Annotated in this window: 49 protein-coding genes, 3 tRNA genes and 1 pseudogene (1 of these 53 running past the window's edge); 14 read left to right on the forward strand and 39 right to left on the reverse strand. The window is 39.2% G+C overall.

Annotated elements, in window-relative coordinates:
* Nucleotides 1-326 precede the first annotated feature (326 nt).
* Nucleotides 327-1,499, reverse strand: coding sequence for a lactate 2-monooxygenase (locus N782_RS07575; RefSeq protein ID WP_036818103.1), 1,173 nt, complete (start codon nucleotides 1,497-1,499; stop codon nucleotides 327-329).
* 359 nt (nucleotides 1,500-1,858) lie between these two features.
* Here N782_RS07575 and N782_RS07580 point away from each other — a divergent pair, with 359 nt between their 5' ends.
* Entirely contained in the window at nucleotides 1,859-2,353 is a 495-nt protein-coding gene (locus N782_RS07580) for a hypothetical protein (RefSeq protein ID WP_036818106.1), read from the forward strand.
* A gap of 134 nt (nucleotides 2,354-2,487) precedes the next feature.
* On the opposite strand, the gene N782_RS07585 is transcribed toward N782_RS07580, so the two are convergent.
* Entirely contained in the window at nucleotides 2,488-4,023 is a 1,536-nt protein-coding gene (locus N782_RS07585) for a malate:quinone oxidoreductase (RefSeq protein WP_084103013.1), read from the reverse strand.
* 459 nt (nucleotides 4,024-4,482) lie between these two features.
* Here N782_RS07585 and N782_RS07590 point away from each other — a divergent pair, with 459 nt between their 5' ends.
* A complete protein-coding gene (locus N782_RS07590) occupies nucleotides 4,483-5,484 on the forward strand; it encodes a tRNA dihydrouridine synthase (protein ID WP_036818111.1) in 1,002 nt (333 codons plus the stop codon).
* Nucleotides 5,485-5,633: 149 nt separating this feature from the next.
* Here the strand turns inward: N782_RS07590 and N782_RS07595 are convergent, their stop codons facing one another.
* Nucleotides 5,634-6,104, reverse strand: a complete 471-nt coding sequence (locus N782_RS07595; protein ID WP_036818113.1) for a peptide-methionine (S)-S-oxide reductase — start codon at nucleotides 6,102-6,104, stop codon at nucleotides 5,634-5,636.
* A gap of 46 nt (nucleotides 6,105-6,150) precedes the next feature.
* Nucleotides 6,151-6,630: a 23S rRNA (pseudouridine(1915)-N(3))-methyltransferase RlmH gene (rlmH, locus tag N782_RS07600; protein ID WP_036818114.1), complete on the reverse strand. Its 480-nt coding sequence runs from the start codon at nucleotides 6,628-6,630 to the stop codon at nucleotides 6,151-6,153.
* 101 nt (nucleotides 6,631-6,731) lie between these two features.
* On the opposite strand from rlmH, the gene N782_RS07605 reads away from it, so the two are divergent.
* The gene (locus tag N782_RS07605) at nucleotides 6,732-7,184 is read left to right on the forward strand and encodes a DUF2269 family protein (RefSeq protein ID WP_036818116.1); all 453 of its coding nucleotides are present in this window, start codon (nucleotides 6,732-6,734) and stop codon (nucleotides 7,182-7,184) included.
* Nucleotides 7,185-7,270: 86 nt separating this feature from the next.
* On the opposite strand, the gene N782_RS07610 is transcribed toward N782_RS07605, so the two are convergent.
* Entirely contained in the window at nucleotides 7,271-8,578 is a 1,308-nt protein-coding gene (locus N782_RS07610; RefSeq protein ID WP_052111231.1) for a Glu/Leu/Phe/Val family dehydrogenase, read from the reverse strand.
* Between the two features lie 148 nt (nucleotides 8,579-8,726).
* Between N782_RS07610 and N782_RS07615 the strand changes: the two genes are divergently transcribed.
* The 3 genes and pseudogenes from N782_RS07615 to N782_RS07625 all read left to right on the forward strand — a co-directional run.
* Complete coding sequence (locus tag N782_RS07615) at nucleotides 8,727-10,124, forward strand: NAD-dependent malic enzyme (protein ID WP_036818118.1); 1,398 nt, start codon at nucleotides 8,727-8,729, stop codon at nucleotides 10,122-10,124.
* A 95-nt stretch (nucleotides 10,125-10,219) separates the two neighbouring features.
* Nucleotides 10,220-11,713, forward strand: a complete 1,494-nt coding sequence (locus tag N782_RS07620; RefSeq protein WP_036818120.1) for a Na+/H+ antiporter NhaC family protein — start codon at nucleotides 10,220-10,222, stop codon at nucleotides 11,711-11,713.
* A gap of 110 nt (nucleotides 11,714-11,823) precedes the next feature.
* Nucleotides 11,824-12,477, forward strand: a pseudogene (locus N782_RS07625) (HAD hydrolase-like protein); the annotation flags it as partial.
* 395 nt (nucleotides 12,478-12,872) lie between these two features.
* On the opposite strand, the gene N782_RS07630 reads toward N782_RS07625, so the two are convergent.
* From N782_RS07630 to N782_RS07740, 23 genes are all read right to left on the reverse strand, one after another.
* Nucleotides 12,873-13,052: a CxxH/CxxC protein gene (locus tag N782_RS07630; protein WP_036818123.1), complete on the reverse strand. Its 180-nt coding sequence runs from the start codon at nucleotides 13,050-13,052 to the stop codon at nucleotides 12,873-12,875.
* 106 nt (nucleotides 13,053-13,158) lie between these two features.
* Nucleotides 13,159-14,394, reverse strand: a complete 1,236-nt coding sequence (locus tag N782_RS07635; protein ID WP_036818126.1) for a S1C family serine protease — start codon at nucleotides 14,392-14,394, stop codon at nucleotides 13,159-13,161.
* 115 nt (nucleotides 14,395-14,509) lie between these two features.
* On the reverse strand, nucleotides 14,510-15,304 hold the full coding sequence (locus N782_RS07640) for an MBL fold metallo-hydrolase (RefSeq protein ID WP_036818128.1): 795 nt from the start codon (nucleotides 15,302-15,304) through the stop codon (nucleotides 14,510-14,512).
* Between the two features lies 1 nt (nucleotide 15,305).
* Nucleotides 15,306-16,163 carry a two-component system regulatory protein YycI gene (locus tag N782_RS07645; RefSeq protein ID WP_052111232.1) on the reverse strand — a complete coding sequence of 286 codons (858 nt, stop codon included), beginning with the start codon at nucleotides 16,161-16,163 and terminating at the stop codon, nucleotides 15,306-15,308.
* Nucleotides 16,163-17,473 carry a YycH family regulatory protein gene (locus N782_RS07650; protein WP_036818130.1) on the reverse strand — a complete coding sequence of 437 codons (1,311 nt, stop codon included), beginning with the start codon at nucleotides 17,471-17,473 and terminating at the stop codon, nucleotides 16,163-16,165. The genes N782_RS07645 and N782_RS07650 overlap by 1 nt, the downstream gene beginning before the upstream one ends.
* Nucleotides 17,470-19,320, reverse strand: a complete 1,851-nt coding sequence (gene walK, locus N782_RS07655; RefSeq protein ID WP_036818131.1) for a cell wall metabolism sensor histidine kinase WalK — start codon at nucleotides 19,318-19,320, stop codon at nucleotides 17,470-17,472. Before walK ends, N782_RS07650 begins: the two co-directional genes overlap by 4 nt.
* Nucleotides 19,321-19,325: 5 nt before the next feature.
* A complete protein-coding gene (yycF, locus tag N782_RS07660) occupies nucleotides 19,326-20,030 on the reverse strand; it encodes a response regulator YycF (protein ID WP_036818133.1) in 705 nt (234 codons plus the stop codon).
* 270 nt (nucleotides 20,031-20,300) lie between these two features.
* Nucleotides 20,301-21,764 carry a M23 family metallopeptidase gene (locus N782_RS07665; RefSeq protein WP_237582620.1) on the reverse strand — a complete coding sequence of 488 codons (1,464 nt, stop codon included), beginning with the start codon at nucleotides 21,762-21,764 and terminating at the stop codon, nucleotides 20,301-20,303.
* Nucleotides 21,765-23,201: 1,437 nt separating this feature from the next.
* Nucleotides 23,202-23,274, reverse strand: a tRNA-Phe gene (locus N782_RS07670).
* Between the two features lie 75 nt (nucleotides 23,275-23,349).
* Nucleotides 23,350-23,426, reverse strand: a tRNA-Asp gene (locus N782_RS07675).
* A 22-nt stretch (nucleotides 23,427-23,448) separates the two neighbouring features.
* Nucleotides 23,449-23,520: transfer RNA gene (locus N782_RS07680), tRNA-Glu, on the reverse strand.
* 164 nt (nucleotides 23,521-23,684) lie between these two features.
* Nucleotides 23,685-24,983, reverse strand: a complete 1,299-nt coding sequence (locus tag N782_RS07685; RefSeq protein WP_036818136.1) for an adenylosuccinate synthase — start codon at nucleotides 24,981-24,983, stop codon at nucleotides 23,685-23,687.
* Nucleotides 24,984-25,339: 356 nt separating this feature from the next.
* Nucleotides 25,340-26,689: a replicative DNA helicase gene (gene dnaB, locus N782_RS07690; protein WP_420805584.1), complete on the reverse strand. Its 1,350-nt coding sequence runs from the start codon at nucleotides 26,687-26,689 to the stop codon at nucleotides 25,340-25,342.
* A gap of 50 nt (nucleotides 26,690-26,739) precedes the next feature.
* The gene (gene rplI, locus N782_RS07695; protein ID WP_036818140.1) at nucleotides 26,740-27,186 is read right to left on the reverse strand and encodes a 50S ribosomal protein L9; all 447 of its coding nucleotides are present in this window, start codon (nucleotides 27,184-27,186) and stop codon (nucleotides 26,740-26,742) included.
* Complete coding sequence (locus N782_RS07700; protein WP_036818142.1) at nucleotides 27,186-29,156, reverse strand: DHH family phosphoesterase; 1,971 nt, start codon at nucleotides 29,154-29,156, stop codon at nucleotides 27,186-27,188. Before N782_RS07700 ends, rplI begins: the two co-directional genes overlap by 1 nt.
* Before the next feature lie 24 nt (nucleotides 29,157-29,180).
* Nucleotides 29,181-30,125, reverse strand: a complete 945-nt coding sequence (locus N782_RS07705) for a YybS family protein (protein ID WP_036818143.1) — start codon at nucleotides 30,123-30,125, stop codon at nucleotides 29,181-29,183.
* A 284-nt stretch (nucleotides 30,126-30,409) separates the two neighbouring features.
* Complete coding sequence (gene rpsR, locus N782_RS07710; protein ID WP_036818145.1) at nucleotides 30,410-30,637, reverse strand: 30S ribosomal protein S18; 228 nt, start codon at nucleotides 30,635-30,637, stop codon at nucleotides 30,410-30,412.
* A gap of 25 nt (nucleotides 30,638-30,662) precedes the next feature.
* The gene (gene ssb / locus N782_RS07715) at nucleotides 30,663-31,145 is read right to left on the reverse strand and encodes a single-stranded DNA-binding protein (RefSeq protein WP_036818147.1); all 483 of its coding nucleotides are present in this window, start codon (nucleotides 31,143-31,145) and stop codon (nucleotides 30,663-30,665) included.
* 11 nt (nucleotides 31,146-31,156) lie between these two features.
* Nucleotides 31,157-31,447, reverse strand: coding sequence for a 30S ribosomal protein S6 (gene rpsF, locus N782_RS07720; RefSeq protein WP_036818149.1), 291 nt, complete (start codon nucleotides 31,445-31,447; stop codon nucleotides 31,157-31,159).
* 122 nt (nucleotides 31,448-31,569) lie between these two features.
* Nucleotides 31,570-32,670 (reverse strand): redox-regulated ATPase YchF, encoded by a 1,101-nt coding sequence (gene ychF, locus N782_RS07725; protein ID WP_036818151.1) that lies wholly within the window; start codon nucleotides 32,668-32,670, stop codon nucleotides 31,570-31,572.
* Nucleotides 32,671-32,885: 215 nt separating this feature from the next.
* Entirely contained in the window at nucleotides 32,886-33,086 is a 201-nt protein-coding gene (locus N782_RS07730; RefSeq protein ID WP_036818152.1) for a DUF951 domain-containing protein, read from the reverse strand.
* Complete coding sequence (locus N782_RS07735; protein WP_036818154.1) at nucleotides 33,083-33,988, reverse strand: mechanosensitive ion channel family protein; 906 nt, start codon at nucleotides 33,986-33,988, stop codon at nucleotides 33,083-33,085. The genes N782_RS07730 and N782_RS07735 overlap by 4 nt, the downstream gene beginning before the upstream one ends.
* Before the next feature lie 56 nt (nucleotides 33,989-34,044).
* A complete protein-coding gene (locus tag N782_RS07740) occupies nucleotides 34,045-35,061 on the reverse strand; it encodes a YkvI family membrane protein (RefSeq protein WP_036818156.1) in 1,017 nt (338 codons plus the stop codon).
* A gap of 90 nt (nucleotides 35,062-35,151) precedes the next feature.
* Here N782_RS07740 and yyaC point away from each other — a divergent pair, with 90 nt between their 5' ends.
* Nucleotides 35,152-35,790 carry a spore protease YyaC gene (gene yyaC, locus N782_RS07745; RefSeq protein WP_052111233.1) on the forward strand — a complete coding sequence of 213 codons (639 nt, stop codon included), beginning with the start codon at nucleotides 35,152-35,154 and terminating at the stop codon, nucleotides 35,788-35,790.
* A gap of 284 nt (nucleotides 35,791-36,074) precedes the next feature.
* Here yyaC and N782_RS07750 read toward each other — a convergent pair whose 3' ends face one another.
* From N782_RS07750 to rpmH, 11 genes are all read right to left on the reverse strand, one after another.
* The gene (locus tag N782_RS07750) at nucleotides 36,075-36,782 is read right to left on the reverse strand and encodes a DUF554 domain-containing protein (protein ID WP_036818158.1); all 708 of its coding nucleotides are present in this window, start codon (nucleotides 36,780-36,782) and stop codon (nucleotides 36,075-36,077) included.
* Nucleotides 36,783-36,990: 208 nt separating this feature from the next.
* Complete coding sequence (locus N782_RS07755) at nucleotides 36,991-37,830, reverse strand: ParB/RepB/Spo0J family partition protein (RefSeq protein WP_036818160.1); 840 nt, start codon at nucleotides 37,828-37,830, stop codon at nucleotides 36,991-36,993.
* The gene (locus tag N782_RS07760; protein ID WP_036818162.1) at nucleotides 37,811-38,584 is read right to left on the reverse strand and encodes a ParA family protein; all 774 of its coding nucleotides are present in this window, start codon (nucleotides 38,582-38,584) and stop codon (nucleotides 37,811-37,813) included. The genes N782_RS07755 and N782_RS07760 overlap by 20 nt, the downstream gene beginning before the upstream one ends.
* Nucleotides 38,585-38,829: 245 nt before the next feature.
* Nucleotides 38,830-39,711, reverse strand: a complete 882-nt coding sequence (noc, locus tag N782_RS07765; RefSeq protein WP_036818163.1) for a nucleoid occlusion protein — start codon at nucleotides 39,709-39,711, stop codon at nucleotides 38,830-38,832.
* Nucleotides 39,712-40,263: 552 nt separating this feature from the next.
* Entirely contained in the window at nucleotides 40,264-40,983 is a 720-nt protein-coding gene (gene rsmG / locus N782_RS07770; protein WP_036818164.1) for a 16S rRNA (guanine(527)-N(7))-methyltransferase RsmG, read from the reverse strand.
* 18 nt (nucleotides 40,984-41,001) lie between these two features.
* Nucleotides 41,002-42,900, reverse strand: a complete 1,899-nt coding sequence (gene mnmG, locus N782_RS07775; RefSeq protein ID WP_036818166.1) for a tRNA uridine-5-carboxymethylaminomethyl(34) synthesis enzyme MnmG — start codon at nucleotides 42,898-42,900, stop codon at nucleotides 41,002-41,004.
* A 24-nt stretch (nucleotides 42,901-42,924) separates the two neighbouring features.
* Nucleotides 42,925-44,301 (reverse strand): tRNA uridine-5-carboxymethylaminomethyl(34) synthesis GTPase MnmE, encoded by a 1,377-nt coding sequence (gene mnmE / locus N782_RS07780; RefSeq protein WP_036818168.1) that lies wholly within the window; start codon nucleotides 44,299-44,301, stop codon nucleotides 42,925-42,927.
* 1,106 nt (nucleotides 44,302-45,407) lie between these two features.
* Nucleotides 45,408-46,202, reverse strand: coding sequence for an RNA-binding cell elongation regulator Jag/EloR (gene jag / locus N782_RS21950; protein WP_036818170.1), 795 nt, complete (start codon nucleotides 46,200-46,202; stop codon nucleotides 45,408-45,410).
* Nucleotides 46,199-46,942: a YidC family membrane integrase SpoIIIJ gene (spoIIIJ, locus tag N782_RS07790; protein WP_420805585.1), complete on the reverse strand. Its 744-nt coding sequence runs from the start codon at nucleotides 46,940-46,942 to the stop codon at nucleotides 46,199-46,201. Before spoIIIJ ends, jag begins: the two co-directional genes overlap by 4 nt.
* Nucleotides 46,943-47,069: 127 nt before the next feature.
* Complete coding sequence (gene rnpA / locus N782_RS07795; protein ID WP_036818175.1) at nucleotides 47,070-47,423, reverse strand: ribonuclease P protein component; 354 nt, start codon at nucleotides 47,421-47,423, stop codon at nucleotides 47,070-47,072.
* 137 nt (nucleotides 47,424-47,560) lie between these two features.
* Nucleotides 47,561-47,695 (reverse strand): 50S ribosomal protein L34, encoded by a 135-nt coding sequence (gene rpmH, locus N782_RS07800; RefSeq protein WP_036818177.1) that lies wholly within the window; start codon nucleotides 47,693-47,695, stop codon nucleotides 47,561-47,563.
* Between the two features lie 792 nt (nucleotides 47,696-48,487).
* Here rpmH and dnaA point away from each other — a divergent pair.
* The 7 genes from dnaA to gyrA all read left to right on the forward strand — a co-directional run.
* Nucleotides 48,488-49,843, forward strand: coding sequence for a chromosomal replication initiator protein DnaA (dnaA, locus tag N782_RS07805; RefSeq protein ID WP_036818179.1), 1,356 nt, complete (start codon nucleotides 48,488-48,490; stop codon nucleotides 49,841-49,843).
* 190 nt (nucleotides 49,844-50,033) lie between these two features.
* Nucleotides 50,034-51,176 (forward strand): DNA polymerase III subunit beta, encoded by a 1,143-nt coding sequence (gene dnaN, locus N782_RS07810; protein ID WP_036818180.1) that lies wholly within the window; start codon nucleotides 50,034-50,036, stop codon nucleotides 51,174-51,176.
* Nucleotides 51,177-51,340: 164 nt separating this feature from the next.
* Nucleotides 51,341-51,562 carry a S4 domain-containing protein YaaA gene (gene yaaA, locus N782_RS07815; protein WP_036818182.1) on the forward strand — a complete coding sequence of 74 codons (222 nt, stop codon included), beginning with the start codon at nucleotides 51,341-51,343 and terminating at the stop codon, nucleotides 51,560-51,562.
* A 193-nt stretch (nucleotides 51,563-51,755) separates the two neighbouring features.
* Nucleotides 51,756-52,874, forward strand: a complete 1,119-nt coding sequence (recF, locus tag N782_RS07820) for a DNA replication/repair protein RecF (protein ID WP_036818185.1) — start codon at nucleotides 51,756-51,758, stop codon at nucleotides 52,872-52,874.
* 9 nt (nucleotides 52,875-52,883) lie between these two features.
* Nucleotides 52,884-53,168, forward strand: coding sequence for an extracellular matrix regulator RemB (gene remB, locus N782_RS07825; protein WP_036818187.1), 285 nt, complete (start codon nucleotides 52,884-52,886; stop codon nucleotides 53,166-53,168).
* Nucleotides 53,169-53,206: 38 nt separating this feature from the next.
* On the forward strand, nucleotides 53,207-55,135 hold the full coding sequence (gene gyrB, locus N782_RS07830) for a DNA topoisomerase (ATP-hydrolyzing) subunit B (RefSeq protein ID WP_420805583.1): 1,929 nt from the start codon (nucleotides 53,207-53,209) through the stop codon (nucleotides 55,133-55,135).
* Nucleotides 55,136-55,268: 133 nt separating this feature from the next.
* Nucleotides 55,269-57,671, forward strand: partial view of a DNA gyrase subunit A gene (gene gyrA, locus N782_RS07835; protein ID WP_036818191.1) — the 5' portion only. It continues 126 nt past the right edge of the window; 2,403 of the gene's 2,529 nt are visible here — the first part of the coding sequence; the start codon lies at nucleotides 55,269-55,271; its stop codon lies off the right edge, out of view.

A 57,671-nucleotide genomic window follows, 5' to 3' on the forward strand; every position in this document is an offset into this window, starting at 1 on the left:
TTTAATGTAGTGTGTTTTTTTCACAAATAAGATACCATATGTCCGCAAGCCTCTCCAAAATAGGGTTTTTACAGTAAATAAGAGATTATATGTCCGCCAAGAAAAGTCGTCCTACGTATTGCCAATTCCACCCATCCCTAACCCTCATTAAGCATCGGATCCTTCCCTTAACCAATAATCATCTCGAATCCAAGTCTTCCAGATTATGCTTCTTATCTTGAATAGAACTATTTAGATTAGTCGATTCCAGAATCAACACCAAACTTTAACGGAGCCTAGAATAAAGAAAACATCCCATCCTTTCTATTAGAACGGGATGCTTACTGTTAGTCGTCTTCGGCTTTCATTACGTTCGTACGATCAACTTCTCGAATCGCTTTTTCACCAGATAATGCTAGTGTTAAGTCGGTATCTGCTAACATATTTTGTAGCACTTCCCTTACACCTCTTTCACCTGCTACCGCTAGTCCATACATACAAGGTCGGCCAACTAGAACCGCCTTTGCGCCTAAAGCTAAAGCTTTTACGACGTCTGCTCCCCTTCTAATGCCACTATCCATTAACACGGGAATCTCTCCTTGGACGATGTCACAGATGTGTGGAAGTGCTTCTAATGCTCCTATAGCTCCATCTACTTGTCGACCACCGTGATTGGAGACAATGATTCCATCTACGCCATAGTGTAGTGCTAATTTTGCGTCCTCAGGGTGGAGTATCCCTTTTAATAAGATAGGGAGATTTGTATGTTCTTTTAAAAAGGAAATATCCTCCCATGTTAACCCTGGATTCCCAAACGTTTGCGTCCAGTGCATAATAGCTGAGGTAGGGTCTTCTTGTGGCGAAGACTCAAGTTTTGAACAAAAGGCAGGGTCTGTAAAATAGTTTCCTAATCCTTCCCCTAGTAAGAAAGGAAGATAAACATTCTTCAAGTCATACTCTCGCCAGGCCATCATGGGAGTGTCTAAGGTGACAACCACAGCAGAATAGCCTGAAGCCTCCGCTCTTCTCAAGAAGCTAGCCGTTACTTCAGGGTCCTTGTTCCAATAAAGTTGAAACCATCTAGGTGCATCACCCATTACTTTTGCTATCTCTTCCAATGGAGCTGATGATGCAGAACTCGTTATAAATGGAACATTCATCGCTGCCGCCGCTTTAGCAGAGGCAATGTCCCCATCTGGATGAATAATAGATTGAACACCGATGGGTGCAACCATCAAAGGCGAAGAATAAGTTGTCCCAAATAAATCAACTGTTAAATCACGGTCTTCTACATTTCGAAGCATTTTAGGAACAATGTTCCATCGATCAAAAGCACGTAAGTTGGAAGACATAGTCTTCTCGCCACCAGCGCCTCCTGCGACATAATAATAAGGACCGTCCTCTAAGACGTGTCGCGCTCGCTCTTCCCACTCTTCATAAACCACTGGCAACCTTTCTGGATCAGGGTTGTGCATGGTCTGATACACCTTTAATTGAACTTGATTACCGTAATTCGACATACAGATTCCCCTTCACGATAAAATTATCTGAATGAAGCCTGGTCATCGAGGTGTGCTTCATCAATAGTTCAATAATAATCGTATATGTAAAGCGCTTCCCCTAATAAGGTCATTACTGCAATAGAGTTATCATCAGATATACTTTTATCGTATCACAATTCTTGTAAACGTTTGCAATATGCGTTCCATAATGTTTGCCCCTTGTTGAGTTTTTCTCTATAACCTTTTCTAAATATCTCTCTTCTCATAATGTCACGAGTTACTAACAAGTTTACAATGCAATACACATAAGATAATGACAAAGGTGTAGATACAGATACGTGCATACATTCTTTCCATAATCAACAGGGGGGATTAATTTGATAAACTTCACATCATTTTCTGGCAGAGTCACCATGATTAGTGATTTTATAACAAGCCAAAACGGCGAAGATGAAGGTTGTTACACCTTGCTATCGGTGGACAATGGTGCTGGTGCCTTGGTTAACTTCGTGATTTCACCTACTACCTATTTTGTAGACCAGGTTATTGTCTCAGTTGGAGATCAAGTCACTGGGTATTATGATGCTAATGCACCTACTCCCCTCATATTCCCACCTCAACTTCGCGCCTTAGTCATGGTAAAGGAAAATGCTTCTCAAAACGTTAAAGTAGACTTCTTTAACAACGAGCTCATCAGTAGAGATGGACAGTTACGATTAAATTTGTCACCTTACACACAAATTGTCCTAGCAAATGGGCAACCATTTAGAAAGAATCCTTCAGAGCGAAACCTTATCGTCATTTATGGGCCTAGTACAAAGAGTATCCCTGCCCAAACTACCCCTTATCGAATAGTGGTCTGGTGTTCTTAAGTAGAAGGATAGTAAATAGGGTATCATTAAATGCTATTCACACTTAAAAATCATATCAAAAAAAAGAACCTTCAATCTCATAAGATTAAAGGTTCTTTGGCATCATATCATTTAGCTAGGAATGTTGAGCGCTTCTATTTAGTTAAAGACGTTTCTTTTTGATTGTCGAAAAGCCCCAGAGTCTGTGATGTTGATTTATGAATCTCTTTAAGAAGCTCCGGGTTTTCCGCTAAGGAAAGACCATAAGAAGGGATCATTTGTTTAATTTTCGGTTCCCAATCCTTCAAATGTTCTGGGAAACATTTCTCGATTACTTCGAGCATCACTTGCACTGCTGTCGAAGCACCTGGAGATGCTCCTAGTAGTGCAGCTACGGAACCATCAGAAGAATGGACAACTTCTGTACCAAACTGAAGCGTTCCTTTCCCACCATTCTCTGTGTCTTTGATTACTTGTACACGCTGACCTGCTGTGACTAAATCCCAGTCATCGCTGTTTGCATCAGGAATAAACTCCCGCAAGTCTTCCATCCGTTTTTCTTTGGAGGAAATTACTTGCTGAATTAAATATTTGGTTAGGGACGCATTTTTCACACCTGCCGCTGACATCGTGAACAGATTATCCGATTTTACCGATGTAAATAAATCCATCAGTGAACCGGTTTTCAAAAACTTTGGCGAAAAGCCGGCAAACGGTCCAAACAATAACGATTTCTTTTGATCAATAAATCTAGTGTCCAGATGTGGCACCGACATTGGAGGAGCTCCAACCTTCGCTTTTCCATACACCTTCGCATGGTGCTTGTCGATTACTTCTTGATTGTTACATACCATAAATAATCCACTCACAGGGAAACCGCCGATATGTTTCGAGTCAGGAATACCGGTTTTTTGTAGCAGATGAAGACTACCGCCTCCACCGCCGATAAATACGAAATCTGTTACATGGTATTCAATCTTTCCATTTTCAATGTCATGTACCTTGATTTCCCATGTTCCATCGCTTTTTTGTTTAATATCTTCAACGCTATGTCTGTAGTTAACCTCGACGTCATTATATTCTAGATGATCGAACATTTTACTAGTAAGGTCTCCGAAGTTAACATCCGTTCCGGAATCCACTTTTGTTGCCGCAACCGGCTCATTTGGATCTCTGTCTTCCATCATAAGTGGAATCCACTTCTTCAGTTGTTCTTGATCATCGGAAAACTCCATGTCTCGGAACAAAGGATGATTCGACATGGTTTGGTAACGCTTTCTTAAGAATTCTACATTTTGCTTCCCTTGTACAAAACTCATGTGAGGCAAAGGCATAATAAAGTCACTTGGATAACCAATTAGCTTATTGTTCACCAAATAAGACCAAAATTGTTGGGAAACCTGGAACTGCTCATTTACTTTAATGGCTTTGGTCATATCAATGGAACCATCTGACTTTTCTTGTGTGTAATTCAATTCACATAAGGCAGCATGTCCTGTTCCAGCATTGTTCCAAACGTTTGAACTCTCCTTACCTGCACTATCCAACTTTTCAAACACTCGAATGTTCCAATCTGGTGCTAATTCCTTCAATAATGAACCTAACGTTGCACTCATAATTCCAGCACCAATTAAGATCGCATCTGTTTTCGTGTAGTTTTTACTCATGTGCTTTTCATTCTCCCTATACATTACAGAAAAGATACAGCTTCCTGTTTTGATATATACTAAAACAAGATTTACCCTAATGTTGTACCTTTTCTAATTATTTTTAATCTACTACTAGTGTATCATTTTTTTCTATAGACTAAAAAAACTTGCGAAAAAACTTTCACATAATTTTACTTTTATAGGTGATTATGTATACGAACAAGAGGTTTATGGGTGTGAAGGTAAATATTTAACATACTAGATTTTTTAATTCACTATGTGTGTTATTACCATTAGAAAAGGAATTTTTAAATGTTTCCATTATAGAATATTATTTATGCTCCTTCAAAAAACAGGAATAATCAGCCCCTTGCACTTTTCATTGAATACTATTAAAGTGTATAATGATGAAATCCAATCTATCTAATGATAGATAACACAAACATGTTTACTTTTAATTTTGGGAATGGCATTTCCCTTAAGGAAAGGGTTCAGATATATATGAAAGATAATTTTTGGCATGAGTTGCCGCGACCGTTTTTTGTTCTGGCACCGATGGAAGCTGTGACGGATGTCGTTTTTCGTCATGTCGTTAGTGAAGCGGCGAGACCGGACGTGTTTTTTACAGAATTTGCGAATACGGAAAGCTACTGCCATCCAAAAGGAAGAGACAGCTTACGGGGTCGTCTGACGTTCACGGAAGATGAACAGCCAATTGTTGCCCACATTTGGGGGGATAAGCCGGAGTACTTCCGACAAATGAGTATTGGTATGGCTGAAATGGGATATCGCGGAATTGATATCAATATGGGTTGCCCTGCACCGAATGTTGCAACGAAAGGAAAAGGATGTGGACTGATTCGTCGCCCAGATGTTGCAGCAGATATCATCCAGGCTGCCAAAGCTGGAGGACTACCAGTAAGTGTGAAGACTCGCCTCGGTTATACGGAAGTGGAGGAATGGCACGACTGGTTGAGACACCTGCTTGAACAGGATATTGTCAATCTTTCCATCCACCTTCGTACGAAAAAAGAGATGAGTAACGTTGAGGCTCATTGGGAGCTTATTCCGGAAATCAAGAAGCTTCGTGATGAAGTTGCCCCTGATACGCTTCTGACAATTAACGGGGACATCCCTGACCGTCAAAAGGGGCTTGAACTCGTAGAAAAATACGGCGTGGATGGTGTGATGATTGGAAGAGGAATTTTTCATAACCCGTTCGCCTTCGAAACCGAAAAGAAAGAGCATACCAGTGAAGAACTGCTCGACCTTCTGCGATTGCAGCTTGATCTTCACGATAAGTACTCCGAAGAATTAGAGCCGCGTCTTTTCAAACCACTTCGCCGCTTCTTTAAGATCTATGTTCGAGGATTCAAAGGAGCAGGTCAATTAAGGAATCGACTGATGGAAACAGAGTCTACCGATGAAGTACGCGCTCTGCTTGATGAATTTGCAGAGCAAGGTGGTGTAAAGGAAGAGAAAGGTTTTTCTGTTTCTAAGTAAAGCCTGTTTTGCTTAACTGAATCATGCTTAGATCTTGATAAGAGAGGAGAGCCTATGAGCTCTCCTCTTTTTTAACAGAAACAGATTGATGTGACTATAAGTGAAGGAGTGCAGATATCCTCCCAAAATTCAGCAAACCAAGCTATGATCTACTTATATCTATTTAATGTTTCTTCCGGAATATGACAATAATCATTTGGACATTTATCTAATCTATCTTGATGTTCTTCTGCACTTCTCACAAAGTTTGTAAGAGGTACTACTTCAACAACGATATGGTCACAATCATTTCTCTCACGAATAAATGCCTTCGCCTCTTCCAAATGGCTTGGCTCTTTGCTATACACTCCTGTCCTGTACTTCTCACCAACATCCTGCCCTTGTTTATTCACGCTATATGGGTCAATGATCTCAAAGAAATACCCCATTAATTCCTTAACCGTAACAACCGCTGGATCAAATTCTGTTTTTACACATTCAGCATATCCATCATAATCACTATGAAGTGTATGACTTGTTCCATTAGCTCTTCCTGCTTCCGTGTTCATAACACCAGGTAACGTCTTTATAAAAGCTTGTACTCCCCACAGACATCCACCTGCAAAATATATGACTTCCATAACCTCTCTCCTTTTATTACTATGTAGACTAAAAAAGAAACCGTCTCTATTTATGGTACGGTTCCCCCCGCATAATCCGGAACGCCCGATACACTTGCTCTAACAACATCAACCGCATCATTTGATGAGGAAACGTCATCTTTGAAAAGCTTAATGCAAAATCGGACCGCTTCTGAACATCTTCACTAATGCCAAGAGACCCTCCGATAACGAAGGCAATTTTACTATTTCCGTATGTTGCGAGCTGATCTAGTTGTTCAGCTAATTTTTCAGAGGTAATCATCTTGCCTTCTATCTCTAATGTTATAACGTAGGTATCCGCTCCAATCTTGCTTAAAATACGCTCACCTTCCTTTTGCTTCACTTCCTCCATCTGGGCTTCACTTAGGTTTTCTGGTGCTTTTTCATCCGAGACTTCCTGGATATCGACTTTTGCGTACGGACCCATTCGTTTGATGTATTCCTCTATACCTTGTTTTAAGTATTTTTCTTTTAACTTGCCAACGGAGATGATGGAAATTTTCATAAAATCGTTCTCCTTTTTATGTATTGTCGGTTATTTCTTCTTTTTCCCCTCATAGATATAGGAAGTGCCTTATTACACTTCTAAATGAGGGAGGAACTTGCTTGTCATTATTAGTACTGATTCATGTGTTGTCTGCGATTATTGGTGTTGGTCCTACGTTTTTTGCACATGTTCTAGTACGACCTGACCAAACACCAGCTCAGCTGCGTGAGTCGCTTGCGTTAGCGAAAAAGCTTGAATTTTTCCCTAAGGTTGGCGGATCCATTGCTGTATTGTCAGGCTTAATACTCGTATGGCTTGGTGATTATGGATCGTTCATGCAAGTTTGGCTATTTGGGTCTTTGATTCTGTATATTCTCATTCAAATCATCGTCGTAGCAATTGTCACACCTAAATCAAGAAGAGTACACTATTGGGTACAATTGGATGAAAACAAACAGGCGACTGCCCTCCCTTTAAAACAAGAACAACTGTTAAAGAGCGTTAACACCTGGTTTTATGTAGCATCCTCCTTAGGTGTTCTTCTTTTCATCTTGATGATACTAAAACCATAACAGGAGACCATACAAAAAGGAAGCGTCTTATTCCGCTTCCTTTTTGGTTTGTATTCTGTACTAGGATGATTGCTTTTGTTCTAGGCTTACATCTTCGATAAATCCCCGTTCTTAATCCATCCTCTAGCTTTTAGAGCAAGGACAAGGTGTTTGATGCCGACCATATAGGCTGCTTGGCGCATACCGCTTTTCTTCTCTTCTTTCATTTCATACACGCGCTTGAATGCACTAATCATTTTTTCTTCTAGCTCTCTATTTACTTTTTCTTCTTTCCAATAATAATTCATTGTGTTCTGTACCCATTCGAAATAAGAAACCGTTACCCCTCCAGCGTTACATAATATATCTGGAATGATAAACACTCCATTTTCCTCTAATATATCATTACCTTCAGGGGTTGATGGACCATTGGCCGCTTCGGCAACGATTTTCGCTTGAATGGTCGGAGCTGTTTCTTTCGTGATTTGATTTTCGATGGCTGCTGGAATAAGAATATCAATCGGTAAAGCAAACATTTTTTCATTGGAAATGGACTCACATTTCTCATAATCGGCAATAACATTTCCTTCTGCTACAAACTCGGTAAGCTCAGGGATATTTATACCATTTTCGTTATAGATGCCCCCTGATTCGTCTGTTATTGCTACCACTTTCACGCCACTTTCGTGTAGAAAATGTGCCGTAGCACTACCCACATTACCGAAGCCTTGGATTGCTGCCGTTGCCTGTGATAAATCCAAATTAATGGCATTGGCTGCCTCACGAATCGTAATGACGACACCTCTTCCGGTTGCTTCCAATCTTCCTTGTGAACCTCCAATAATAATCGGTTTCCCTGTAAGCAGACCAGGTACATTATAGCCATTTAATTTGTCATATTCATCAATCATCCACGCCATGATTTCTGGTGTCGTGTTCATATCAGGGGCTGGGATATCTTTTTTCGGCCCAATAATTGGGGTGATTTTACGGATATAGCTTCTGCTTAATTCTTCTAGTTCCCGCTCATTCAGATCATTCGGATTTACAATAACTCCTCCCTTTCCTCCACCTAGTGGCAGTTGAATAATAGCCGATTTCATTGACATCCATATCGATAATGCCCGTACCTCATCAATATTTACCTCCGGATGAAAACGAATGCCGCCTTTCGTAGGACCTAAGATATCAAGGTGCTGGGAGCGGTAGCCTGTATAATTTACAATGTCTCCATTATCTTTACGAATGGGAATCGATACTTCTAACACTCTCATAGGTTTCTTTAGGATTTGATAGATGCTTTCATCTAACCCTAGTCCATTTACGGATTCTTTTAAGAGTTCTTGGACGATTTCATATGGATTTTTACCATGAGTGGAGATATCTGCCTCCACCTTATGCTGCTCTACTGTCATAGTCATTCCTCCGAGAAAAAAGTTATTACATATAATGTGTGTCTTTTTCTGTTGACTTATGTAACGGAGGACAAGCTTCGCTCATATTTATTCGTAGCTGTGGAATTCTAAACGTAATGATGAGAAATGTGGAAAGGAAGTTAGCGCAATGTCGAAAGCAACTATGAGCATTATCCTTCGTTTAGAAATGATAAAAGAAAAGACCTCATTTGGAGAAATCGCTACGATTGTTAGTAATGCAGGAGGGGATATTGTTGCCATTGATGTCATTAAAGAAGGAAAAACAGTTACCGTCCGTGATATTTCCATCAATGTTAATGATGAAACGAAGCAACAGCGAATCATCCACTCACTTGAACAATTGCCAGGTGTAACAATTAAGCATACATCTGATCGTACTTTTCTTGTGCACTCAGGTGGAAAAATCCATGTAACGTCAAAAATAGAAGTAGATAATAGAGAAGAAATGTCGAGAGTTTATACTCCAGAGGTAGCCAGAGTATGTGAAGCCATTGATGAAGATCCTGAATTGGCTTACCAATTTACGATTAAGAAGAACAGTGTTGCTGTCATTTCTGACGGAACGGCAGTCTTAGGGCTTGGCAACATTAGGCCGGAAGCTGCCATGCCTGTCATGGAAGGAAAAGCGATGCTATTTAAGCAATTTGCGAATGTAGATGCTTTCCCCATATGTATTGAACCCCAATCTGCTGAAGATACCATTAAGTTAATCAAAGCATTAAGCCCTTCATTCGGCGGCATTAACCTGGAGGACATCGCTTCTCCTCAATGCTTTGATATTGAACAGCAATTGAAGAAGGAATTAGATATCCCAGTATTTCACGATGATCAGCACGGAACTGCTATCGTTGCGCTGGCAGGTCTGTTGAATGCATTAAGACTGGTCGACAAAAAGATGGAAGACTGTAAGATCGTCATCTGTGGGATTGGTGCAGCTGGAATAGCCATTACAAATATGGTGTTAAAAGCCGGTGCGAAGAATGTGATAGGCGTGGATATAGAAGGAGCTCTAACTAGTAAGCAAACCTATGATAACGAAAGTTGGAATATCATAGCCGGAAAAACCAACCCCCATCATGAAACAGGTGAATTATGCGATATTATTCAAAACGCTGATGTATTCATTGGTGTCTCAGCTCCAGGTATTTTATCTAAAGACGATGTTAGACAAATGGCGAAAGATCCCATCGTATTCGCACTAGCCAACCCTCATCCTGAAATTACACCAGATGACGCCAAACCGTATGCGAAAGTAATGGCAACAGGTCGCTCAGATTACCCAAATCAGGTAAATAACGTCCTATGTTTTCCGGGTATATTCCGAGGTGCATTAGACTGCCGGGCCTCTGACATTAATGAAGACATGAAACTAGCTGCAGCAAAAGCTATTGCTTCTACGATCGACATGGAAGAATTAAATGAGGATTATATTATACCTAGTGTATTTAATGAAAATATCGTACCTGCCATTCGGGATGCTGTGATAGAAGCTGCCAAATTATCAGGCGTTGCCAGAAAAGAGTAAAATTCACCTTTGTTGAAATGCTACGGATAACATTCTACAATATGACTTATCTGTCTAATCAACAGACATATTTCTATCTAGCCAGGAGGTAACTTATGGACGATCAAGAAAAACAACAACAAAAAGAAGCATCAGAAGCTGTCGGACAAAAAGAAATTAAGCATCTAGAATTTTACGGTGGATCGTTCACTTCTACCCTCCCGCTCATTTTCTTTATTATTTGGGCGATAACACTTAGTGTTATGAAGCTTGTTACAGAGGAAGCACTGGTCCTAGGTATGGTCATCGGAGTTGCGATTGGACTTTTCTTCTGTAAATCGTTATGGAAAGACTACGCACAAGCACTTGTAGCAGGAATGGCACAACCTATTGGTGTTATTGCTGTCATTGCCTGGTTTTGGGCTGGTATGTTTGCAAAATTGTTAGCTGCAGGGGGATTAGTAGATGGACTGATTTGGTTTGGATTCCAAACTGGTCTGGAAGGGGGCTTAGTGGTAGGTCTCACCTTCTTGCTCGCAGCTGTTTTTTCTACCGCAGTCGGTACAGGGTACGGAACCGTTGCGACATTTGGTATTTTAATGTATCCAGCTGGAGTGATTCTTGGAGCTGATCCAGTTGTATTGTTAGCAGCCATCCTTAGTGGTGCTGTATTTGGTGACAACCTTGCTCCTGTTTCTGATACAACGATTGTTTCAGCAACAACGCAAGAAGCTGATGTACCTGGAGTCGTGAAGTCGCGGTTTAAGTACTCCATTTCAGCTGCCATCCCAGCTTTACTACTATTCGTTGTTTTTGGAGGTGGCGGACAGGGAATCGCGAATCAAGATGCACTCCAACAACTTCAAAGCGAAGTGTCCCCTACAGGATTAATTATGTTAATTCCATTTATCCTTGTATTGTATTTGGCTCTATCAGGACGTCACTTATTAACATCTTTAACCCTAGGCATTGTCGCGTCCATTATTGTTATTTTCGCAAAAGGAACACCTCTAACGAAAGTCATTCATATTTATCGAAATGATGCCGGTGAAGCTGCCATTGGAGGCGCTCTTATGAATGGAATCGGCGGCTATTTCAATATGGCTATTTTAATCTTATTCATATTGGCCGCAGCTCATTTAATGGAAGTAGCCGGAACGATGGAAGCCATTAAAGACTTTTTCCTAAAGCTGATCAATGGAGTAGTAAAAAGAGCTGAGCTCTCGATTTTCAGTATCGTTGCTTTCTTAAATATTTTTATTACGATTAATACAGCTGCCGAAATCACAGCAGGTCCATTTGTTCGTAAGTTAGGAAAAGAATTCAATATTCACCCGTACCGACGAGCAAATTTCCTTGATACGGTATCCTCTTCACTCGGATACATATTCCCGTGGAGTGGGGGTGTCCTTCTAGCGTGGGCAACAATCAAGGGTGCAAAAGAAGATTTCCCTTTCCTTCCGATTGCAGGCCCAACAGAAGTAGTCCCTTATGTATTTCAAGGATGGTTCTTATTACTTGTCATGCTCATTTCAGCCCTAACAGGTTGGGGGCTACGTTTCACAGGTAAAAATGGAGAAGAAGTAAAACCTTCAGAAGTGGAGAAATAAGAAAAAGTGCTGGCTCTGAGAGTCAGCATTTTTTTCGTTTATCTCCCCATCTACATCTCAATCTTTGGTAAACTTTGGAGGATGCGATTACTTTAAGAAGGAGAAAGTATATGTCTCTAGCAATAATCTTTGATATGGATGGAACACTATTTCAAACTGAGAAAATTTTAGAATTATCACTAGATGATACATTTGATTATTTACGTTCATTAGACGAATGGAGAGGAGAAACCCCCATAGATACATACCGTAATATCATGGGAATTCCTTTGCCAAAAGTATGGGAAACGTTGTTGCCAAATCATTCTATAGAAGTGAGAAATCAAATGAATGATTATTTTCTAGAACGCTTAATTGAAAACATTACAAAAGGAAAAGGTGCTCTATATCCAAATGTTAAGGAGGTCTTCCAAAGCTTAAAGGAGAATAATCACCCCATCTTTATAGCAAGTAATGGGTTAACAGACTATTTACAAGCAATAGTAAGCTATTACAACTTGGATCATTGGGTAACAGAAACATTTAGTATTCAACAAATACAGACGCTAGATAAAGCTGACTTAGTTCATGAAATTTTGCAGAAATACAACATTTCAAAAGCAGCCGTTGTCGGTGACCGGATTTCAGATATACGCGCAGCCAAACACAATGGATTACTTTCAATTGGATGTAATTTTGATTTTGCAAGAGAGGATGAATTGTCTCAAGCTGAAATTATTATTGAAGATTTACTTGATCTACCAGAACAAATTAGCCAATTGGAAAAATATAAGCAGCTCAGTTCTTACAAATTTAAGTACTTGAGGAAGTTGACGCTTAAGTATTTATGGAAAACATATAAAGTATATTTGTCTCTCTTAGTAAACAAAATACCACAGTTCTTAAGATAACTGTGGTATTTATTATTATTTATCTTTTCATTACTTTTAACACAAACTTAATGGAGTTAGACTTTTTACTACATAATTGCTTGTTATATTAAACATAGGAATAAACCATTTATCCACATCCACTAGGTTGAATTATTAATACATTAAGAAAAATGCATGTATTCACACAATTATCCACAACCGCTTCAAGTATTGCTATATTAACAACTTTTCAGCTTTTGTAAACAGGTTATACACAAAGTTATCCACATATGCACAATTCACTTCCCTTATATGGTAGAAGAACCAGTGTTCGCTACCATATATACAGAACGCTCCCCACAATATTCACATCCTGTGGATAAACTGATGTCTTCATCTACTTTTTCTAACCTCGGAAAAGTTTCATATTCATCTACAACAACATCCATTGCTTTGTCCACATGCTCCTGACAAACATATAATTTCATTCCTATCACTCCTTCTAGATTTCTGTAGTATATTCCATGATTCTATATTGGTCTAGCAAGTCTAACCGCATAATAAAAAGCAGAGGTTCAAACCTCTGCTTTTATTCTAATAACTTTGTGATGCTAATTCCATAGTTGTTTCTTGCTTTTCTCCATTGCGATAAAATGTAATTCTCATTTCCTCGCCGACCTTCTTATCTTCATAAAGATGCTTTCTCAGATCAACGATATTCGTCACCTTTGTATCATCAAGTTTCGTAATAACATCATATTGTTCCAAACCTGCCTGATCTGCTGGCGATGTTGGCTCAATACCATTGATGAATACTCCAGATTCTACTTCTTCTGGCAGTTCAAGTGTACTTCTCCATTGATTACTCGTTAATTCAGATAAGGAATAAGCTTCAATTCCCATATATGGACGAGTTACCTCCCCGTCGTTTTCAAGGTCGTCAATGATTGGTTTAGCCAAATCAATGGGGATGGCGAATCCAATTCCTTCTACGGCTGATTTAGCGATTTTCATGGAATTTATTCCGATAAGTTGTCCCTTAATATTGATTAAAGCACCACCACTGTTACCTGGATTGATGGCCGCGTCCGTTTGAATAACCTCTGCTTGCCAATCCATTCTCCCATCTCCATTGAGATCTTGAGGTATTGCCCGTTGCTTTCCGCTAATAATACCTTTTGTCACTGATCCTGCAAACATTAGACCTAACGGATTCCCAATGGCCATTGCGGGCTCTCCCACTTTTACTGTAGAGGATTTTCCAAGTTCAATGGCTTTGTTCACTTTCGTACCATCAACCTCTAAGACAGCTAAATCTGTATATGGATCACTACCAAGCTTTTGTGCTTCTATTCTGGAGCCGTCAATTAGAGCAATCTCTATTTCTGACGCCCCTTGTACAACGTGATGATTGGTTACCACGTAGGCACTTTCACCTTCTTTTTTGTAAATAACACCAGACCCCGTTCCAGTTTGAGCACCCTCTTGCTCTGAAAAGATACTAGAACTACCATCTTGTATGTTTACAACACCGACTACCGTCTCTTGAACATCCTGCACCACTTCTGTAATTTGTGTAGTGACATCTACGTTAACATTTTGGGAGGTTGAGGTTCCTTCATTTGCCTGGGTATTCTCATCCTTATTCCCTTGGGGTTGTTCGTTGTTTTGAATGCTAACGTCATACGGCAAAATATTCGATTGAATTAATGCTGGTAAAGCTAAGATAATAAGTACTGAGCCTAATATAAGCCCTACTACTGTCGGTGCTATCCAACCAGGACGCTTATGTCGATTTCTTGAAGGTGCATGATCGTCATAGTATCCCATTGATTCCCTCACCAATCCTTTCTATTCTTCAATGCAGTCACTTATTACAGAAAGGGGTTGTTCCCCATTCCAAATTATATAGACTGTTTCCTCGAATAGATCGAACTAAAACATCTTAAGGTGTATAAATGGGTGTAGCTGAAGTGGGGTCTGTATCATATAAATGAATCGATTCCCCAATAGGTACACCTCTTTCTTTTAACATATTCCCAACAGACATTCTAGCCAGATCTTTCATGTTATTATCTTGACTTAAATGGGCTAAATAAATACGCTTTGTATCATTTCCAATAATATCTGTAAGGGCTAGCGCACAATCCTCATTGGAAACGTGACCTTTATCTCCTAAGATTCTACGTTTAATGTTCCATGGATAACGACCCATCCGTAGCATTTCTACATCATGGTTTGATTCAAAAATATACGCATCAGCATTCTCCACCGTTTTCTTTATACGTTCGGATACATAACCTAAGTCTGTTACAAGGGCTACTTTTTTTCCTCCCTGCCTAAACACAAAGAACATTGGTTCAGCAGCATCATGGGAGACTCCAAACGATTCAATATCTAAGTCCCCAAATGTTTGGACAGAGGCCATTGGAAAATCAAACTTCTGCTCAATGGAAATCTTCCCAATATAGTCCTCCATGGCCTTCCACGTTTTTTCATTTGCATAAATCGGCAAATGGTATCTACGTGCCATAATCCCTAGACCTTTTATATGATCGCTGTGTTCATGGGTTACTAAAATGCCATCTAATTCATTCGGATCGATTCGCACCTCTGATAGCAATCGCTCCATTTGTTTGCCTGATAAGCCTGCATCCACTAACAGCTTTTGATTGTCTGTACCTACATAAAAGGCGTTTCCAGTACTTCCTGATGCTAACACGCTAAAATGCAAACTCATTTTATTCTCCACTCCAACTTATTGATTCTATCTGCTCTGATAATTTATTTATTGTTTCATTTACAAATTGACTTTCATCCGTTGAAATCAACTGACCTTCCACAGCATTTACAAAGTGATTGCGCTTCTCATTTACGTTGATTTTCCATGTCGGCGAAAACACTTGTACACCATTCGCAAGTGGCACGAGTGTATGATAACCAAGACTCATACCGGATACCTGATCACCGCTATATAATTCATTTTGCGTATATAAGGTTTCCGCTGCATGAATTGGCTTGATTAATTCCTGTGCTTCCCCTGTCGTATGAATATTGTCCAGCATCGTTTGAGCGTAACTAATCATCTCATCGTCTTCATTTAGAAATGCTATGATAATGGCATTCTCGTTAAAATAAATCGGACTATCTTTATAATTTTGGAAGAACAACAATGTTCGTGAGTTCTCGTTCCAACTCCAAAATGTGTACCGATCCCCATACAATACTTGTTCTTTCACTTTATTCGCAAGTTCTTCTTTTGGAGCTTCTAAATCCATTGGAATCGGCTCTTTAAAACTAGAAATCAGAATATCACCATTGAAGACTTCATATTCTTGATTCTCTAAAGTTGATTCCTGTTCCTCTTGCTCTTGAACAGAAAAGGTATGCCTCTTTGCAGAAATATAAGCTTGCTTAATACTCTCTTTGGACAAGTTACCTAATGTTATATCCTCCGCTTCCAGCTGCTCCTCAATGGTTGAGTCATCTAATAAACCGTACTCAGACTGCTTCTGTTTCTGCATAAACTGTTGAGCTAAAAAAATATCTAAGATTAGGAAGCAAACAATAAACAACGTCTTAATTTGTCCCCATTGCATTATTGAACGCCTCCTTGCCCATTAAATCCTTCTTCGCTCAATGGCTTCCAGTCGCCTCCGACTGTTTTAATATACCAGACAGGTTTTAGAGTTAAAACGAGGGAGACTTTATTCGTTTCCTCCATCTTATATCCAATCGCAATGTCCTCTATGAGAAGTGGGAATTGTTTCATCGATTTATTTAAATAATCGAGGACGTCTTGACCTGAAGCGAGCGTAACTTGTTGGGATTCACTTTCAATTAGCGTGGCAAATTGAACCATTGCACGATCATAAGCATATAGTTCTTGCTCGGCCCATGTCTGTTGAATCAGACTCAAGTTATTGTCATCAAATACAGGGTAACCCTTCTTAAAAATTCGATAATCAATAGTACTGCCACTGTCGTTAATCCTGAATAGTTTATAGTTATCCGTCCAACCATTGTGGTCATTAACAAAATCAAGGCTTTGTTTTAAGACTTCCTGCCGTGGAAGAGTTCCTACATTGGATATGGATGGATTAACAAAACGCATATATTTTTGATCTTGATTGATACGTAACTGCCTAGTGGAATCGGTGTAATACGATTGACCGAATGTTGATGAGTTTGGGCGCACCATATTTGGGTCATTAAATAACACATTAATCAATGGCGTTACGCTGATAGGGGTAGTCGTGTACGTATAGACAGGCAACGTTACTTCCCCTTCTGGAATATAAATAGGATTGTCACGCTTTTCATCGATAGTTAAATAATCAACCTGATCATAAGAGTTTACTAAATATTGATCCAATGATTTATACACATCAAAATTTCGAATGACAGCTCGTACAACTTGATCTTCACCATCTGTTACAAAGTAGACAGAGGTGGAAGACTGATTGTTGGATATCTCAACAAACATACGATCTACATTATATTCAGGAAGTTTCTCTTCCTCATTAATGGATAAAGTATTACCCAATAAGTTTAATGGAACAGCAGTTGGAAAAATGACTTCCACTTTTGATTCCCTTTCCACTTGATTACTCGATAACGTTTCAAAGTCTGTCATAGGCCAAGTACGCATTTCATCAAATAAATCAAGGGAGGCTGTTCTAGATGTCAGAGAAAATGTACGATTGTTTTCATGAAACATCAACTGCTTCGGCTCCACAATTTCTTTCATCGTTTTCTGTTGACCATTAATCTTGGTTGCAGCATCTATAATATTTTCATCACCAAGCTCGTCTAAATTAGGCTGATAGTTCCAAATAGCGACCGTTAACAGCAGACTGATGGCGATGAGGGAACTTAATACTATTGTTTTAATATGTTCAACCGTCATTCGTCATCCCTCCGCTGTTCATTCATGAGCGGTAATGTGAAGAGAATGGTCGTACCTTCTCCTTCTTTACTTTCTGCCCAAATATTCCCTTCATGTGCTTCAATCATTTCCCTGGAAATCGCTAAACCTAGCCCTGTACCACCCAGTTTTCTGGATCGGGCCTTATCGACTCGATAAAAACGTTCAAAGATTTTTTCGGTATTTTCTTTCGGAATACCCATACCTTCATCGGCAATTTTGATGTAAAGCTTCTGTTGAGTCGGTTTAACCTCAGCCGTGAACGTAATGGTACCACCTTCTGGTGAATATTTAATGGCGTTTGAGATGATATTATCCATTACTTGGGTCATCTTATCTTTATCTGCCCATACCCATACATCTTTGTCTGGTAAGTTTCTAACAAACTGGATATGGTCTTCTTTATTGAATTCAAATCGATCAATAATATGTTTGAAAAACTTATTAAAGTCCACTCTTTCCTTGTTCAACTGGTAATCTTTGTTATCCATTTTTGATAACTGTAATAAATCATTTACTAGTCGAATCATTCTTTCTGTTTCATTTTGTGTCACGTCTAAGAAACGTGGGGCAATTTCTTTATCTTCCCACGCACCATCTGTTAATGCTTCTAAATAACTCCTCATTGTCGTTAAAGGAGTTCTTAATTCATGTGATACGTTCGCAACAAATTCGCGTCGTTCACGTTCCAGTTTTTCCTGTTCGGTTACGTCACTCAACACGGTTATAAAACCATTCATTTCTTCTGTTTCATATTGAACCATTGAAAAGCTTGCTTTTAGAAGCAATTGTTGATCGCCTTCACTAAAGTCAATGATTATCGAGCCCGTATCCTGTATTTCAGAAATATCTTCCAAACGATCATGTATGTGTAATACATCTAATAAGGATTGACCTTGTACTTTTTCAAAACTCTTTCCTATCAGGCGTGAAGCTGGCTCATTCATAAGGATAATCGTGCCCCGATGGTCAGTAGCAATTACACCTTCTGTCATATTAGCGAGAACGGAGCTTAACTTACGCCGCTCCCCTTCTGTTGTGGCTTGAGAAAGCTTCAGTTTATCATTAAGTTCATTAAAGGACATGGCTAATTGCCCAATCTCATCCCGACCATAGACATTTACTTTTTGAGAGAAGTCACCGGTACCCATTATTTTAGCTTGCTTTCGCATTTCCGTAATTGGCTTGGTTATCGTTCTCGCAATCACAATACCTAGTAATGCCGAAATAGAGATACCTAGAAACGTGCCATTCGCAAAGATTTGGTTGATATCCTGAAGTTGCTCGTACACTCCCTCTAAGGTAGCCTCAAGATAGATGACTCCAACTATATTATCTTTTTGCTCTGTGTTGTTTTGTTGGAAGATCGGAAACGTCATTACAAGCGTACGATCTCCTGTTTCTGTATTAAACACCACATTATCGTCCGCACGACCAATCAACAGTGTTCGATTCACACGTGACTGTGTTGAACGTTTTCCTACTATGCTCTGGTCAAAAGGATTATTTGTACCAATTACTCGACTTTTATTATTAATGACTTGTAATTCTGTAATTTCCTCAGGAAAATTTAATTCTGATAGAATCGATTGAATATCTTCTTGCAGTGTAGGTCCATCTTCCTTACGCTCTTTTGCAAAAGCTTGCTCCAGTTGATAGTTTAAATACTGAGTGTTCTTTACAATCGATTCTCTGAAATTACTAAACAGCTGTTCTTCAAGCTGCTGAGAAAAATATGCTCCTATGACCTGTATGGGAAACAGGAGCAATAAGATTATGGTTATAATAAGTTTTAAGCGTATGGATTGAAAAAACCCAACCTTCTTCATAAAAATTACTCCTGTTCAGGATTCCTTAAATAATAGCCGACCCCTCGTCTTGTAACAATCCACATCGGCGTACTTGGGCTCTCCTCAATTTTTTCTCGAAGTCTTCGAACTGTAACGTCAACCGTACGTACATCGCCGTAGTAATCATATCCCCATACGGTTTCTAAAAGATGCTCCCTGGTCATAACTTGTCCTATACTTCTTGCTAAATAATGAAGCAATTCAAACTCACGGTGTGTTAGTTCAATTTGCTCGCCATCTCTCGTTACGGTGTACGCATCAGGATGGATGACAAGTTTTCCTATTCTAATATCGTTGCTCGCTTTTGATTGGTCTTCAGGCTCATTTTGATGCCTTCTTAAATTAGCTTTAACACGTGCAATAAGCTCACGGTTATTAAATGGCTTGGTCACATAATCATCTGCACCAAGTTCTAAACCGAGCACCTTATCTATTTCTGAATCCTTAGCGGTCAACATGATAATCGGCATATTGTGGTTCTTACGGATTTCACGGCATACTTCCATGCCATCTTTATTCGGAAGCATTATGTCAAGAAGAATAAGGTCTGGCTGCTCTTGATAGGCAAGCTCAATTGCTTCATCCCCATCATACGCACAAACCACTTGATATCCTTCTTTTTCCAAATTAAATTTTAATATATCTGCTATAGGTTTTTCATCATCTACGACTAAAATTTTAAAATTCATCAAGATCCCTCTCTCTATTAAGGACTTTTTCATTGTAATGCGGAAACCATACTACTAATACTTTATTCTAACGTATTTTACGAAAAATGTCTTTTTCTTACCTATGCGTTTACTCACTCTATTCTACTATAGCTGTAATTAATAGAAAAATACGACTAACAACCTAGGAAGAATAAAAGAGAAAGGGCCCGAAATTTTCTCCACTTTCTGAAGAAAGTATCCCTCATCAATAATGTAAAAAAGCCTCTAGCAACTGCTAGAGGCTTACTTTTATTTATTCACATATGTTAGTGGGTTTTGTAATTCCCCATTTTTGTACAATTCAAAATGCAAGTGAGTTCCTGTTGAATGCCCTGTTGAACCCATCACTCCGATAGCCTGGCCTTTCCGAACTGTTTGACCAACGCTTACTTTGATAGAAGACATATGAGCATAAATAGTTTTGTAGCCGTTATTGTGGTTGATGACAACTTTATTGCCATATCCGCCATGCCTACCAGCTTCTACTACTTTACCATTATCTGATGCTTTAATAGTACGATCACTTACCCCTGCAATATCAATGCCTTTGTGATAAGATCCCCATCTCGGTCCTTGTTTGCTAGTAAGAACTCCACCAACCGTTGGCCATGCAAAGTTACCTGTACCACGAGAGGGAATAACTTTCGTACCTTTAATAATGATTTTCTTTTGAGCCTCTTTTGAAACCGTCTCACTTAGTACTTCTTCGCGAATAACTTTACCATTTTTCTTGGTAATCTTATATTCCGTTTCTTTCGTTCCATCAGAACCTTCTTGCTTTACTTTTTGCTCACCTTTATACATATCATCTGATTCTTTAACTTCTGTTTTATATTCAATTGTGCTTTCTTCTTTCTTTTCTTCAACAACTATCACATCAAGATAAGATTGATAATCCGTGACGTTTATTTCTTGTCCTACACTTACGACATCATTTTCACTTAAATTATCGTTTAAATCTAAAATATCTTGGGTAGATAAATTGTAGTCATTCGCTATTTCACCAAGCACTTCACCTTTTTTCACAGTGTGAATTTTATCTTGTTTTGTTCCTTTTTGGAGCAAATTAACAAGTTCATCTGTGGTTAAGACCTTTGTTGGTTTAACTTTCTGGCTAGAATATGAAACCTTCTCCGAAAGTTTTACGTCTACTATAGTAGAATCCCCATTCTTCAAATCTTTTTCTTTTAGATATGTAGGGTCTTCTAGCTTGGTTAGAACGCTTTCAGGTACATATTTCGTTTTTAATTTCTTGATAGCTTTCTCAGCTTCTTGTTGATTTTCCGTGTACCCAACTACTTTGCCATCAACTTCTAGTTTAGTGGCATCTACCATAATGGATAGCTCTTCTTCTAATGAATTTATAACACTATCGTTGTCAAAAGAAGGCCGGAACATTTTTTCAGGTACATAGGAAACATCTTCCCCAACTGTTAGGGCAACATCTTCATGCTTCCCTTCAGCTGTTTGTACTCGTTCTTTTATATATGATTCAACTAGCTTTTGATCATCGACAGTGCCGACATGGTTTCCATCGACATACACATGATACACAGTAGGAATTTGGCTTTCAAAGTTTTGGGCGTAAACTGAGCCCATTGTAATTCCCATTCCCAATACAGTCGTCAATACTACCTTTTTCCAAAGGGAGCTTTGAGTGGGCTTTCTGGTATCAGCTGATGTGTCTGGACTTTTCTGTTTCTTCATCCACATCCTCAATATCCTCCTACCATTTTTACCCTTATAACGTTTATTTTTTTCTCTCTCTATATAAAACGATTTTGGTAATTTATTGTCACTTAGATAATCTATCATACTCTTGTTATTAAAATAAATAGGTTTAGATACGATGTAATACACTTGTATTATTGTTTCCAATAAAGAACCAATAAGGGGTTGTATAATTCATCTTTTAGTGTAATTTTTCATTTTTTGCGAGCGATACATTACAGATTATAGGCGAAATTATTACATTTTTATTACGTTAATAATTTCCCATTAGGTGCCAATATACCTAGTATTTTCCTACCTTTTTGACACTAATTTCCTACAAAACTCACTGATTTTCATGGATATTTGCAATTACATTGTAAAAAGTTACTTTTGTTTTGAGTTTTTGCAAATAACTAAACATCCTAGAGTATCAGGTTTTTATTTAAGGCTGTTAATGTTTAGTGTTGATTTTGGAATTAACTAGTAATAGTAGTCTTATTCAAGATAAGAAGTATAATCTGGAAGACTTGGATTCGAGATATTATTGGTTAGGGCGTGGGTCCGATGCTTAGTGAGGGTTAGGGATGGGTGGGAAACAGCTCGCGTCCTGCGGGCGGCCCTACACGACGTAGGGTCGTTCGACGTTGTCACACGATGTGACGGTCTTAGTCGAACCTCCCCTTCTCAAGCTACCTTCGAGAAAAGCACCCTCAGGGGATCTCGCCTACCTCTTTCTCCCGCGGGAGTCTCCCCGTTTCCCACCCATCCCTGCTAAAATGTTGCGATCGGACTCGTCTCTACGTAGGAACTTTTTTTGACGGACATATAATCTCTTATTTACTGTAAAAAACCTATTTTGTAGAGGCTTGCGGACATATGGTATCTTATTTGTGAAAAAACACACTACATTAAGGTGATTTAGGCCAAATAGCGAACTGAATGTCCGTTACGAATGCAAAATAGCCTGCAAATCGAAGAATAAGAGACTATATGTCCGCGAGCATAGCATAACTATGTGTGTCCTAAACCATTCATCGCTTCGGGGATACTACAATTCAGAAAACTTCCTACTCTAATCAGGCCATGTTTCCGTTCATCTCAATAAAAGCAAAGGTGGCCGTGGAACGACGAGACTCCCGCCGGAGAAAGAGGTAGGCAAGACCCCGGAAAGCCCCGACCTTGGGCTTGAGGAGGCTTGCCAGCTCGCCGGCAGGACGCGAGTTGTTCCACGGCCACCTTTATTCCATTTAAAGAAACGGAAACATCTCTCATCCCCATAATATCTCGAATCCAAGTCTTCAACATAATGGTGCTTACATGGAAAAACATAAAACTATTTCATATTATATCAACAACAAACTTTGACAGAGGCTTATGTAAAGTAATCCTACACAATAAAAAATAGGAATCACCTATGAAGGTGACTCCTATTTAGGATGGCTCAGGACGGAATCGAACCGCCGACACACGGATTTTCAGTCCGTTGCTCTACCGACTGAGCTACTGAGCCGTTTATAATAGTAATGCCGCTTCCTATTACTGAGAGTAAGAAGCTTTTTCAGGATGTTCGTTCTTGCTAATAAAATGGCGGTCCGGACGGGACTCGAACCCGCGACCTCCTGCGTGACAGGCAGGCATTCTAACCAACTGAACTACCGGACCTTTATTTATGTATGAGAACAAGTGACCCGTACGGGATTCGAACCCGTGTTACTGCCGTGAAAGGGCAGTGTCTTAACCACTTGACCAACGGGCCAAAATAAGAAATGCTTTACTAAGTGACAGCAATAATAATATTAGCATGTTGTTGTTCTTTTTACAATAGTTTTTTTGGAAAAACAAATATTCTTTTATTAAATAGTTTCATAGTAACGTAAAAGACTACCATGTAAAACGTACATAGTAGTCTTTTTTTTGTCGTTATACTGATTTTGTTTGGTAAATATCAATCATTACATTTGTTTGGGATCGGTCAGGTCCTACAGAAAATACTGCAAGTGGAATTCCTGTTAATTCTGAAGCTCGCTTCACGTAATGTTGAGCATTTTCCGGTAAATCCTCGAAGTTACGGACATCTGTAATATCTTCTGTCCATCCAGGCATTTCTTCATAAACGGGTTCACATTTTGCCAACTCATTCAAGTTTGCAGGAAACTCTTCTAGAAGTTCACCATTATACATATAAGCCGTACAAATCTTTAATGTTTCAATTCCTGTTAGCACATCGATTGAGTTTAACGATAGGGCAGTGATACCACTAACACGACGTGCATGGCGAACGACTACCGTGTCAAACCAACCCACTCTACGTGGACGGCCTGTAGTTGTACCATATTCACGGCCAACTTCACGTATCTGATTCCCAACCTCACCATGTAGCTCAGTAGGGAATGGGCCATCACCAACACGTGTCGTGTACGCTTTTGATACACCCATGACATGGTGAATTTTCGTTGGTCCTACACCTGCACCCACTGTTACTCCACCTGCAGTTGGATTTGAAGATGTAACGAAAGGATATGTTCCTTGATCAATATCAAGCATTACTCCCTGAGCTCCCTCAAATAAAACAGGCTCATCAGCATCAATAGCATCATTTAATACCTTCGATGCGTCGCAAACATATTTGGCAAGTTGTTGACCATAACTATAGTATTCTTCAAAAATTTCCTCAGCAGACATCACTTCATCGTTATAAATATGTTTAAAGTAAAGGTTTTTCTCTGCTACATTTTGTTGTAATCTCTCACGGAATGTGTCAGCATCCAGTAAATCAGCAATACGAATGCCAACGCGAGCTGCCTTATCCATATAGGCAGGACCAATACCTTTTTTCGTTGTTCCAATCTTTTGATCACCTTTTTGCGCCTCTTGTAGTTCATCTAGTTTTATGTGATAAGGTAAGATGACTTGAGCACGGTTGCTTATGCGCAAATTATCAGTTGATATATTACGATCATGTAAGTAAGTAAGTTCTTTTAACAATGCTTTTGGATTGATAACCATCCCATTTCCCATGACACATTGCTTATCATCATAAAAAATCCCAGAAGGAATTAAATGTAGTTTATACGTTTCGCCTTCGAATTGAATGGTATGACCGGCATTGTCTCCACCCTGGTAACGAGCCACGACATTAGCCTGTTGTGATAAAAAATCTGTAATCTTTCCTTTTCCTTCATCTCCCCATTGCGTTCCAACCACAACTACTGAAGACATATATGGCACCTCCGCCTTTGAAACATTAGCATTTTGTTGACAACATTTGTAGCTTATCAGGATAAGTAAAAAAAGTCAATGCAGAACACGAACATTAAGTCTATGAACTTATTTATTGTTCGATAATACGGTTTTTAACTCCTTAAGAAAAGCGCAAGCGCCTTGGTCACCCCCGACAGGCTTAAGACAAGCCTCGAAGTGGCGCTTTTTTGCCACAGCGAGGCTTGTCTTAAGACCCCGAGGGGGTAGGCGCTGGAGCTAGACATGTATGCGCCAGAAACTTATGCTTTCTTTACTTTTAAAAAAGACCTGCTATATCCTGTATAACAAGTCTTGAAGATACTATATTGATGTTGCTAAGCTGGTGGGATATCACTTTCATCATATCGATGATCCAAGTCTACGAATTTGTTGTACTCTTTTACAAAGGCAAGCTCAACCGTTCCGACTGGACCGTTACGTTGTTTTGCTAGAATAATTTCGATAATATTTTGTCGTTCTGAGTCTTGCTCGTAATAGTCATCACGATACAGGAAACCTACAATATCGGCGTCCTGCTCAATACTTCCCGATTCACGTATATCTGACATCATCGGACGCTTATCCTGACGACTTTCAACACCACGAGATAGCTGAGAAAGAGCGATGAGTGGAACATTTAATTCACGGGCTAACCCTTTTAACGCCCTAGAAATTTCAGAAACTTCTTGTTGTCTGTTTTCTTTAGAATTTCCATCACCTTGAATTAGCTGCAAGTAATCAATCAAGATCATACCAAGACCATGCTCTTGCTTCAGTCTACGACATTTGGAACGAATTTCATTCACTCTAATTCCTGGAGTATCATCTATGAATATACCTGCATTGGACAAGCTTCCCATTGCCATGGTCAGCTTTCCCCAGTCCTCGGTTTCTAAATGACCTGTACGAAGACTTTGGGCATTTATATTACCTTCCGCACATAGCATACGCATTACTAGTTGCTCTGCACCCATCTCTAGAGAGAAGATGGCTACGTTCTCTCCAGTATGTGTAGCTACATTTTGAGCAATATTCAAAGCAAAAGCCGTTTTCCCCACAGAAGGACGTGCTGCGATGATAATAAGATCATTTTTTTGGAATCCTGATGTCATTCCATCTAGGTCCCTAAATCCTGTTGGAACACCTGTCACCTCTTCGTCATGATGGTGCAGTTGTTCAATGTTATCATACACCTCGATCAGAACGTCTTTAATGTTTTTAAAACGACCGGAATCCTTGCGTTGTGCGACCTCTAAAATGGATTTCTCAGCGTCATTTAGGACTGATTCTACTTCTCCCTCATCAGAGAAACCACTCGCCACAATGCTTGTAGCTGTTTTGATTAAACGTCTGAGTATAGATTTTTCTTCTACAATTTTTGTGTAATATTCAATATTAGCTGCAGTAGGCACGGAGTTCGCTAAATCACTTAAATAGGAGACCCCGCCGATCTCGTCCAACGTTTTCATATTAGAAAGTGCCGTTGTAACCGTTACAAGATCAATAGGTTCTCCTTTTTCAGATAAACTCACCATAGCTTCGTAGATCCGTTGATGACTTGCGCGATAGAAGTCATCAGGCATTAAGACTTCTGTAGCTGTAGCGATCGATTGAGGTTCTAAAAAAATAGCACCGAGCACCGCCTGCTCGGCTTCAATATTATGAGGCGGTGTTCGGTCGTTCATAAAGTCAGTCAAGAGCACTTCCTCCTTTTCTTTTTCAGAGGATGGATCTATTATTTTTCTGAAACATGGACTTTAATTGTACCTGTAACATCTTGATGTAATTTAACAGGAACATTCGTATAACCAAGCGTACGAATAGGAGAATCCATCTCAATTTTTCGTTTGTCTATTTTGATGCCGTGAGTCTTATTCAGTTCATCGGCAATATGCTTACTTGTAATGGAACCGAATAGGCTTCCTTTATCTCCTGATTTAGCTTGTAGCTCTACAGTCATATCAGCTAGCGTTTCTTTCAAACGCTTCGCTTCGTCTACTTCTTCTTGTTCCCGTTCTTCTTCTTTCTTCTTCTTTGCGTCTAATGCTTTTAAGTTACCTTTTGTAGCCTCAACTGCAAGGTTATGCTTCAATAAATAGTTGCGGGCATACCCTTCAGAAACATCCTTCACTTCACCTTTTTTACCTTTACCTTTAACGTCTTGATTAAAGATTACCTTCATTATTCCGTTCCCCCTTCTAAATAGTCATCTATAATTTCTTTTAGTTGGTCTTCTGCATCTTCAATAGATGAATCGGATAATTGAGTGGCGGCGTTCGTTAAATGTCCACCACCATTCATGCTTTCCATAATTACCTGGACATTAACATCACCTAGCGAACGAGCACTTATACCGATTCTACCATCTGAGCGTTCCGAAATAACAAAAGATGCTACAATTCCGCTCATTGTCAGCAATGTATCGGCTGCTTGAGCAATGATAACAGGTCCATAGGTTTCACCTGTTTCCGCTTTGGAGATAGCAATGCCTTCACGATATACTTGAGCCCGTTCTATGAGACGGCTGCGCCTTACATAGACATCTAAGTCTTCTTTCATAAACTTCTGGACAAGTACGGTATCTGCCCCTTTTGAGCGCAAGTAACTTGCCGCATCAAAGGTTCTAGAACCCGTTCTCAGTGTGAAGCTCTTTGTATCCACGATAATACCAGCAAGTAATGCAGTTGACTCTAGCATATTTAACTTCAATTTCTTTGGTTGGTATTCTAACATTTCTGTAACCAATTCAGCAGTGGATGAGGCATATGGTTCCATATAAACAAGTGTTGGATCATCAATAAACTCTTCTGCACGCCTGTGGTGGTCAATAACAACAACGTGTTCGGTTCTATTTAATAACCTTTCTTCAATAACAAGAGAAGGCTTATGGGTATCAACGACGACAAGTAACGTATTTTTGCTGACCACTTCATGTGCTTCTTCAGGAGAAACAAACCATGAATACAGTTGTTCATTCTCTTGGATTTCTTCCATTAAACGCTGCACACCCGTATTCATTTCATCAGGGTCATATACGACAAATCCATCTTTATCATTTGCTTGCGCTACTTTTAATATGCCAATACAAGCACCAATGGAATCCATGTCTGGGTTCTTATGTCCCATAACAAGTACCTTGTCCGCTTCTTGAACTAACTGCTTCAAGGCGTGGGAGATAACACGTGCACGAACCCTTGTCCGCTTCTCCATTGGATTCGTCTTCCCGCCATAAAAGCGAACCTTACCATTTTCATCTTTAATTGCCACTTGGTCTCCACCACGCCCTAAGGCTAGATCGAGACTGGATTGAGCTAATTCCCCTAATTCAGGTAAAGATGCTTCTCCGACGCCAATACCAAAGCTTAACGTAAGAGGAACATTTTTATCTGAAATAAGTTCTCTCACTTCGTCTAAAATATCAAATTTGGAACGCTCTAGTTTTGATAATATTTGCTGGTTCATGACTGCAAAAAATTTATCCTGCGAGGAACGCTTTAAATAAACTCCATTTTCTTGGGACCATTGATTTAATATAGATGTTACCTGCGAGTTGATATGACTTTTCGCTGTATCATCCATGGCTTGGGTAATTTCTTCGTAGTTGTCCAAAAATATAATGGCTAATACGGTTCGATCGTTTTGATAGAGGTTCTGTATTTCAGTCTGTTTCGTCCGATCAAACAGATAAAGCAGTCGTTCATTTTTTTTGATGACGGTTTGAAGCTGGTAATTTTCTACGGAAATCCATACTTCTCCTTTATCTTCTTTGATATTTGGAATTAACTTATCCGATATTTCATTTAAAGACTCCCCTACAAGCGTATCTTGAGGATAAAATTTATTCATATAAGGATTCGCCCATTCAATATTAAAATCCTCACTAAATAAGACGATCCCAATCGGCATCTCCATCAACGCTTCTTCTCCCACTTTTTTTACTCGATGAGAGAGGGTGGATATATATTCTTCTGTTTCATTGATTAAATATTGTTCTGTTCGAACACTATAATAGACCGACGCAGCCAAAAATGCGGTCATAACTAAACCGAGCTTCCACTCGAAGTAGAAGATGAGCCCTAGAAATAATACGGAAAGTGTATAAATCACCCATAAGTGACTGCTCAATTTTGGTTTTTTAAAGAAATTCGGCATGACCGTCATCTCCTAAACTAATTATCAATCTTTCTTATTTGAAAGACGCTCTCGTAAAGAAAAGCCTAAATCAATTATACCTAAGATTCGTACAGGATAAAGTAATAAGAATGGTAATAGTAGGGTTATTACTACACCAGTAATCGGAAATGCCTTTGATAATTTCTTTTCATAGGCATAAGCAAACATGAAAGATAGCCCTTGAAGCGTTATAAAAAAGCCCGTAAAGGTATAAGCATTTTGTACTGCTTCCTTCCATATTGTCCCTTGTTCGAAGTCAAACCATGTTGCGATTACAGCTATTAAATAATACCATAATAACACTTTCGGAAAGGACAAGCTTCTAATTGGTGGAAAATAAAATGATTCATTAAACAGTTTATTCATCATTTTAAACCCTAACCAAAGAGTTATAAAGGCTAATCCAACTGCAAAAATCCCCATGAAACTTGGTAATAGGACAGTGACTTGTGAGAATTGTTCCTCTAGTAACTGCAATTGCTCCTCTGAAACAGAACTACCTACAGACTCCATTATTTGTTTGGACGTTTGGATTGATTCTTGTATATAGCCATCTATTTCTTCTATCCAATTGATATTAAACAACCAAAGTGATAATAGATAGAACATTACTATACCAATTACAAAGCCAACCGCTCCTTGAGCCCAGGCTTCGTATGGGTTTTTTCTTTGATGGATAGCTAGTCCAACTGCTACACCACCGAAGACCGCTATTGCTGTGAGGGGTAAGGAGTAGATGGTAGCTACAAACAAGGATATGAAAATGGCTCCTGCAGAAAAGGCTAATGCAGCCTTCCAACCATAACGGCTTGCAAAAAGTACAAACGGTAGAGGGAGTATAAATAGCGTAACGATTTCAATACCAGGTATAAATACGGTTGCCATTAAAATCATTAAATAGATTGCTGCATATAAAACTCCATCTTTCAGTACATTTGATTGTTTCATTGTACACTGCTCTCCTCTTCTAACTCGTACATATCAGTTACGGTTTAAAGATACCAAATGGGCTCTTCCTAATCAATTCCCATCCCTCATAGAAAATAGTCATTTCTCAAGGTAACGTAACAGATATATTAATGAACATGATGAAAGAACACGACTCCTTATTTCACAAGGAAGCCATGTTCTTCCATAAAACTCTTCTAATTATGAGTAGAAACTGCTTTTTGACGTTATGAAAAAAGCACAGCGCTAAATGCTGTGCTTTTCCTATTCTTACAAGCTACCTATTAATCGTTCACGTAAGGCAATAATGCCATTTGACGTGCACGTTTAATCGCTCTTGTAAGTTTACGTTGATATTTTGCAGAAGTTCCTGTTACACGACGAGGAAGAATCTTTCCACGTTCAGAAACAAAACGCTTTAGAAGTTCTACATCTTTGTAATCAATGTGTGTAATTCCATTCGCTGTGAAATAACACACTTTTCTACGTTTCGCGCGACCACGACGAGCCATAGGGTATGACCTCCTTTATATTTAATTAAAACGGTAAATCGTCATCAGATATATCAATCGGTTCCCCATTGTCTGAGAATGGGTCCTCTTGGTTGGATTGGTTATTTTGGTTGTTTTGATTGTTCGAATAATTTTGGTTCTGATTAGACTGCTGGTATCCTTGTGAACCTGCGCCACCTGAAGAAGAGCCTTTCGTTTCCAAGAATTGTACACTATCAGCAACAACTTCTGTAACAAATACTCTTTTTCCTTCTGAGTTATCAAAACTACGGCTTTGCAAGCGTCCATCAACGCCTACCATACTACCTTTTTTCATGAAGTTAGCAAGGTTTTCGGCTGCTCGACGCCACACAACACAGTTAATGAAGTCTGCGTCTTTGCCTCCTTGTTGACTAGTAAAAGGTCTATTTACAGCAATTGTAAAATTCGCAACGGCAACTCCGTTGGGTGTATAGCGCAAATCAGGATCCTTAGTTAATCTGCCGACAAGAACGACACGATTTAACACAGAACCACTCCTTATTGATCATCTTCGCGTACAGCGATATGACGCATAATATCGTCGGAATACTTAGCCAGGCGGTCGAATTCGTTGATTGCTTCACGATCACCTTGGAATTTAATTACCACGTAGAAACCATCACGGAAATCGTTGATTTCGTATGCAAGACGACGCTTGCCCATGTCTTTGGTTTCTTTGATCTCCGCACCATTTTCAGTAAGAACATTATTAAAACGCTCAACTACTGATTTCTGAGATTCCTCATCAATGTTTGGGCGGATGATATACATGATTTCATAATTTCTCATCCGTCTTCACCTCCTTTTGGACTTACGGCCCTTCTCAGGGCAAGGAGTAATTCGTTTCGATTACTCACAATGTTGTATTATATCAAACTCGACAAGAAAATACAATAGGATTCCTGTACACGCTATACATTAAATCGGAAATGAATGACATCTCCATCTTTTACAAGATACTCTTTACCTTCTAATCGAACATTACCTTGCTCTTTTGCAACTGACATTTTACCGGCATTAACTAGGTCATCATACGCTACGGTCTCAGCGCGAATAAAGCCACGTTCGAAATCACTATGAATAATTCCAGCAGCTTGAGGGGCGGTCATTCCCTCTTTAAATGTCCACGCTCTTACTTCTTGTTCACCAGCTGTGAAATAGGTTGCTAGTCCTAGAAGATTATAAGTTGCTTTAATAAGCTGATCTAATCCAGACTCTGCAATGCCTAAATCATCAAGAAATTCTTCCTTTTCTTCCCCTTCAAGTTCAGCAATTTCAGATTCGATTTTTGCACAAACAACAATGACTTGTGCACCTTCATTCGCAGCAAATTCACGTACAGCTTGTACATTCTCGTTGCCACTAGGGTCAGCAATTTCATCTTCTCCAACGTTTGCTACATATAAAATTGGTTTAGATGTTAGTAAATGAAGTCCTTTTACAATCTTAGCTTGATCATCCGTGAATTCAAGTGCTCGTGCTGGAGTTTCATTTTCAAGCGCTTCTTGTAATTTCACTAGTACTTCGTGTTCAGCCATCGCTTCTTTATCTTTTTGGCGGACCATTTTTTGAACACGCTCAATGCGTTTATTAACAGACTCTAGGTCGGCTAAAATAAGCTCAAGGTTAATGGTTTCGATATCGCCAATTGGATCTACTCCACCGGATACGTGCGTAATATTATCATCTTGGAAGCAACGAACCACGTGACAAATGGCATCAACTTGGCGAATGTGAGAAAGAAATTGGTTTCCTAGTCCTTCTCCTTTACTTGCGCCTTTCACAATACCAGCAATATCAGTGAATTCAAATGCTGTTGGGATGGTTTTTTTCGGTTTCACAAGATCTGTTAGTGTGTCTAGACGACTATCTGGCACTTCTACAATGCCAACATTCGGATCTATCGTACAGAATGGGTAGTTCGCCGATTCTGCACCAGCTTGTGTAATTGCATTAAACAATGTTGATTTCCCTACGTTAGGTAGACCTACAATTCCAGCTGTAAGAGACATAAATAGTTACACTCCTTAAAGATTTCCTCTAAATAAACGTTTCGCAGTCATTCCAATTATAGTTACAGTTAACTAAATTGACAAGCTAAGAGAATAGAAAAACAAGGGAAAGATGTCCCCTTGTTTTCAAAAAATTACAAGACAATAAGCTTAAAGTAATTTAATCTTTATGCTTCATAATATAAATTGTGTTTCATGAGGAACAATTAAACCATCTATTCTTCCTCTGCTCTTTCTAACACTTTTTTCATTTTGGATTCAAATCGCCTACGAGGAATAAGAACACTATGACCGCATCCTTCGCATTTTATTCTAATATCCATGCCTAAACGGATAATTCTCCAGCGATTTTCACCACAAGGGTGAGCTTTTTTCATTTGAACAATATCATTTATATTATACGTTTGTTCAGTCACCGTTCTACACTCCCTTCTTTATAGGAATCCAATTGTTCCGTTTCTTCTGTTCGACTATACATGACAAGTCTAGGGAATGGGATTTCAATGCCCCGCTCGTCCATTCGATTTTTAAGCTCTTTGCGAATCATGCGCGCTATATGCCAATGCATCATCGGTTGAGTTTCAGCTATAACACGTAATACTACGTCTGATGATCCAAGGTTTTGTACACCTAATAACTCAGGCATGCTTACAATTTCCTGGTATCGCTCGGGAAGCTCGGTTAATAACTCCTCAATCGTTTCTTCCCCTTTCGCAATATCTCCTTCGTAGGAAATGCTTACATCGACTATGGCTATACTATTATGGATGGAATAGTTTGTTACTTCTTCTATACTCCCATTTGGTATAATATGCAACTTGCCTGTCCAATGCTTGATTTTTGTAGTGCGTAAGCCGATTTCTTCCACAAAGCCTTCTGAATTGGCAGTTTGAATGTAATCCCCAACTGAAAATTGGTCTTCAAATATAATGAAGAATCCAGTAATAACATCTTTAACAAGGTTCTGTGCTCCAAAGCCTATGGCGAGCCCTGCAATACCTGCTCCGGCAAGCATTGCGGATACATTGATACCTATATTTTGTAACACCATAATTGCAGCACCAAAATATACGGCATACGTCAGCGTATTTTCCAGCAATTTCACAAGTGTATTTTCTCGTCGTTCACTTATTTGAAAAGGTCCTCTTTTCCTTTTACGAAATACATTATGAATTATTTTTTTCCCTAATCGAATAATGATAAAGGATAAGAAGAGTATGAGTATAATCGTCGCAAATTTTTGTCCAACAACCAACCATACTTCAGGACCTGTAATGTAATCATAAAATGAATTCCATTCGTTTTTTAACGCATCCAAGCTCAGGCCTCCCCTCCCGTACAACATAATCCATGATACCTCATTTTATCAGGTTTTCAGTCCATTTTGTATCGATTTGTAATTGGATACAACAAAATACAGGATAATACATAAAGGTTTAACAATCCATACAAAGGATACAAGTATGTAATTAATGTTGAAAACCCAAAACTAGTTAATGGAATCATGAGGACAATCGTTATTAATGCCAATAACCAAAGAGGCCCCTTTAACCTTGACCGAAAACGTGTGATCAATCCAAGAACACCAGATGCGGCTGTCGTAAAGATGGCAATCCATAAGAGCATCGAGATGAATAGGAACATCTCATACGGGTAATGTTTAAGTATAGCAAACAGGGGAATTTCATAAAGTAAAATATCATCTGAAATTTGAATTAAGCTATTGTTATAAATGAACGATATACTTCCTAATAAAATACCGCTACCAACACTTGCAATCCACACCTCACCCTTATGTTTCATTTGATTACCAATTGCACCAAGTACTGCAATTAAGGGTAAGATATTTAAGGCGGTAAAAGGGAACGCCGCTGTCCAATTACGTTGTTCACCAAATGTAAATAAGGATAGTTCTTTTTGAACGGAAAACAAAATCAATACGTATAAGAGTCCACCAATTAATAAAGGTAGGATGATGCTATTCATCGATAAAATGCCTTTAATATCCCAAACGAAAACAAGAACTAAAGGGATTGCAATGGCTAAGATGCCAACCCAATAGGAGAAATGAAAAGCTTGCCAGGTCGCACCACTTCCAGCCAACATAATGACTGTTGTTGTAAAGAGGTATAGAATAATCATTCCATCGTAAATAAGAGTTAGCTTCTGTCCCACAATTGTGCGAAGAACAGGAAGGTAGTGCTTGGACTGCTGCTCAAAGCTAATTGATAAAATCACATTACATGATACGGTAAATAACATCGTAAATAAGAGTATAGCCAGTCCACTTTCATGACCAAAAAACTGCCATAATTCTCTTCCAGAAGCATAACCTGCGCCTATCATAGTACCAATGATTAAAAACATCCATTTGAATCCTGCACGAATCATTTCTTTTCCTCCTACCTTCTTTCTTCGAACATGTATAGATTTACGAAAAGCGCTGTATACTAATAACAATATGACTACGGAGGAAAAGCTATGAATCTAAAACGGAGACTTTTTTCTCAAAACCAAGAAGAACGGTATCATTATGAAGACGAAAAAATGCTGTTGAATTTGACGCAAACGTTAAAGGAATGGGTTCCAGCCAATAGAGACATTGTCATTGTTTGTATTGGAACAGACCGCTCTACTGGAGATTCTTTCGGTCCACTAATCGGTAGCTTACTGGAAGAAAAACGTTTACGAAACATCCAAGTGTACGGAACGTTAGATGAGCCTGTCCATGCAGTTAACTTAGCTGAAAAATTAGAGCATATTCATAAAACACATTCTCATCCATACATTATTGGCGTGGATGCATGCTTAGGCAAAGTCTCATCTGTAGGAAACATCATTCTTGGTCAAGGTCCTGTAAAACCAGGAGCAGCTGTCAAAAAGCAGCTACCAGATGTAGGAGAGATTCACCTTACTGGAGTAGTAAACGTAAGTGGATTCATGGAATACTTTGTACTGCAAAACACCCGCCTTCACTTAGTAATGCAAATGGCTAAAAAAGTAGCAAAAACCATTGATTCCTTTGATCGACAAATAACACTTTCTAGTACCCAGTCAACTAACAAAAAGACCGAGACCCTTACGAGGAAATTAGGTAATTGGACTCCAGTAAAAGAATAAAGAAGAGCGCAATCGCCTGAAGAAACTTATTCTTTCGTTGCTTCAAGAAAAGCGCAAGCGCCCGTTAAGCGACGTACAAACTGGACGGCTCCGTATGAGATAAAGGAAACACGAAGAGCGGAAGCGATTCGATGTTGACTTATCGTAAGGAGGGGCAGGAAGTTTGCTAGTCGCTGGGCGCTGGAGCTGGACACGTATGCGCCAGTAATTTATGCTTTCGTTGCTTTTAAAAAAGCCTAGCACTCCAATTAAATGGACTGCTAGGCTTTTGCTTTGTGTTTTTCTTATAGACCCAATTGAATACTACCGTATAATACAACCCCTACTAGTAGCAGGCTTGGTAGAAGGTTTGCGACTCTTATTTTGGTTATATGTAATAAGTTCAAGCCAATTGCTACAATAAGTAACCCACCTGTAGCTGTCATTTCTATTATAAAGAGATCCAAAAATGACTGCGGTAACCAACGATCGATTTGTGTAGCTAACAAAGCAATACCACCTTCATATAGCAATACTGGTAAGATGGAAAATAGTACACCAAATCCTAACGTGGTCGTTAATACTAATGCCACGAACCCATCTATAATTGCTTTAGTAATTAAAATATCATGATCGCCTCTTATGCCGCTATCCAACGCCCCAACCACAGCCATAGCTCCGATAACAAAGATGAGAGAAGCGGTCATAAACCCTTGCGAAACACTGTCGTTAGATTCTTTACTAAATCGAGTTTCAACCCAACTCCCCAGTTGTTCAAAACGGTCCTCAATCTTAAGTGCTTCACCTATGAATGCTCCAAACAAAAGACTCAACACCAATACAATAATATCCTCAGATTGAATGGCCATTTGAATGCCTATCAATAACACAGCCAATCCTATTCCATTCATCGTTGTTTCCTTGACTTTCTCAGGTACTTTATGGAGAAAGAGCCCTATAATTCCCCCTATTAAAATACCTACCCCATTCATTAGAGCACCGTACACAACCATTAGCTCATCCCAACCCCCATTACTGTTTTGAATCTAGCAGAAACAGGACTTTTGTTTCACGTGGAACACTATACTACAAATCCCTTCCCACAAATCGTAAAAGCTGCCAATTGGCAAGTCCTGTCTACAAATTTCACTTATACACACTCCTTAAAAGTGAAAAAATCCTGGTATTGTGTGTTACACATACCAGGCTCGTCCTATAAGCTTATTCAAATAGGTGTAGGATTCTCTCTAGGTCTTCATCAGAGAAAAATTCAATTTCAATTTTCCCTTTTCGCTTTCCTTTATGAATCGTAACACCTGTACCTAAACGCTCTTGTAAGACGGATTCTCTCTCTTGGAGGAACACATCTTTTTGTGTTTTTTTCTTCTTTTTCTTTTGCATGTTTTTTTCATTCATTTGTATGATCAATTGTTCGACTTGTCGTACGTTTAATTCTTCATTTCGCACTTTTTCAACTAGCGGCATAAGCTGTTCTTTATTTTTCAAGCCTAGTAACGCTCTTCCATGCCCCATTGATAGCTCCCCATTATTAATGAGGGCACTGACTGGTTCTGGTAAGGAAAGCAGGCGTACTAAATTGGCAATATGAGGCCGACTTTTACCAAGTCGTGCGGCTAGCTGTTCCTGGGTCATGCCAAGTTCTTTCATTAAATTAGAGTATGCTTTTGCCTCTTCAATCGGGGTCAAATCTTCTCGTTGTAAGTTCTCTAATAAGGCAAGTTCCATCATGTTGGTGTCGTCTAATTCACGAATAACGACAGGTACTTTTTCAAATCCTGCTTCTTTCGCTGCTCTAAAACGACGTTCTCCAACAACAATTTCATAGCCTTTAATACTTTTGCGTACAATCAGCGGCTGAAGAATACCATGTTGGATTATGGACTCTTTTAATTCTTCAATCGCCTCTGTATGAAAGGTCTTACGTGGTTGATAAGGATTTGGCCGACATTGATTTATCGAGACCTCTTGAACCGCTTCCTCCTGCTTAGCTTCCATATCTGGAAAAAGCGCGTTAATACCTTTACCCAACCCTCTGGCCATTCACCATCACTTCCTTTGCTAATTCTAAATACACTTCAGCTCCTCGTGATTTTGGATCGTATAAAATAATAGGTTGTCCATGACTTGGGGCTTCCCCAAGACGAATATTACGAGGAATAATAGATTGGTAGACTTTATCTTGGAAGTATTTTTTCACTTCTTCTATAACTTGTATGCCTAAGTTTGTACGAGCATCTAACATAGTAAGTAAAACGCCCTCGATCATTAATTGTTTATTTAAATGCTTTTGAACAAGGCGAATAGTGTTTAAAAGTTGGCTTAATCCTTCCAGGGCATAATACTCACACTGAACTGGTATTAAAACGGCGTCCGATGCTGTTAGAGCATTAATCGTTAGCAATCCTAATGAAGGAGGACAATCAATGATAACAAAGTCATATTGATCTTTAACGGAATCAATAGCTTTTTTCAATCGGACTTCTCTTGATATTGTTGGTACTAATTCTATCTCCGCTCCAGCTAATTGAATCGTAGCTGGAATAGCTTTTAAGTTTTCTACCATGGTCGGAACGGTTACATGCTTAGCTTCCAAGTCCTCTACAAGAACATTATATACACATTGATCCATATCAGCCTTATCAATCCCCACTCCGCTCGTAGCGTTACCTTGAGGATCGATATCTACAAGCAATACCTTATGATTTAAATAGGCCAAGCAAGCGCTTAAATTTACAGCGGTGGTTGTCTTCCCCACACCACCTTTTTGATTGGCAACTGCAATCACTTTGCCCATGATGTCACCTACCTCTTATCCATCAAATCTTACACCTTATATTTTATCATTTTTTTTCAGAAAAACACGACTTTTCACTAAATATTGGTGGAAGTTAGGTCTATTATCGTACATGGTGTTCATGACCGTCTAAAAATCGACCCGGTTATGATTCTACCAATAACGCCATTGTAAAAACTCAACCTATATATAGTGCAAAAATACCCATCTTTTTAGATATGTTCAAAAAGATGGGTAGCAACGATTTAGGATTTGTTTTTTGGAATTTTTACTGTGATTTGGTAGTAATCCTCATAGTCTTCCTCGGCTGTTTCTAGATTGATTCCAGAATCAGATACCATCGTTAAAGATTGGCGTATTGTATTCATAGCAATTCTCGTATCCTTACTAATGCCTTTTAACTTTGGTTTCTTTTTCTTTGGCTCATTATCTTGAGAGAGCATTTTTTCAATGCGTTCCTCTGTTTGCTTGACATTTAAGCTCTTTTCAATGATTTCCTCTAATAACTTTTCTTGTTTCTCTTGCTCTTTTAAAGCTATCAAAGCACGAGCATGACGCTCTGTGATTTTTCGATCTAGGATTGCCTGTCGAACGGATTCTGGTAATTTGAGAAGACGTAATTTATTTGCAATTGTAGATTGGCTCTTTCCTAATCGTTGAGCTAAAGCCTCCTGAGTTAGACCATGAATTTCTAATAGCTTTGAATAGGCCGTTGCTTCTTCAACCACAGACAATTCTTCACGTTGTAGATTCTCTATTAACGCTACTGAGGCTGTTTGCGTATCATCCATTTCCCTTAGAATTGCGGGAACCTGTTCCCAGCCTAATACTTGTACCGCTCTCCACCGTCTCTCGCCGGCTATTAACTCATATCCTTCGTCTTGACCTTCGATTTTTCGAACGACTATTGGCTGAATCATACCGTGAGTATGTATGGTTTGCGCTAATTCTTCTATTTTTTCCGGATTAAAGATAGACCTGGGTTGGTAACGGTTTGGCTGAATTTGTTCAATAGGAATCTGGACGACTTCATCAGGATGGTATTCTTGCTGTTCTTGTTCTTCCGCTTCGGCTCCTGCTTCGGATTTATCTCCTAATCCAAACAAACGGCTGAATGGGTGTTTCATCCTTAGACACCACCTTTTCTACTTTCACACTCTTGTGTATATTTCTTTATGTGTCTTGTTAAAAGGAATGTTTCACGTGAAACAAATAGAAAACTTACCATCGGGCAAGCCTCCAGGGAATATAGAGGCAAAAAGCATCTATAAAAATCAATTTACATATCAGTTATAAAACCATCTAATTAAATAAACACAACCATTCACTATGTGAATATCAATGTTTTTTATACTTTCATTCATCAAATTTGGGATATCTGAAAGTACAAAAAAGCGCATCAGCTGAAATGCTGGCGCGCATCTCGTTCCGTAACAAAATAATCTTCTATTATTCTATCATATTTATCTATAAATTAGCAGTGACTGCTAGAAATCTTTTCAATCTAGTAGACAGGAAAGAACATGCTAGAACCAACATATTCTACGCCTATCAGACAAAATCCTCTTTTCTTTTATCTTAAATGTGCTCAACGCAAACATAATGGTAAAACCCTTGGAATGTATGTAGAAATCCTGCTACACCTAACATTTGTAGCAGGATAATAGGAACATGACATGCTATTCTACGAGTGGGCTTTTGTTTGGTAGTCCAGCTTTTCGTGGATATTTCTTAGGCGTCTTACGTCTTTTATCAATGATGGCAATGCTTCTTTCACTATCTTCTTTAGGAAGGTAAAAGGTATGAAACGTATTTACTTCTCCCCCAAGAAGTTTCACTGCAAAATCAGCATCCTTCATTTCCTCATCAAATTGAGAGCCTTTCATGACTAAGAAAGTCCCACCAACTTTTGTTAGAGGCAAACATAATTCACTTAATACCGACATACGGGCTACCGCTCGAGCTGTCACGACATCAAATTGTTCTCTAAATTTTGCGTTTTTCCCAAAGTTTTCAGCCCGATCGTGGTAAAAGGCTACATCAGATAATCCAAGCTGCGTTGCTAAATGATTCAAAAACGTAATTCGTTTTTTCAATGAATCCACAATAGTAACCTTTAGTTCTGGAAATACAATTTTGAGGGGGATACTAGGAAACCCAGCACCCGCTCCAACATCACATATTTGTAGAGGCTGATTGAAATCCATATAAAAGGCTGCTGATAACGAATCATAGAAATGCTTTAAGTACACATCCTCTTCATCCGTTATCGCTGTTAAATTAATCTTTTCATTCCACTCTACCAGGGTTTGAAAATACGTGTTGAACTGATCCACCTGTTCCTCACTCAATTCAATTCCCTGGTCTTTCAAAGCTTGAAGGAAGGCTTCTATATTCATGCATACAATCCTTTCCGCTTATGCTTCATCTCCTGAAACCTTTGCAATTTTACCTTGCTCGATATATACAAGTAGAATTGAAACATCGGCAGGGTTTACGCCTGAAACTCGCGAAGCTTGCCCTACAGAAAGTGGACGTACTTCTTTCAATCGATCGCGAGCTTCTGAAGCAATACCATGGATATCATCATAGTCGATATCATCTGGAATCTTTTTGTTTTCCATTTTTCTCATGCGTTCAATTTGTTCGTTTGATTTTTGAATGTAACCAGAATACTTGAGATGAATTTCCACTTGTTCTCTTACGTCTTCTGGTAGTTCTTTATCTGGTTTCGTTAGCTCCGCTACTGCATCATATTTCATTTCAGGACGACGAAGTAAATCAGAGGCACGAACAGCTTCCTTCAATGGAGAACCACCTGCTTGTTCAATGGCAGTCTGCACCTCATCAGTCGGTTTCAACATAACACTTTCTAAACGTTTAATTTCTTCTTCGATCAATTGTTTCTTTTCTTGGAATTTGGTATAACGCTCTTCTGAGATTAATCCAATATCATATCCAATATCCGTTAGTCGTAAATCTGCATTATCGTGACGAAGAATCAAACGATATTCAGCACGAGACGTTAACAGACGATATGGTTCATCTGTTCCTTTTGTTACTAGGTCATCCATCATAACTCCAATATAAGCTTGTGACCGATCTAGGATTACTGGTTCAGTACCAAGCACTTTACCTGCTGCATTGATTCCTGCCATTAACCCTTGTGCAGCTGCTTCTTCATACCCAGAAGTTCCGTTGATCTGACCAGCTGTAAACAGACCATTAATAGCTTTCAACTCTAATGTTGGCCATAATTGGGTTGGCGTTACAGAATCGTATTCAATAGCGTATCCAGCACGCATGATTTCTGCGTTTTCAAGTCCAGGTACAGTTTCCATCATCTCTTTTTGCACCCCTTCAGGAAGAGACGTGGATAGTCCTTGCACATACACTTCTTCTGTATTGCGTCCTTCTGGCTCTAAGAAGACCTGGTGACGCGGTTTATCATGGAAGCGTACGATTTTGTCTTCAACTGATGGGCAATAACGAGGTCCTGTCCCTTTAACCATACCTGAATACATAGCTGAGGAACTTAAGTTATCATCAATAATCTTGTGAGTGTGTTCATTCGTGTACGTTAACCAGCACGGAACCTGATCCATAATAAATTCTGTCGTTTCATAGGAAAAGGCACGAGGTACGTCTTCTCCTGGTTGAATTTCCGTTTTGGAATAATCAATCGTATGACTGTTCACACGCATTGGTGTACCCGTTTTAAAACGAACCATTTCAATTCCTAGTTCTTCTAAATGCTCAGATAATTTCGTAGAAGAACGTTGGTTGTTCGGTCCACTTTCATAAGCGAGATCTCCAATAAGAACTTTTCCTCGCATAAAAGTACCAGTAGTAACAATAACATTGTCAGCGTAATAAGCCGCTTTTGTTTCCGTTACAACACCTTTACATTGGCCATCTTCCACGATTAATTCTTTTACCATTCCTTGGCGAAGGGTAAGATTTTCGGTGTTTTCCAATACTTTCTTCATTTCTTGAACATATAGATGCTTATCCGCTTGAGCACGAAGCGCACGTACAGCCGGGCCTTTTCGTGTATTTAATAAACGCATTTGAATATACGTTTTGTCGATTACTTTAGCCATTTCACCGCCTAATGCATCGATTTCACGAACAACGATACCTTTGGCAGGTCCACCTATAGATGGGTTACATGGCATGAATGCAATCATATCCAAATTAAGTGTTAGCATTAATGTCTTTGCTCCTCGACGAGCCGCAGCTAACCCTGCTTCCACACCAGCATGACCAGCACCTATAACGATAACGTCATAATGTCCAGCGTCAAATGTTGACATGATACTCTCTCCTTTATTATAAGTTTATTTCCCTAAGCAGAATTGAGAGAACAATTGATCTAATAGGCTATCACTAACAGAGTCTCCTACGATCTCACCGAGTAGCTCCCAGGTTCTTCTAACGTCTATCTGTACAATATCGATTGGCATATCTTCTTCCATGCCACGCATTGCATCTTCAAGCGCTTCTTTCGCTTGATTTAATAACTGAACGTGACGAACATTGGAGACGTATGTCATATCTCCAGTATCCAAGTCCCCTTCAAAGAAGATTTCTGAAATAGCTGTTTCAAGCTGATCAATTCCTTCTTCTTCGATAATCGCCGTATTAACAATTGTATGCTCACCAGCTATTTCATGGAGTCGATCCATGTCTAGCTTTCTAGGAAGATCCGTCTTATTCACAATCACAATAACATCCATACCTTGGACTGCTTCAAATAATTTTTCATCTTCCTCTGTTAATTCATCCCCATAGTTGAGTACGAGTAAAATAAGGTCTGCTTCTTGAAGAACTTGACGAGACCGTTCCACACCAATTTTTTCAACAAGATCTTCTGTATCGCGAATTCCAGCTGTATCAATCAAGCGAAGCGGTACGCCACGTACGTTTACATATTCCTCAATGACATCCCTTGTTGTACCAGGGACTTCTGTAACGATTGCTTTATTTTCATGCACGAGTGCATTCATTAATGAGGATTTTCCAACGTTAGGTCTTCCAACAATAGCTGTTCCGAGACCTTCTCGTAGTATTTTCCCTTGCTTTGCAGTTTGTAAAAGGCGTTCTATTTCTTGATGGACTTTCTTGGTGTTTTCAATCATTAACTCATTTGTCATTTCTTCGACATCATCATATTCTGGATAATCAATATTCACTTCAACTTGAGCTACTGTCTCCAGTAATTGTTGCCTCAATTGCTGAATAAGCTGAGACAAACGTCCGTCCATTTGTTTTAACGCTACATTCATGGCACGATCCGTTTTCGCTCTGATTAAATCCATTACCGCTTCAGCTTGGGACAAATCAATTCTTCCATTTAAGAAGGCGCGCTTGGTAAATTCACCAGGCTCTGCTAATCGTACCCCTGAGTCTAAAACGAGTTCTAGCACACGATTTACAGAAACAAGACCTCCGTGACAATTAATTTCTACAATATCCTCACGGGTAAATGTTTTGGGAGCACGCATAACAGAGACCATTACTTCCTCAACTAGTTCATTCGATTTTGGATCTATTAATTTTCCATAATGAATCGTATGCGATGCCACCTGTTCTAGCTCTTTCCCGTGAAAAATTTTATTGGCTCTTGCTACAGCCTCAGGACCACTTAAACGAACGATGGCGATGGCTCCTTCTCCAACGGGCGTTGATATCGCACTAATGGTATCCGTATCCATGCCTTCACCCCTTTCTTTTATTTATCGAACTATCTATAGTTATCCACAAGATTAATTTATATAGTCACTAACTAACTAGACTAGCATAAAATGATTTTGTTTGAAAAGATTTTTTTACTCAGTATAGCCATTTTTAACCCACTTCAACCTTATCCACATGTGGATAACCCACATTAATCACCTCTATTATTTTATCATGTTCTTATCCACAATCCAGTTATTCGACCTTATCACAGTGAAATTTATCATAATGGCCTTTTAACTATTCCATACCAAGCCATTTGTATGAAGAAAAAATATAAATCGTTATGAATTTGTACTTTATATTATTCAAATTTAGAGGCATAATTTTGAAGACTTGGATTCGAGATAAATTCAGTTATTTAGCAAATACCTAACAAAAAAGAGGGATGTTTCCGTAGCTTTTGTGAGAATAAAGGTGGCCGTGGAACAACTCGCGTCCTGTCGGCGGCCCTACACGATGTAGGGTCGTTCGACGTTGTCACACGATGTGACGATTTTAGTCGAACCTCCCCTTCCAAGCCTCCTCAAGCCCAAAATCGGGGCTTTCCGGGGGCTCGCCTACCTCTTTCTCCGACCTTGTTCCACGGCCACCTTTGCTATTGTTGGGAGGAACGGAAACATAGTCATGTTGAAAGGTAGAGGTACTTGCATATATTCTGCATTATGATCTACGAACTAATAAATTTTAGTATCGAAATTCAACTTCACACATATAAAGTCTATTTCTCCCAAGGGGGTAACAAGAGAAGGCTTCCACTGAAAATAAGAGCATTTTGACGGTTTGGAGAGGTACTGCATTTAATCGCGGGTCCGATAGCCTTGATTTAACAGGGGGTGAAGGGGGACTGCGAGACTCCCGCGGGAGAAAGAGGTTGGTGAGACCCCGGAGGGAGCGAAGCCAGTGAGAAGGCTCACCAGCTCGCCCACAGGAAAGCGAGTTGTTCCACCGTACCCCCCCTTCCCTTTTATGCATCGGACCCACCACCTTTTAAAATATCTCGATTCCAAGTCTTCAACATAATGGAGCTAAAAAAGAATAAAAAAATCCCTTAACGCATTCATTTCGCGCTAAGGGATTTTTTTTATTCTGGTCTGATCACTACATGTCGATGGGGTTCAGTTCCATCGGAATAGGTAGTAATATTTTTATGATTTTGTAAGGCTGTATGAATAATCTTGCGTTCATAAGAAGGCATTGCTTCTAAAGCGACATCACTATTCGTACGAATTGCTTTCTCTGCCAAACGGTTAGCCAAATTTGTTAACGTGTCCTTCCTTCGTCCACGATAACCTTCCGCATCAACAATTGCCGTATGGTAATTGTCACTACGTTGATTAATAACGAGCTGAGCTAAATACTGCAGTGCATTTAAGGTTTGGCCTCGTTTCCCAATGAGTAAAGCAATTTTACTACCAATCAACTCAAATATGACTTCTTTTCCATTTCGGTGAACCTTCACATCAATCGTAGCTCCCATTCCAGCAGCTACATCTATTAAATATTGTTTCGTTTCTTCAATAGAATCATGTTTTTGAGCCGGTTCAACCACTTTTGTTGCTTCCTCACCAGCAGAAAAGTCTGTTTCTTCCTCTTTAGTGTGGTTAGGAATGGTTGGTTGTTCTTGAATCTGATTGTTTGCTTCATGTTCATCAGAAGGCTCTGTTTGTTCTAGCTGTTGTTCGGAATCTTTTTCTTCTTCTGGTTCCACAATGCTTACCTTCACAATGGCTCGTTTTGTGCCAAAAATTCCAAAGAATCCTTTTTTTCCTTCATCAATGACTTCGACATTGACTTGGTCCTTCGAGGTGTTTAACTGCTCTAACGCTGATTGGACCGCGTCCTCAACTGTTTGTCCAGTAGCAGTTACTTGTCTCACTTACTCGCTCCCCCTGTTTCCGTTTCCTTCATCATTGGTTTACGGATGAAAATGGTTTGGGCAATCATGAAAATGTTACCCACTACCCAGTATAATGCAAGAGCTGCTGGGAAGTTAAGTGCAAACACACCAATCATAATAGGCATGATATATAACATCATTTTCATTTGCGGATTTTGCATAGCCTGTCCAGATCCACCCATCATAAGCTTCTGCTGAATGAAAGTGGTGATAGCTGCTACAATCGGCATAATGAAAAATGGGTCTGGTGCTCCAAGTTCAAACCATAAGAAGTTATGCGTTTGAATTTCTTGAGTACGCATAATAGCGTGATAGAAAGCAATCAAAATCGGCATTTGTAGTAAGATAGGGAAACATCCTGCCAATGGATTTACTCCATGCTTTTGGAAAAGCTGCATCGTTTCCTGTTGTAGTTGTTGCTGTGTTTTTTGGTCTTTTGAGCTATATTTGGAACGTAGCTCTTGTAATTCTGGCTGGATATCTTGCATAGCCTTTGAACTCTTCAATTGCTTCACGTTTAGCGGCAATAGAATGGTACGAATAATAAGTGTAACAACAATGATTGATAGTCCAAAACTTTCGCTAAAGAGACCAGCAAAGTATTTAATTAGCACTGACAGCGGATAAACAAAATATTCATTCCAAATTCCTGTACTTTCAGAGGTAATATCCTGGTTTATTTGAGTACAACCTGAAAGTAAAACAAGAAGTCCTGTCATCACTAACAAGTAAAGGATCTTCTTTTGCAACGTCGTCTCCTCCTTACAAATCCTAATCCATAAATAAATACGTCACTTTGTATTTTACCATTTTTTCTTCATCAGGTTCTATATAAAATCCTCGGCTTCATTTCACATTTGATTTTACCAAAAGATTCGTTTTCGACAATACATGCGTCAGGCTTTTCTTGATTTGAAAGTAATTCATTTGATTGGTCGGCTTACGAGCAATCACTACCAGATCAAATGATGGCTTTATACTTGAATCTAAATCATGAAAAGCCTGACGTAAATAGCGCTTAATTTGATTACGCATGACAGCATTTCCTATTTTCTTGCTTACAGATAACCCCACTCGGAAATGTTCCTGGTTCTCATTTCGAACGTAGTACAGTACAAGCTGTCTATTCGCAAAAGAGGCACCGTTCTTAAATACCCGTTGGAATTCTTCATTCTTTTTAATTCGATTACGTTTTTTCATACTAAAATCCTCACTCCAATATCAAGAAGGAACATAGGTTACATTATGATCATTATATTCCTTACTAATCCTTTCCGAAGTAAGGTGTTTCAATCATCGATAGCTAGAAAAAAGACCACTGATAGTTATTCAGTGGTCTATGCAGATAATACTTTTCTACCTTTACGGCGACGACGTTTTAGAACCTGACGTCCATTCGCATCGCTCATACGAGAACGAAAGCCGTGTACTTTTTTACGCTTACGGTTATTTGGTTGAAATGTGCGTTTCATTTTTATAGACACCTCCCTGAGGAAATAAATAATCGATCTTCAAAAGACAGTCCAATTCATTATAAAAATTCCACACATAAATGTCAACTTCTTTTTCTAATTATGTATTCGATCTAGTTCGAGCTTTTAACACTACTCTTTTTTAAAATTGGATTTTATATAAATTAAGAGAATATAAATCTATGTATCTCCAAATACTTGTTCAATCAACAAGATTTATCTATATAAACACCCCCTGTGAATAATTTTTAGGGAACTCTATTTCTATCCACACCCTTTATCGACAAGATACTCACAAAATGTAGTGTTGTGGATAAAATTTATCTACAACCCGTAGATAATGTGGATAAGTGTCGAAAAAACGTTGCACTATCAGTATTTATTTGGTATTATATTTGTGTTTTAATAATGAATAACTGCTCACACCCAATACTGATATCCACAGAGTGTGGATAAACTGTGGATATGTATTCACAAGTATGTGAGTGTAGTTATCAACAAATATGTGGATTATGCTTACAAGTCGAATGATTACTGTTATAGTAACAGTTTAGCATCCACATCAATAAAAGCATTTAGAGTTTAACAAAAGTTGTACAAGCCACCTCCGGATCTTTCTTTTCTGGAATGCCATCATTCTTGCAAGAGGAAAGAGTACGCGAGGTTTTTTGTTTCCTAAACTATTTTCTATGTCTTAAATATCTGATTTCTTACAGGTAAAAGTAGAAGGATTGCGACCTAATACGTAGTTAAATCCGTCGCATTTTCTATTGATGAAAGGGGTGAAATGACTTGGAAAATATTAAAGAGCTTTGGGACAATACGCTGAGTCAGATAGAAGAAAAAATCAGCAAACCAAGCTTCGAAACATGGTTGAAGAGTACAAAAGCAGATTCTTTGAAGGACGATACACTTGTCATTGTGGCACCAAATGAATTTGCTAGAGATTGGTTGGAAAGTAGATACGCCAATCTGATCGCTGATACTCTTTATGAAGTTACTGGGGCTCAGCTGCGTACAAAATTTATTATTCCTGAAACAAAAGAGGAATCAGTTGATGATGTAAAACCAGCAATTAAACAGTCTTCAAACAATAAAGATAGCGACCAAGAAGAATCACCACAGAGCATGCTTAATTCCAAATATACTTTTGACACATTTGTCATTGGATCAGGTAATCGCTTTGCCCATGCCGCATCTTTAGCAGTTGCAGAAGCACCAGCTAAAGCATACAACCCATTGTTTATTTATGGTGGTGTAGGACTCGGGAAAACGCACTTGATGCATGCCATTGGCCATTATGTCTTGGATCATAACCCGTCAGCTAAGGTAGTTTATCTTTCTTCAGAAAAATTTACGAATGAGTTTATTAATTCAATCCGTGATAACAAAGCCGTGAATTTCCGCAATAAATATCGAAATGTGGACGTGCTTTTAATTGATGATATTCAATTCCTAGCTGGAAAAGAACAAACTCAAGAAGAATTTTTCCATACGTTTAACACATTACACGAAGAAAATAAGCAAATTGTAATTTCTAGTGACCGACCACCAAAGGAAATTCCAACATTAGAAGACAGGCTTCGATCTCGCTTCGAATGGGGACTTATCACAGATATTACCCCACCAGATTTAGAGACAAGGATCGCCATCTTACGTAAAAAAGCAAAAGCAGAAGGATTAGACATTCCTAATGAAGTGATGCTTTATATTGCCAATCAAATCGACACAAACATCCGTGAACTAGAAGGGGCACTTATACGTGTAGTAGCGTACTCCTCTCTTATCAATCGCGATATTGATGCATCCCTGGCAGCTGAAGCATTGAAAGATATCATTCCTAGCTCTAAGCCCAAAATCATTACCATTAAAGGGATTCAAGAGATGGTTGCGGAAAAATACAACATTAAAGTTGAAGATTTCGCAGCAAAGAAACGTACTAAAACCATCGCTCACCCTCGTCAAATAGCTATGTATCTTTCTAGAGAAATGACTGATTTCTCTCTCCCTAAAATAGGTGAAGAATTTGGCGGACGAGATCACACAACAGTCATCCATGCTCATGAGAAAATCTCGAAAGCACTTAGTGAAAATCAGCAACTTCAAAATGAAATTGAAGAATTAAAAGAGGCCTTGAAGTCTGGTTAAGGACTTATCCCCTTGTGAATAAACGTGAAAAACTCCCCAAAGTTACTCACAGTCTATCCACATGTGGATATCCTTATTTGAAAGGGTTGAACTTGAGTTATTCACAAATTCACAGCCTATATTACTACTACGATCATTTAAATAATAATTAAATATAAATATATAAAATCCATTTAGGAGGATTTAAAAGATGAAATTTACAATCCAAAGGGATCAACTTATGGAAAGTATTCAAGATGTGATGAAAGCTATCTCATCAAGAACGACTATTCCAATCCTAACGGGAATGAAAGTAGAAGCTACTGAACAAGGTGTGAAACTTACAGGTAGTGATTCTGATATTTCAATTGAGTCATTTATTCCTAAAGAAGAAGATGGAATCGTATATGTAGAAAACATTCAACCGGGAAGCATCGTATTACAAGCGAAATATTTCCCTGATATTGTACGTAAATTGCCACAGCAGACCGTTGAACTAGAGGTAGATGATCATTTAAACGTCGGCATCCGTTCTGGAAGTGCTGAATTTAACTTGAATGGACAAGATGCTGAAGAATATCCACATCTTCCTCAATTACAGACAGAACAAAGCTTTGAGGTGCCGATTGACCTTTTAAAAGATCTAATCAGACAAACGGTATTCGCGGTGTCCACCTCAGAAACACGCCCCATCTTGACAGGTGTAAACATGATGGTAGAGAACAGTGAACTATACTTTATTGCAACGGATAGCCACCGTTTAGCTTCAAGAAAAATTCCTATGCAGGAACAGCTGCAAAATCTATCGTTCAACAATATTGTTGTTCCAGGCAAAAGTTTAACGGAGCTTAATAAAATACTTGATGACTCTCAAGAAACGATTGAAATAAGCGTGACGGAGAATCAAATTTTATTCCGTACCCAGCACTTATATTTTCTTTCAAGATTACTAGACGGAAACTATCCAGAAACATCTCGTTTGATCCCTGATCAGAGTAAAACGATCATGCACATTGATACGAAAGAATTACTACAATCTATTGATCGTGCTGCTCTTTTAGCAAAGGAAAATCGAAATAGTGTCGTTAAGTTAACGACAAAAGCGGACAATCATATCGAAATAACAAGTAACTCTCCTGAGGTTGGTAAAGTTGTGGAAGAAGTAGAAGCTGAATCGCTTGAAGGGGAAGAACTAAAAATTTCTTTCAGTGCCAAATATATGATGGACGCACTAAAAGTAATCGATACGGAGAAAGTGAACATTCAATTTACTGGTGCGATGCGTCCATTCCTCATTCGTCCAATCGATAATGACCAAATCTTACAGTTAATCTTGCCTGTAAGAACGTATTAATTAAGTTTTTAAAAGAAAAGCGAAAGCCCAGAAATTTATGCTTACTTTTCTAATTAAATAAAATTTCACGAAAAAGCAAGGGTTTTTGCGCCCTTGCTTTTCTTATGAGCTATTCTTTAGTAAAATAGATAGAAGGCCAAGAATATACTATTAGGGTGAAGAAAATGCATAAACGTATTGAGATTCAAACGGATATGATTCAGCTCGGACAATTTTTACAATTAGCTAATGTCATTGAATCAGGTGGAATGGCAAAGGTGTTTTTATCTGAATTCCCAGTTTTTGTAAATGGCGAAAAAGAAGCACGTCGTGGTAGAAAACTAAACGTTGGTGATGTAGTAGAAATTGAAGGAGAGGGAAGCTATACCGTTGTAAAAGAGGAGTAATTCCCGACACGATACAAGGCTTGCCGATTGACGTTTCCCTGAATAAATGTCAAAGGTACCGTTATGCTCTCCCTTTCTCCATAGAAAAGAAACGGGGAGCTGCCGACATTTACTAATTTCGGTGAATAGTCGGTCTTTCTAATTAGGTCAGATTTGATCATAGATCTGGCGTTAGATCTAAAGGGGAATTCCAATGCATATCGAAGACATAGCGTTAAAACAGTATAGAAATTACCAAGATATCCACTTAACCTTTGATGACAAGGTGAATGTAATCATTGGCGAGAATGCGCAGGGTAAAACGAATTTGATGGAGGCAATCTATGTTTTAGCATTTTCTAAATCGCATCGTACCCCACGGGATAAAGAACTTATCATGTGGGATGCAGAATATGCTAAAATAAAAGGGAGTGTGTTTAAAAGAAAACGTAAATTCCCGATGGAAATCGTTGTCTCGACGAAAGGCAAGAAAGCAAAACTAAATCACTTGGAACAGAAGCGCTTGAGTGATTACATCGGAGCGCTTAATGTTGTGATGTTTGCACCTGAAGACTTGAACCTAGTCAAAGGCAGTCCTCAGGTTCGTCGTCGTTTTATCGATATGGAAATTGGTCAAATACAACCTGCATACATTTACCATTTAGGACAATACCAGAAGATCCTAAAGCAGCGGAATCATTTGCTAAAGGACTATCAGCGTAAGCAGAATATGGATCCGACGATGTTGCAGGTGTTAACCGAGCAACTAATTGAACATGCTGCAACCATTGTAGAGCGTCGATTTAAGTTTCTTCACTTGCTTAGACAATGGGCAAAACCTATTCATGAAGGAATTAGCAGACAGCTAGAAAACCTAGAAATTGCATATGATGCCTCTCTAGATGTATCAGAGGATATGGATTTGTCCAAAATGGTAAGGGTATTTCAAGATAAATTTGCGGAAGTAGAACGTAGAGAGATAGAGCGAGGGACAACGCTCGTTGGTCCTCACCGTGATGATTTGATTTTCTATGTGAACGGAAAAGATGTACAAACCTATGGATCTCAGGGGCAACAGCGTACAACCGCTCTATCATTAAAGCTAGCTGAAATTGAATTAATCCATAATGAAGTAGGAGAATATCCAATCCTATTACTAGATGATGTATTAAGTGAATTAGATGATTTCAGGCAGTCTCATCTTTTGCATACGATTCAAGGCAAGGTCCAAACCTTCGTGTCTACGACGAGTGTGGATGGTATTGAACATGAAACACTCCAGCAAGCAGATATATTCTACGTAGATCAAGGTCATGTTACCAAGGGGAAATGAGGTGGCACATTGTTTATCCATATTGGGGAAGATCACGTAATTGAATCGCATGATGTAATATCCATAATTGATTACGAATTATTCTCTTCCTCCTCGATCGTAGAAGAAATGATTATGAACCAAAGAAGTAATCAACGAGTTTTTGAGTCTCCAAATGCCGAAGCAAAATCAATTGTTATTACGAAAGACTATATATATTTCAGTCCGTTATCCGTCCTTACGTTAAAGAAACGTGCCAACATCACGACAACGTTAAACAAGATGGAAGATTTCTCTGATGGTTTTTCTGAATAGATAGTAATTAACCTAGTGAAAGAAGTGTAGGTGAGAGCATGACGATGGAAGATAAATTATCTGAACAACAAGCTTATGATGAAAGCCAAATACAAGTGCTTGAAGGGTTGGAAGCAGTTCGAAAACGACCTGGAATGTATATTGGCTCTACTAACGAAAAAGGTCTCCATCACTTAGTTTGGGAGATCGTCGATAATAGTATTGACGAGGCGTTAGCTGGGTACTGCGATCATATTACCGTGACGATTGAGGAAGACAACAGTATTACAGTTACCGATAATGGCCGTGGTATTCCTGTTGGTATGCACAAAAAAGCGAATCGCCCAGCTGTAGAGGTTATTTTAACCGTTCTTCACGCAGGCGGTAAATTCGGTGGTGGAAGCTACAAAGTCTCAGGTGGCTTACACGGTGTTGGTGCTTCGGTAGTAAACGCCCTCTCCAGCCAACTAGAAGTGTTTGTCCATTTGGATGGTCAAATTTACTATCAAAGTTATCAACGTGGTATTCCTGATGAGGATTTAAAAGTAATTGGAGAAACGGATATCACAGGGACTCGTATTCACTTTAAGCCGGATACAGAAATCTTTACCGAAACGATTGAATACCAATTTGACACATTAGCCAATCGAATTCGTGAACTAGCCTTTTTGAACAAAGGGTTGATGATTTCCATCAGTGACAAGCGCGATAATGAAAATGAAACGAAAGACTTCTACTACGAAGGTGGTATTGTCTCTTACGTTGAACATTTAAATCGTACTCGCGAGGGATTACATGAACCTGTGTACGTAGAGAGTGAAAGCGAGAATATAAGTGTGGAAGTAGCCCTTCAATACAACGATGGATTTGTTAGTAACATCTACTCTTTTGCTAATAATATTCACACCTATGAAGGTGGTACACACGAATCTGGCTTTAAAACGGCTTTAACGAGAGTTATTAACGACTATGCTCGTCGTAACAACATGTTTAAAGAAAATGATCCAAACTTAACAGGAGATGATGTTCGAGAAGGACTTACTGCTATTATCTCGATCAAGCATCCTGATCCACAGTTTGAGGGACAAACGAAGACGAAGTTAGGGAATAGTGAAGCTCGTACTGTTACAGATAATATTTTCAATGAACGCTTTTCGAAATTCTTATTCGAGAATCCGGACACAGCTAAAAAAGTTGTGGAAAAAGGACTAATGGCTTCACGAGCACGAGCTGCAGCCAAGAAGGCAAGAGAACTAACACGTCGTAAAAATGCTCTGGAGATCTCCAATCTACCAGGGAAATTGGCTGACTGTTCGACAAAAGATCCGAACATCGGCGAATTGTACGTCGTTGAGGGAGACTCAGCAGGTGGCTCAGCTAAGCAGGGGCGTGACCGACATTTCCAAGCGATTCTTCCACTACGAGGAAAAATTATTAACGTCGAAAAAGCTCGTCTAGATAAAATCCTATCAAATAATGAGGTTCGCTCTATTATTACCGCTCTTGGGACAGGAATTGGAGACGAGTTTGATATTTCCAAAGCTCGCTATCACAAGATTGTAATTATGACAGATGCCGATGTAGATGGTGCCCATATTCGAACGTTGCTGCTTACATTCTTTTATCGTTATATGCGCCCATTGCTAGAGCATGGCTATGTTTATATTGCGCAGCCACCGTTGTACAAAATTCAACAAGGCAAAGCGATTTATTACGCCTTTAACGACAAAGAGATGGAAACAAAATTAGAAGAATTATCGAAAACGCCAAAGCCTAGCTTACAGCGTTACAAGGGTCTAGGTGAGATGAATCCTGATCAGTTATGGGAAACAACCATGGACCCTAAGACAAGGACTCTACTACAAGTAGAATTAGAAGATGCCATTGAAGCGGATGAAATCTTTGAAATTCTAATGGGGGATAAAGTAGAACCTCGTCGAAACTTTATTCAAGACAATGCCCAATACGTGAAAAATTTAGATGTGTAAAAAGAAGTGCGCAGGTGCCTTTGATTGTTAACAAAGGCATGGAGGTACTCATGTTCAGACTTGTCCATCAGGAAACGAACAAGTCTGAACAGACCTACATCCTGTAGGCCCTCATATTTGATAGGAGGTCGTTATGGTGGATCAACAACGTCCCCAGGTACAAGAAATAAACATTAGCCAAGAAATGAAAACATCCTTTATGGATTATGCGATGAGTGTAATCGTGTCCCGTGCTTTACCTGATGTTCGTGATGGGTTAAAGCCGGTACATAGACGAATTCTCTATGCAATGCATGACCTTGGGATGCATTCGGATAAAGCCTATAAAAAGTCGGCTCGTATCGTAGGTGAAGTAATTGGTAAGTATCACCCACATGGTGACTCTGCTGTGTATGATTCCATGGTACGTATGGCGCAAGATTTCAACTTTCGTTACATGCTCGTAGATGGACATGGAAACTTTGGTTCTGTTGATGGTGATGCTGCAGCAGCCATGCGTTATACAGAAGCTCGTATGTCCAAAATTTCAATGGAAATTTTACGCGATATTAATAAAGATACCATCGATTATGACGATAACTATGATGGCACAGAAAGAGAACCAGTTGTGCTTCCTGCACGTTTTCCAAACTTACTTGTAAACGGAGCAAGTGGTATTGCCGTTGGTATGGCGACAAATATCCCGCCTCATCATTTAGGTGAGGTCATCGACGCTGTGTTAGCTGTGAGTAAGGATGGGGATATTACAATAGATGAATTGATTAGTGATTATATTCATGGACCAGATTTTCCAACAGCTGGCCAGATCCTTGGACGAAGTGGTATAAGAAAAGCCTATGAGACAGGTAAAGGGTCACTGACTGTTCGAGCGAAAGTGGATATTGAAGAACAAGCAAATGGGAAATCTAGATTGCTTGTATCTGAACTTCCTTTCCAGGTGAATAAGGCTAAGTTGATTGAAAAAATTGCCGAGCTTGTTCGTGACAAGAAGATTGAAGGGATTACAGACCTCCGCGACGAGTCCGATCGTGAAGGATTGCGCGTTGTGATTGAACTACGTCGTGATGTAAATCCGAATGTTGTACTAAACAACCTTTATAAACAAACAGCTCTCCAAACCTCTTTTGGTATCAACATGCTTGCTCTGGAGAATGGTCAACCAAAAGTAATGAATTTAAAACAATGTCTTGAGCATTATCTCGATCATCAAAAGGTTGTCATTCGACGTAGAACAGAGTATGAGCTAAGAAAAGCTGAGGCTCGAGCTCATATACTAGAAGGTTTACGAATTGCTCTTGATCATATTGACGAAATTATTACCCTTATTCGCGAGTCTCAAACAACTGATATTGCTAAAGAAGGTTTGATGACAAACTATGAACTAAGCGATAAGCAAGCTCAAGCGATTTTAGACATGCGTTTGCAACGCTTAACCGGATTAGAACGTGAGAAGATTGAAGATGAATATCAAGAATTAGTCAATTTAATTGCGGAGTTGAAAGCAATCCTAGCTGATAATGAAAAAGTGCTCGAAATTATTCGTGAGGAACTAACCGAAATAAAAGAGCGTTTTAACGATACGCGTCGTACGGAAATTGTTACAGGCGGAACAGACTTCATTGAAGATGAAGACTTAATTCCTGAAGAAACAATCGTAGTTACCGTAACGCACCAAGGTTATGTGAAACGTTTACCAGCTTCGACGTATCGTTCGCAGCGACGCGGAGGACGTGGAGTACAAGGTATGGGTACGAATGAAGATGATTTCGTAGAGCATCTTCTTTCCACATCAACGCATAATACGTTGCTGTTCTTTACAAACAAAGGAAAAGTTTACCGAGCTAAAGGATATGAAGTTCCTGAGTTTAGTCGAACTGCGAAAGGAATTCCGATTATTAATCTGTTAGAGGTTGAGAAAGGAGAATGGGTTAACGCTGTTATTGCAGTAGAAGACTTTGTCGATGACTGGTACCTATTCTTCACAACGAAACACGGAATCTCCAAACGTACGACCTTATCTCAGTTTGCCAACATTCGTCGTGGGGGACTTATTGCCCTAGGACTGCGAGAAGATGATGAATTAATATCCGTACGTTTAACGGATGGATCCAAGCATATTATGATTGGAACAAAAGGTGGATATGTCATTCGATTCCCTGAGGAAGATGTTCGTACAATGGGAAGAACCGCAGCCGGTGTGAAAGGTATATCCTTGCGTGAAGGCGATGAAGTGGTTTCCATGGAAATGATTGAAGATGGGCTTCAGGTTCTTAACGTTACAACGAAAGGCTTCGGAAAACGTACACCAGCAAATGAATATCGTATTACCGGTAGAGGAGGAAAAGGGATTCGTTCTTGTAACTTGACCGATAAGAATGGGGAAGTCGTTACCGTTAAATCGGTGACAGGTGATGAGGATATTATGATTATCACAGAAAGTGGAGTCCTTATTCGTATGCCTGTTGAAAGCATCTCCCAAACTGGACGTAATACACAAGGTGTCCGTTTGATTCGTCTTCAAGATGATGAAGAAGTT

Origin of the sequence: Pontibacillus yanchengensis Y32 (assembly GCF_000770635.1) — a bacterium.
In the GTDB taxonomy this organism is placed as follows: domain Bacteria; phylum Bacillota; class Bacilli; order Bacillales; family BH030062; genus Pontibacillus; species Pontibacillus yanchengensis.

What these genes read in the sequence shown, in the direction of transcription:
- N782_RS07575 (WP_036818103.1), bottom strand. Translation starts at nt 1,499, where the DNA reads ATGTCGAATTACGGTAATCAAGTTCAATTAAAGGTGTATCAGACCATG.
- N782_RS07585 (WP_084103013.1), bottom strand. Translation starts at nt 4,023, where the DNA reads ATGTATAGGGAGAATGAAAAGCACATGAGTAAAAACTACACGAAAACA.
- N782_RS07590 (WP_036818111.1), top strand. Translation starts at nt 4,483, where the DNA reads ATGAAAGATAATTTTTGGCATGAGTTGCCGCGACCGTTTTTTGTTCTG.
- N782_RS07595 (WP_036818113.1), bottom strand. Translation starts at nt 6,104, where the DNA reads ATGGAAGTCATATATTTTGCAGGTGGATGTCTGTGGGGAGTACAAGCT.
- rlmH (WP_036818114.1), bottom strand. Translation starts at nt 6,630, where the DNA reads ATGAAAATTTCCATCATCTCCGTTGGCAAGTTAAAAGAAAAATACTTA.
- N782_RS07610 (WP_052111231.1), bottom strand. Translation starts at nt 8,578, where the DNA reads ATGACAGTAGAGCAGCATAAGGTGGAGGCAGATATCTCCACTCATGGT.
- N782_RS07615 (WP_036818118.1), top strand. Translation starts at nt 8,727, where the DNA reads ATGTCGAAAGCAACTATGAGCATTATCCTTCGTTTAGAAATGATAAAA.
- N782_RS07620 (WP_036818120.1), top strand. Translation starts at nt 10,220, where the DNA reads ATGGACGATCAAGAAAAACAACAACAAAAAGAAGCATCAGAAGCTGTC.
- N782_RS07630 (WP_036818123.1), bottom strand. Translation starts at nt 13,052, where the DNA reads ATGAAATTATATGTTTGTCAGGAGCATGTGGACAAAGCAATGGATGTT.
- N782_RS07635 (WP_036818126.1), bottom strand. Translation starts at nt 14,394, where the DNA reads ATGGGATACTATGACGATCATGCACCTTCAAGAAATCGACATAAGCGT.
- N782_RS07640 (WP_036818128.1), bottom strand. Translation starts at nt 15,304, where the DNA reads ATGAGTTTGCATTTTAGCGTGTTAGCATCAGGAAGTACTGGAAACGCC.
- N782_RS07645 (WP_052111232.1), bottom strand. Translation starts at nt 16,163, where the DNA reads ATGCAATGGGGACAAATTAAGACGTTGTTTATTGTTTGCTTCCTAATC.
- N782_RS07650 (WP_036818130.1), bottom strand. Translation starts at nt 17,473, where the DNA reads ATGACGGTTGAACATATTAAAACAATAGTATTAAGTTCCCTCATCGCC.
- walK (WP_036818131.1), bottom strand. Translation starts at nt 19,320, where the DNA reads ATGAAGAAGGTTGGGTTTTTTCAATCCATACGCTTAAAACTTATTATA.
- yycF (WP_036818133.1), bottom strand. Translation starts at nt 20,030, where the DNA reads ATGAATTTTAAAATTTTAGTCGTAGATGATGAAAAACCTATAGCAGAT.
- N782_RS07665 (WP_237582620.1), bottom strand. Translation starts at nt 21,764, where the DNA reads ATGTGGATGAAGAAACAGAAAAGTCCAGACACATCAGCTGATACCAGA.
- N782_RS07685 (WP_036818136.1), bottom strand. Translation starts at nt 24,983, where the DNA reads ATGTCTTCAGTAGTTGTGGTTGGAACGCAATGGGGAGATGAAGGAAAA.
- dnaB (WP_420805584.1), bottom strand. Translation starts at nt 26,689, where the DNA reads ATGAACGACCGAACACCGCCTCATAATATTGAAGCCGAGCAGGCGGTG.
- rplI (WP_036818140.1), bottom strand. Translation starts at nt 27,186, where the DNA reads ATGAAGGTAATCTTTAATCAAGACGTTAAAGGTAAAGGTAAAAAAGGT.
- N782_RS07700 (WP_036818142.1), bottom strand. Translation starts at nt 29,156, where the DNA reads ATGCCGAATTTCTTTAAAAAACCAAAATTGAGCAGTCACTTATGGGTG.
- N782_RS07705 (WP_036818143.1), bottom strand. Translation starts at nt 30,125, where the DNA reads ATGAAACAATCAAATGTACTGAAAGATGGAGTTTTATATGCAGCAATC.
- rpsR (WP_036818145.1), bottom strand. Translation starts at nt 30,637, where the DNA reads ATGGCTCGTCGTGGTCGCGCGAAACGTAGAAAAGTGTGTTATTTCACA.
- rpsF (WP_036818149.1), bottom strand. Translation starts at nt 31,447, where the DNA reads ATGAGAAATTATGAAATCATGTATATCATCCGCCCAAACATTGATGAG.
- ychF (WP_036818151.1), bottom strand. Translation starts at nt 32,670, where the DNA reads ATGTCTCTTACAGCTGGAATTGTAGGTCTACCTAACGTAGGGAAATCA.
- N782_RS07740 (WP_036818156.1), bottom strand. Translation starts at nt 35,061, where the DNA reads ATGATTCGTGCAGGATTCAAATGGATGTTTTTAATCATTGGTACTATG.
- yyaC (WP_052111233.1), top strand. Translation starts at nt 35,152, where the DNA reads ATGAATCTAAAACGGAGACTTTTTTCTCAAAACCAAGAAGAACGGTAT.
- N782_RS07750 (WP_036818158.1), bottom strand. Translation starts at nt 36,782, where the DNA reads ATGGTTGTGTACGGTGCTCTAATGAATGGGGTAGGTATTTTAATAGGG.
- N782_RS07755 (WP_036818160.1), bottom strand. Translation starts at nt 37,830, where the DNA reads ATGGCCAGAGGGTTGGGTAAAGGTATTAACGCGCTTTTTCCAGATATG.
- N782_RS07760 (WP_036818162.1), bottom strand. Translation starts at nt 38,584, where the DNA reads ATGGGCAAAGTGATTGCAGTTGCCAATCAAAAAGGTGGTGTGGGGAAG.
- noc (WP_036818163.1), bottom strand. Translation starts at nt 39,711, where the DNA reads ATGAAACACCCATTCAGCCGTTTGTTTGGATTAGGAGATAAATCCGAA.
- rsmG (WP_036818164.1), bottom strand. Translation starts at nt 40,983, where the DNA reads ATGAATATAGAAGCCTTCCTTCAAGCTTTGAAAGACCAGGGAATTGAA.
- mnmG (WP_036818166.1), bottom strand. Translation starts at nt 42,900, where the DNA reads ATGTCAACATTTGACGCTGGACATTATGACGTTATCGTTATAGGTGCT.
- mnmE (WP_036818168.1), bottom strand. Translation starts at nt 44,301, where the DNA reads ATGGATACGGATACCATTAGTGCGATATCAACGCCCGTTGGAGAAGGA.
- spoIIIJ (WP_420805585.1), bottom strand. Translation starts at nt 46,942, where the DNA reads ATGACAGGACTTCTTGTTTTACTTTCAGGTTGTACTCAAATAAACCAG.
- rnpA (WP_036818175.1), bottom strand. Translation starts at nt 47,423, where the DNA reads ATGAAAAAACGTAATCGAATTAAAAAGAATGAAGAATTCCAACGGGTA.
- rpmH (WP_036818177.1), bottom strand. Translation starts at nt 47,695, where the DNA reads ATGAAACGCACATTTCAACCAAATAACCGTAAGCGTAAAAAAGTACAC.
- dnaN (WP_036818180.1), top strand. Translation starts at nt 50,034, where the DNA reads ATGAAATTTACAATCCAAAGGGATCAACTTATGGAAAGTATTCAAGAT.
- yaaA (WP_036818182.1), top strand. Translation starts at nt 51,341, where the DNA reads ATGCATAAACGTATTGAGATTCAAACGGATATGATTCAGCTCGGACAA.
- recF (WP_036818185.1), top strand. Translation starts at nt 51,756, where the DNA reads ATGCATATCGAAGACATAGCGTTAAAACAGTATAGAAATTACCAAGAT.
- gyrB (WP_420805583.1), top strand. Translation starts at nt 53,207, where the DNA reads ATGACGATGGAAGATAAATTATCTGAACAACAAGCTTATGATGAAAGC.